The sequence below is a fragment of the Stenotrophomonas nitritireducens genome, from assembly GCF_001700965.1.
Classification (GTDB): Bacteria; Pseudomonadota; Gammaproteobacteria; order Xanthomonadales; family Xanthomonadaceae; genus Stenotrophomonas; species Stenotrophomonas nitritireducens_A.
Genome location: NZ_CP016756.1, coordinates 1,860,001 through 1,917,671 on the forward strand (window position 1 = coordinate 1,860,001; position 57,671 = coordinate 1,917,671).

Annotated in this window: 48 protein-coding genes and 1 pseudogene (2 of these 49 only partly in view); 29 read left to right on the forward strand and 20 right to left on the reverse strand. The window is 63.2% G+C overall.

Features of this window, described 5'->3' with window-relative positions; translation table 11 throughout:
• Nucleotides 1–100 carry the start of a tyrosine--tRNA ligase gene (gene tyrS, locus BCV67_RS07865; RefSeq protein ID WP_062167370.1) on the reverse strand. It extends 1,115 nt beyond the left edge of the window, so 100 of the gene's 1,215 nt are visible here — the first part of the coding sequence; its start codon is at nt 98–100; the stop codon falls past the left edge of the window.
• 167 nt (nt 101–267) lie between these two features.
• Between tyrS and BCV67_RS07870 the strand changes: the two genes are divergently transcribed.
• Both BCV67_RS07870 and BCV67_RS07875 read left to right on the forward strand, forming a co-directional pair.
• The gene (locus BCV67_RS07870) at nt 268–1,728 is read left to right on the forward strand and encodes a peptidoglycan DD-metalloendopeptidase family protein (protein WP_062167372.1); all 1,461 of its coding nucleotides are present in this window, start codon (nt 268–270) and stop codon (nt 1,726–1,728) included.
• 73 nt (nt 1,729–1,801) lie between these two features.
• Nucleotides 1,802–2,926, forward strand: a complete 1,125-nt coding sequence (locus BCV67_RS07875; protein WP_062167374.1) for an anhydro-N-acetylmuramic acid kinase — start codon at nt 1,802–1,804, stop codon at nt 2,924–2,926.
• Between the two features lie 200 nt (nt 2,927–3,126).
• Here the strand turns inward: BCV67_RS07875 and BCV67_RS07880 are convergent, their stop codons facing one another.
• The 3 genes from BCV67_RS07880 to BCV67_RS07890 form a co-directional block, all read right to left on the reverse strand.
• Nucleotides 3,127–3,354 (reverse strand): hypothetical protein, encoded by a 228-nt coding sequence (locus tag BCV67_RS07880; protein WP_062167376.1) that lies wholly within the window; start codon nt 3,352–3,354, stop codon nt 3,127–3,129.
• A gap of 81 nt (nt 3,355–3,435) precedes the next feature.
• Entirely contained in the window at nt 3,436–4,803 is a 1,368-nt protein-coding gene (locus tag BCV67_RS07885; RefSeq protein WP_062167377.1) for an AmpG family muropeptide MFS transporter, read from the reverse strand.
• Entirely contained in the window at nt 4,800–5,600 is an 801-nt protein-coding gene (locus BCV67_RS07890; RefSeq protein ID WP_062167379.1) for an exodeoxyribonuclease III, read from the reverse strand. The genes BCV67_RS07885 and BCV67_RS07890 overlap by 4 nt, the downstream gene beginning before the upstream one ends.
• A 198-nt stretch (nt 5,601–5,798) precedes the next feature.
• Here BCV67_RS07890 and pyrE point away from each other — a divergent pair, with 198 nt between their 5' ends.
• The 8 genes from pyrE (at nt 5,799) to BCV67_RS07925 (ending at nt 15,825) form a co-directional block, all read left to right on the forward strand.
• A complete protein-coding gene (pyrE, locus tag BCV67_RS07895; RefSeq protein ID WP_057629663.1) occupies nt 5,799–6,458 on the forward strand; it encodes an orotate phosphoribosyltransferase in 660 nt (219 codons plus the stop codon).
• A 69-nt stretch (nt 6,459–6,527) separates the two neighbouring features.
• Nucleotides 6,528–7,196, forward strand: a complete 669-nt coding sequence (locus tag BCV67_RS07900; protein WP_231732489.1) for a hypothetical protein — start codon at nt 6,528–6,530, stop codon at nt 7,194–7,196.
• Between the two features lie 747 nt (nt 7,197–7,943).
• Nucleotides 7,944–8,036, forward strand: a complete 93-nt coding sequence (locus tag BCV67_RS19500) for a potassium-transporting ATPase subunit F (protein ID WP_082746531.1) — start codon at nt 7,944–7,946, stop codon at nt 8,034–8,036.
• Between the two features lie 11 nt (nt 8,037–8,047).
• Nucleotides 8,048–9,766, forward strand: a complete 1,719-nt coding sequence (kdpA, locus tag BCV67_RS07905; protein ID WP_062167381.1) for a potassium-transporting ATPase subunit KdpA — start codon at nt 8,048–8,050, stop codon at nt 9,764–9,766.
• A gap of 8 nt (nt 9,767–9,774) precedes the next feature.
• Nucleotides 9,775–11,823 (forward strand): potassium-transporting ATPase subunit KdpB, encoded by a 2,049-nt coding sequence (gene kdpB, locus BCV67_RS07910; RefSeq protein WP_062167383.1) that lies wholly within the window; start codon nt 9,775–9,777, stop codon nt 11,821–11,823.
• On the forward strand, nt 11,820–12,428 hold the full coding sequence (kdpC, locus tag BCV67_RS07915) for a potassium-transporting ATPase subunit KdpC (protein ID WP_062167385.1): 609 nt from the start codon (nt 11,820–11,822) through the stop codon (nt 12,426–12,428). Before kdpB ends, kdpC begins: the two co-directional genes overlap by 4 nt.
• A gap of 36 nt (nt 12,429–12,464) precedes the next feature.
• Entirely contained in the window at nt 12,465–15,125 is a 2,661-nt protein-coding gene (locus BCV67_RS07920) for a sensor histidine kinase (RefSeq protein WP_062167387.1), read from the forward strand.
• Nucleotides 15,118–15,825 (forward strand): response regulator transcription factor, encoded by a 708-nt coding sequence (locus tag BCV67_RS07925; RefSeq protein ID WP_062167389.1) that lies wholly within the window; start codon nt 15,118–15,120, stop codon nt 15,823–15,825. Before BCV67_RS07920 ends, BCV67_RS07925 begins: the two co-directional genes overlap by 8 nt.
• Before the next feature lie 294 nt (nt 15,826–16,119).
• On the opposite strand, the gene BCV67_RS07930 is transcribed toward BCV67_RS07925, so the two are convergent.
• From BCV67_RS07930 to coaBC, 3 genes are read right to left on the reverse strand one after another with little or no spacing between them, the layout of a single operon-like run.
• A complete protein-coding gene (locus BCV67_RS07930) occupies nt 16,120–18,471 on the reverse strand; it encodes a phosphomannomutase/phosphoglucomutase (RefSeq protein WP_062167391.1) in 2,352 nt (783 codons plus the stop codon).
• 16 nt (nt 18,472–18,487) lie between these two features.
• Nucleotides 18,488–18,955, reverse strand: a complete 468-nt coding sequence (dut, locus tag BCV67_RS07935) for a dUTP diphosphatase (RefSeq protein ID WP_062167393.1) — start codon at nt 18,953–18,955, stop codon at nt 18,488–18,490.
• On the reverse strand, nt 18,952–20,193 hold the full coding sequence (gene coaBC / locus BCV67_RS07940; protein ID WP_062167395.1) for a bifunctional phosphopantothenoylcysteine decarboxylase/phosphopantothenate--cysteine ligase CoaBC: 1,242 nt from the start codon (nt 20,191–20,193) through the stop codon (nt 18,952–18,954). The genes dut and coaBC overlap by 4 nt, the downstream gene beginning before the upstream one ends.
• 97 nt (nt 20,194–20,290) lie before the next feature.
• Between coaBC and radC the strand changes: the two genes are divergently transcribed.
• The 3 genes from radC (at nt 20,291) to BCV67_RS07955 (ending at nt 23,771) form a co-directional block, all read left to right on the forward strand.
• A complete protein-coding gene (gene radC, locus BCV67_RS07945; protein ID WP_062171528.1) occupies nt 20,291–20,965 on the forward strand; it encodes a RadC family protein in 675 nt (224 codons plus the stop codon).
• Between the two features lie 211 nt (nt 20,966–21,176).
• A complete protein-coding gene (gene argS / locus BCV67_RS07950; protein WP_062167397.1) occupies nt 21,177–22,865 on the forward strand; it encodes an arginine--tRNA ligase in 1,689 nt (562 codons plus the stop codon).
• A gap of 21 nt (nt 22,866–22,886) precedes the next feature.
• Nucleotides 22,887–23,771 (forward strand): SPOR domain-containing protein, encoded by an 885-nt coding sequence (locus BCV67_RS07955; protein ID WP_062167399.1) that lies wholly within the window; start codon nt 22,887–22,889, stop codon nt 23,769–23,771.
• Nucleotides 23,772–23,854: 83 nt separating this feature from the next.
• Here BCV67_RS07955 and BCV67_RS20015 read toward each other — a convergent pair whose 3' ends face one another.
• The 3 genes from BCV67_RS20015 to BCV67_RS20675 all read right to left on the reverse strand — a co-directional run bounded on the left by BCV67_RS20015 (nt 23,855) and on the right by BCV67_RS20675 (nt 25,158).
• The gene (locus BCV67_RS20015) at nt 23,855–23,992 is read right to left on the reverse strand and encodes a hypothetical protein (RefSeq protein WP_156455792.1); all 138 of its coding nucleotides are present in this window, start codon (nt 23,990–23,992) and stop codon (nt 23,855–23,857) included.
• A gap of 100 nt (nt 23,993–24,092) precedes the next feature.
• Nucleotides 24,093–24,635 (reverse strand): hypothetical protein, encoded by a 543-nt coding sequence (locus BCV67_RS07960; protein WP_062167401.1) that lies wholly within the window; start codon nt 24,633–24,635, stop codon nt 24,093–24,095.
• 91 nt (nt 24,636–24,726) lie between these two features.
• Nucleotides 24,727–25,158 carry an IS3 family transposase gene (locus BCV67_RS20675; RefSeq protein WP_082746532.1) on the reverse strand — a complete coding sequence of 144 codons (432 nt, stop codon included), beginning with the start codon at nt 25,156–25,158 and terminating at the stop codon, nt 24,727–24,729.
• A gap of 297 nt (nt 25,159–25,455) precedes the next feature.
• Between BCV67_RS20675 and BCV67_RS07965 the strand changes: the two genes are divergently transcribed.
• Entirely contained in the window at nt 25,456–26,205 is a 750-nt protein-coding gene (locus tag BCV67_RS07965) for an SDR family NAD(P)-dependent oxidoreductase (RefSeq protein ID WP_062167403.1), read from the forward strand.
• Nucleotides 26,206–26,282: 77 nt separating this feature from the next.
• Here the strand turns inward: BCV67_RS07965 and speA are convergent, their stop codons facing one another.
• Nucleotides 26,283–28,172 carry an arginine decarboxylase gene (gene speA / locus BCV67_RS07970; protein ID WP_062167405.1) on the reverse strand — a complete coding sequence of 630 codons (1,890 nt, stop codon included), beginning with the start codon at nt 28,170–28,172 and terminating at the stop codon, nt 26,283–26,285.
• A 239-nt stretch (nt 28,173–28,411) separates the two neighbouring features.
• On the opposite strand from speA, the gene speE reads away from it, so the two are divergent.
• Complete coding sequence (speE, locus tag BCV67_RS07975; protein ID WP_062167407.1) at nt 28,412–29,269, forward strand: polyamine aminopropyltransferase; 858 nt, start codon at nt 28,412–28,414, stop codon at nt 29,267–29,269.
• Between the two features lie 109 nt (nt 29,270–29,378).
• Here the strand turns inward: speE and BCV67_RS07980 are convergent, their stop codons facing one another.
• A complete protein-coding gene (locus BCV67_RS07980; protein ID WP_062167409.1) occupies nt 29,379–30,284 on the reverse strand; it encodes an aspartyl/asparaginyl beta-hydroxylase domain-containing protein in 906 nt (301 codons plus the stop codon).
• Between the two features lie 688 nt (nt 30,285–30,972).
• On the opposite strand from BCV67_RS07980, the gene BCV67_RS07985 reads away from it, so the two are divergent.
• A complete protein-coding gene (locus BCV67_RS07985) occupies nt 30,973–31,629 on the forward strand; it encodes an RIO1 family regulatory kinase/ATPase (RefSeq protein ID WP_062167410.1) in 657 nt (218 codons plus the stop codon).
• A 152-nt stretch (nt 31,630–31,781) separates the two neighbouring features.
• Here the strand turns inward: BCV67_RS07985 and BCV67_RS07990 are convergent, their stop codons facing one another.
• Nucleotides 31,782–32,120: a P-II family nitrogen regulator gene (locus BCV67_RS07990; protein WP_057628415.1), complete on the reverse strand. Its 339-nt coding sequence runs from the start codon at nt 32,118–32,120 to the stop codon at nt 31,782–31,784.
• Nucleotides 32,121–32,276: 156 nt separating this feature from the next.
• Between BCV67_RS07990 and ubiK the strand changes: the two genes are divergently transcribed.
• Together ubiK and BCV67_RS08000 are read left to right on the forward strand one after the other, a co-directional pair.
• Nucleotides 32,277–32,534, forward strand: coding sequence for a ubiquinone biosynthesis accessory factor UbiK (gene ubiK, locus BCV67_RS07995; RefSeq protein ID WP_062167412.1), 258 nt, complete (start codon nt 32,277–32,279; stop codon nt 32,532–32,534).
• Nucleotides 32,535–32,545: 11 nt separating this feature from the next.
• Nucleotides 32,546–34,057, forward strand: a complete 1,512-nt coding sequence (locus BCV67_RS08000) for a YifB family Mg chelatase-like AAA ATPase (RefSeq protein ID WP_062167414.1) — start codon at nt 32,546–32,548, stop codon at nt 34,055–34,057.
• An 81-nt stretch (nt 34,058–34,138) separates the two neighbouring features.
• Here BCV67_RS08000 and BCV67_RS08005 read toward each other — a convergent pair whose 3' ends face one another.
• A complete protein-coding gene (locus BCV67_RS08005) occupies nt 34,139–35,050 on the reverse strand; it encodes a LysR family transcriptional regulator (RefSeq protein ID WP_062167416.1) in 912 nt (303 codons plus the stop codon).
• 101 nt (nt 35,051–35,151) lie between these two features.
• Here BCV67_RS08005 and BCV67_RS08010 point away from each other — a divergent pair, with 101 nt between their 5' ends.
• Nucleotides 35,152–35,754 carry an FMN-dependent NADH-azoreductase gene (locus BCV67_RS08010; RefSeq protein ID WP_062167418.1) on the forward strand — a complete coding sequence of 201 codons (603 nt, stop codon included), beginning with the start codon at nt 35,152–35,154 and terminating at the stop codon, nt 35,752–35,754.
• Between the two features lie 184 nt (nt 35,755–35,938).
• Nucleotides 35,939–37,465, forward strand: a complete 1,527-nt coding sequence (locus BCV67_RS08015) for an esterase/lipase family protein (RefSeq protein WP_062167420.1) — start codon at nt 35,939–35,941, stop codon at nt 37,463–37,465.
• 239 nt (nt 37,466–37,704) lie between these two features.
• Here the strand turns inward: BCV67_RS08015 and BCV67_RS08020 are convergent, their stop codons facing one another.
• Nucleotides 37,705–39,120, reverse strand: coding sequence for a PLP-dependent aminotransferase family protein (locus BCV67_RS08020; protein WP_065868076.1), 1,416 nt, complete (start codon nt 39,118–39,120; stop codon nt 37,705–37,707).
• A gap of 405 nt (nt 39,121–39,525) precedes the next feature.
• Here BCV67_RS08020 and BCV67_RS08025 point away from each other — a divergent pair, with 405 nt between their 5' ends.
• The 3 genes from BCV67_RS08025 to BCV67_RS08035 all read left to right on the forward strand — a co-directional run bounded on the left by BCV67_RS08025 (nt 39,526) and on the right by BCV67_RS08035 (nt 42,500).
• On the forward strand, nt 39,526–40,578 hold the full coding sequence (locus BCV67_RS08025) for a hypothetical protein (protein ID WP_156455793.1): 1,053 nt from the start codon (nt 39,526–39,528) through the stop codon (nt 40,576–40,578).
• On the forward strand, nt 40,575–41,537 hold the full coding sequence (locus BCV67_RS08030; protein ID WP_062167424.1) for a hydroxymethylglutaryl-CoA lyase: 963 nt from the start codon (nt 40,575–40,577) through the stop codon (nt 41,535–41,537). Before BCV67_RS08025 ends, BCV67_RS08030 begins: the two co-directional genes overlap by 4 nt.
• Before the next feature lie 711 nt (nt 41,538–42,248).
• Entirely contained in the window at nt 42,249–42,500 is a 252-nt protein-coding gene (locus BCV67_RS08035) for a hypothetical protein (protein WP_065868077.1), read from the forward strand.
• 351 nt (nt 42,501–42,851) lie between these two features.
• Here BCV67_RS08035 and BCV67_RS20020 read toward each other — a convergent pair whose 3' ends face one another.
• The gene (locus BCV67_RS20020; RefSeq protein ID WP_172837733.1) at nt 42,852–43,376 is read right to left on the reverse strand and encodes a hypothetical protein; all 525 of its coding nucleotides are present in this window, start codon (nt 43,374–43,376) and stop codon (nt 42,852–42,854) included.
• Nucleotides 43,377–43,826: 450 nt separating this feature from the next.
• On the opposite strand from BCV67_RS20020, the gene BCV67_RS08045 reads away from it, so the two are divergent.
• Nucleotides 43,827–44,258, forward strand: a complete 432-nt coding sequence (locus BCV67_RS08045) for a BLUF domain-containing protein (protein ID WP_062167430.1) — start codon at nt 43,827–43,829, stop codon at nt 44,256–44,258.
• Between the two features lie 772 nt (nt 44,259–45,030).
• On the opposite strand, the pseudogene BCV67_RS08055 reads toward BCV67_RS08045, so the two are convergent.
• The 3 genes and pseudogenes from BCV67_RS08055 to BCV67_RS08065 all read right to left on the reverse strand — a co-directional run.
• Nucleotides 45,031–45,258: pseudogene (locus BCV67_RS08055) on the reverse strand (transposase); the annotation flags it as partial.
• Between the two features lie 29 nt (nt 45,259–45,287).
• On the reverse strand, nt 45,288–45,662 hold the full coding sequence (locus tag BCV67_RS08060) for a hypothetical protein (RefSeq protein WP_062167436.1): 375 nt from the start codon (nt 45,660–45,662) through the stop codon (nt 45,288–45,290).
• A 132-nt stretch (nt 45,663–45,794) separates the two neighbouring features.
• Entirely contained in the window at nt 45,795–46,703 is a 909-nt protein-coding gene (locus tag BCV67_RS08065) for an alpha/beta hydrolase family protein (protein ID WP_062167438.1), read from the reverse strand.
• A gap of 76 nt (nt 46,704–46,779) precedes the next feature.
• Between BCV67_RS08065 and BCV67_RS08070 the strand changes: the two genes are divergently transcribed.
• Nucleotides 46,780–47,364 (forward strand): TetR/AcrR family transcriptional regulator, encoded by a 585-nt coding sequence (locus tag BCV67_RS08070; protein ID WP_062167440.1) that lies wholly within the window; start codon nt 46,780–46,782, stop codon nt 47,362–47,364.
• 645 nt (nt 47,365–48,009) lie between these two features.
• Here the strand turns inward: BCV67_RS08070 and BCV67_RS08080 are convergent.
• Nucleotides 48,010–53,667: a DUF3320 domain-containing protein gene (locus BCV67_RS08080; protein ID WP_062171530.1), complete on the reverse strand. Its 5,658-nt coding sequence runs from the start codon at nt 53,665–53,667 to the stop codon at nt 48,010–48,012.
• Nucleotides 53,668–53,752: 85 nt separating this feature from the next.
• On the opposite strand from BCV67_RS08080, the gene BCV67_RS08085 reads away from it, so the two are divergent.
• The 4 genes from BCV67_RS08085 to hxsC form a co-directional block, all read left to right on the forward strand.
• Nucleotides 53,753–54,523 carry an abortive infection family protein gene (locus BCV67_RS08085; protein ID WP_062167444.1) on the forward strand — a complete coding sequence of 257 codons (771 nt, stop codon included), beginning with the start codon at nt 53,753–53,755 and terminating at the stop codon, nt 54,521–54,523.
• Between the two features lie 382 nt (nt 54,524–54,905).
• The gene (locus BCV67_RS08090; RefSeq protein WP_062167446.1) at nt 54,906–55,205 is read left to right on the forward strand and encodes a hypothetical protein; all 300 of its coding nucleotides are present in this window, start codon (nt 54,906–54,908) and stop codon (nt 55,203–55,205) included.
• Nucleotides 55,192–56,685, forward strand: a complete 1,494-nt coding sequence (gene hxsB, locus BCV67_RS08095) for a His-Xaa-Ser system radical SAM maturase HxsB (protein ID WP_062167448.1) — start codon at nt 55,192–55,194, stop codon at nt 56,683–56,685. Before BCV67_RS08090 ends, hxsB begins: the two co-directional genes overlap by 14 nt.
• Nucleotides 56,672–57,671, forward strand: partial view of a His-Xaa-Ser system radical SAM maturase HxsC gene (hxsC, locus tag BCV67_RS19515; RefSeq protein ID WP_062167450.1) — the 5' portion only. Its footprint extends 188 nt past the window's final position; only the first 1,000 of its 1,188 coding nucleotides appear in the window; its start codon is at nt 56,672–56,674; the stop codon falls past the right edge of the window. Before hxsB ends, hxsC begins: the two co-directional genes overlap by 14 nt.

Genomic DNA, 57,671 nt, shown 5'->3' on the forward strand with positions numbered 1-57,671 from the left:
GCGGGCGGCCGCTTTCCAGACGCTGGCGCAGTTCTTCCAGCTTGAGGATTTCGTCGGCTCCGCGACCGATCAGGGCAAGGGCTTCATCAATCGAGGACACGCTAAAACTCCCGACTTCGCAGTCAAAAACATGAATGGTGTTAAGTACAAGTTAACCACGTTAACCAATCGAAAAGCCATGCGGCTCAATGGTTTGACGCGGTATTGATAGGTGTCTATGTTACCTGCGTTTGGGCCCGCGATCCGGGTCGACCAGAGAACCGACCGATGTCCCAACCCGATCATGGCTCCGCGCGCAAACAGCGCTTCCAGGAAAGACTCCACGTCCTGCACGACAACGCCCTGCATCGGAAGTTGAAGGAACATCTGCCCGCCGCGTTCAACGAACGCTGGAACCGGCGGCACTGGATCCACGCCAGCCTGTTCGTCACCATTGGTGCGCTGGCAGCGACGATTGTTCCGGGTTTTTCGAACGCGATTGACAGCAACCTGCCGTCCTCCCACTCCACACTTGCGCTGCCGTTGCCGCCGCTATCCTTGGCGCGACGCGGGGAAACGCCGGGCGACAGCTGGCAGATCCAGCGCGTGGAACGCGGCCAGACACTGAGCGACCTGTTTGCCGCAGCGGGCGTGCCTGCCACCACCATGCAGAAGGTGCTTGATCACCCGGGCACCCGCGAGGTGCTGACCAAGCTGCGCCCAGGCGCGGAAATCGCCTTCGACCTGCCGGTCAATGGCGCGCTGCGCACGATCCGCTTCGACCGCGATGCCAATCACCGGGTGGAACTGAGCCTGCAGGGCGACAAGATCAGCGAGAAGGTCAGCGAGCGCGCAACCAGCACCCGTACCGTGGTGGCCAGCGGTGAAATCACCAGCTCGCTGTACAACGCCGCGCGCAAGGCCGGCCTGTCACCCTCGGCCATCGCCACGATGACCGATGAAATCTTCAAATACGACATCGACTTCTCCAAGGACCTGCAGCCGGGTGACCGCTTCAGCGTGGTGATGGACGAAACCTGGCGCGAAGGCGAGCGCATTGATACCAGCAAGATCCTGGCAGCCACCTTCCAGACCGGCGGCAAGACCTATACCGGCTTCCGTTTTGATCGCAATGGCAAGTCGGAATACTTCGACCTCAATGGCCGCTCGCTGAAAAAGAGCTTCATCCGCTCGCCGATCCAGTTCGCCCGCCTGAGCTCGAATTTCGGCACCCGTCGCCATCCCATCCTAGGCACCATGCGCACCCACAAGGGTGTGGACTACGCCGCGCGTACCGGCACCCCGATCATGGCCGCCGGTGATGCCCGCGTGCAGTTCGCCGGCACCCAGCGCGGCTACGGCAACGTGGTGATCCTCGACCACGGAAGCGGCCACACCACGCTCTATGGGCATATGTCACGGCTTGGCCCCTACCGTGCCGGCCAGCGCGTGGCGCAGGGCCAGGTGATCGGCTATGTGGGTTCCACCGGCATGTCGACCGGGCCGCACCTGCATTACGAATTCCGCGTCAACGGCGTGCACCGCAACCCGTTGTCGGTGACCATGCCGCCACCGCAGCCGCTGCAGGGCGCCGATCTGGCCGCATTCCGGGCACAGACCGCACCGGCCATGGCCCGCATCCAAGGCATGGAAGAACTGATCTACGCCGATGCCGGCGACAAGCGGAAGCCGACCGCCGCCACCCAGACCGCTGCGGCGACACCCGCAGCAGGCGGCAAGCGCGGCTGAGCCAGCGCGACACCGTTGACGATACGGGCAGGGAGCTTGAAGCTTCCCTGCCCGTTTCTTTTTGGCGAACGCCATGACCTCTGTTGATCCGCAGCTGCCCCTGTTTCTCGGCCTGATGTCCGGCACCAGTGCCGACGGCATCGATGCGGCGCTGGTGCAGTTTCCGCAGAGCGGCGGCTGTCATTTCGTGCATGGCCATACCCACGCCTGGGATGCGGCTACCCGCGAGGCCCTGATCGCGCTGGGCCAGGGCGGCGAGCCTGCGTCGATGGATGCGTTGGGGCAGTTGGATGCGCGCGTCGGCATCGCCTTCGCCAACGCCGCCAATCAACTGCTGGACCTTGCCGGAGTGCAGCGTTCGCAGGTGCAGGCCATCGGCTCGCATGGCCAGACCATCCGTCACCGCCCGCTGAGCACGCCTGCCTTTACCTGGCAGATTGGCGATGCCAACCGCATTGCCGAGCTCACCGGCATCACCACCGTGGCCGATTTCCGCCGCCGTGATGTGGCCGCCGGCGGCCATGGCGCGCCGTTGATGCCCGCTTTCCATCTGGCGATGCTGGGCAGCACCGATGAAGACCGCGCGGTGCTCAATCTCGGCGGCATCGCCAACCTGAGCCTGATTGCCCGCGATGGCAGCATCCGTGGTTTTGATACCGGCCCAGCCAATGCCCTGCTCGATGGCTGGTGCCAACGGCATCTTGGCCATGCGTTTGATGCCGATGGTGCGTTCGCGGCCAGCGGGCGGGTGGATGAGAGCTTGTTGGCGCGTTTGCTGGGCGAACCTTGGTTCGCGCTGCCACCGCCGAAGAGCACCGGCCGCGAGCAGTTCCATCTGCAGTGGGTGGAAGCGCAGCTGGGGGCTACGACGTTGGCTCCAGCCGATGTACAGGCCACTTTGCTGGAACTGACTGCCGCCACCGTGGCCGATGCCTTGCTGGCGCAGCTGCCGGGTGCGCGCCGGGTGCTGGTCTGCGGCGGCGGCGTGCGCAATCCGCAGCTGCTGTCGAGGTTGCAGGCGCGGCTACCGGGTGTGGCGATCGGGTCCAGTGCCGCGCATGGGCTGGACCCGGATTACATGGAAGCGATGGGGTTTGCGTGGCTGGCGCAGGAGACCCTGGCCGGCCGCCCGGGCAATCTGCCCAGTGTCAGCGGCGCACGCGGGCCGCGGATTCTGGGCGCGATCCATCTGGCTTGAGGGGAAGCGAGAGGCGAGAGGCGGTAGGCGGTAGTGCCGAGCCATGCTCGGCAGAGGCTTTACCGGGAACGCCCCTGCCGAGCATGGCTCGGCACTACAGGGTTGGCTTTGTTGGGAAAGCCCCTGCCGAGCATGGCTCGGCACCACAGGCTGGCTTTGTTGGGAACGCCCCTGCCGAGCATGGCTCGGCACTACCGAGCTCAGATGTCGCTGCCGGCTGGCATTGCCTGCAGGGCCTTGATGGCTTCGGACAGCACGTCCACTTCGGGATCGTCGAAGCCGCCGCGCACATGGTGCTCGCTGGCGAACAGGCCCTGTTCGAGCAGGGCCAGACAGGTTTCTTCCCGGGTCCAGCCGCGCGCCACTGACAGGCGCCGAATGCGCTCCATCAGCAGCGGGTCGATATCCCGCAATACAACTTCTGCCATGCTCACTTCCTCGTTAGCAAGGCCGCCCCCTCGGCGCGTCGGGGGCGATCATCCCGCAGCAGGCAGGTGCAGGCAACTGGCCTACCCAGCGCGGGCAAGCCGGCGCTGATGCAGTATCAGCAATACGCACAGGATCACGACCGGTATCGCCACCAAGGCCGTGCCAATGAAGAACAGCGCATAGCCTTCCAGCAAGCTGCGACCCTGGGCCAGGGTCTGTACCGCCCACCCCGAAAAACCCTTCAACGCCTTGCCCGGCATGGCGTAAAAGGAGCTCAACAGGGCGTACTGGGTAGCGGTATAGCCAATGCTGGTCAGGCTGGACATGTAGGCGATCAGCGCAGTGCCGGCAAAGCCGCTGGCAAAATTGTCGATCGCCATGGCGATGGCGAAATGGGTGATGTCGGGGCCTGAATAGGCCAGCCAGGCAAACGCCAAGTTGGAACACGGGCCCAAGACGGCACCCACCACCAGCGCTACCAGCATGCCCCAGCGCAAGGCAACTACACCGGCAGCGGCAATACCTACGAAGGTGGCTACCAGGCCGACCGAGCCGCGTACCGCACCGACCGTCTCCTCGCTCAGGCCCAGATCGACATAGAACGGATTGGCCATCGGCCCCATCACGAAATCGGCCAACCGATAGAAACTGATCGCCGCCAGAATCAGCAGCGCACCGCTGCGGTGCTCACGCACGAAAGCGACGAACGGCCCAATCACGGCGTCAAACAGGCCGCGCGTCGTCCATAACGGTGCGGACTGCGTAGCCACCGCCACCTGTACAGGCAACGGCTCGCGGGCCATGAACACGGCGACAACACCTACCGCCATCAAGCCGGCCATGATTTCGTAGGAAACCTGCCAACCCACCTTGGCCGCGATCAGCAGGATCAGCGCATCGGTGACCAGCAACGCCGAGCGGTAGCCCAGGGCCGATGACGAGGTAAGCAAACCCAGTTGTTCACCGTTGTCGGCCGATTCGATCCGCCACGCATCGATCACGATGTCCTGGGTGGCCGAAGCGAAAGCGACGATCACCGCCATCACCCCGAACACCACCAGGTGTTCCCAGGCAATGCCGAGGAAAGTGATCTGACCGCCCTTGGGCTGGATCAAGCCCATCCCGACCAGCCCCACCACCACGATCAGCTGCGACAGCAACATCCAGCCACGGCGGCGCCCCAGCCAGCCGAGCAGCGGCGCATTGGTCTTGTCGACGATGGGCGCCCACAGGAACTTCAGTGAATATGCCAGCCCCACCCAGGACAGGAAGCCGATGGCGTCCAGCTCGATGCCTTCCTTGCGCATCCAGAAGCCCAGCGTGTTGCCTACCAGGTACAGCGGCAGACCCGAGCTGAAGCCAAGCAGCAGCATCGCCAGCACCTTGCGCTGGCTCAGATTGGACAACACCCGCTGCCAGGGGCGGCGGGGTTTGGCAGCCTCACTCACAGGTCATAGTCCACGGTGAACGGGGCGTGGTCGGAGAAGCGCTGGCCGGTGTAGATCGAGCTGCCGCGCAGGCGCTCGCGCAGGCCCGGGGTGACGAACTGGTAGTCGATGCGCCAACCGACGTTGTTGGCGCGGGCCGCGCCACGGTTGCTCCACCAGGTGTAGTCCTGGCCTTCCGGGTGCAGCGCGCGGTAGGCGTCGACCCAGCCGCGGCCCTTGGCCGTATCGACCAGTTCGGTCTGGTCGGCGCAGAAGCCGTTCATCCAGTCGCGCTCTTCCGGCAGGCAGCCGGAGTTTTTCTGGTTGGATTTCCAGTTCTTGATGTCCAGCGCGCTGCGCACGATGTTCCAGTCGCCGCACAGGACGTAGTCACGGCCGCTGGCCAGCCATTCGTCCAGGATGGGCTTCAGCCACTGCATCACCTCGAACTTGAAGCCCTGCCGCAGCTCGCCCGAGGAACCGGACGGGATATAGAACGACACCACGCTGAGGTTGCCGAAACGCGCCTCGATGTAACGGCCTTCATCGTCGAACGGTGCCCAACCCAGCGCGGTACGCACTTCGTCGGGCTCGCGGCGGCTCCAGATTCCTACGCCGCTGTAGCCCTTCTTGGTGATCGCGTCGCGGTAGAAACAGTGGTGGCCGTCCGGGCGGAACAGTGCATCGGTCAGCTGCGACTCCTGCGCCTTGGTTTCCTGAATGCAGAGCACGTCGGCCTGCTGGCCCAGGAACCACTCGTTGAAGCCCTTGGTGGTGGCCGAACGGATGCCGTTGGCATTGAAGCTGGTAATACGCATGAAGGACCGCTGTTGGGAAAGCTCAAGACCGGCACAGCATACCGCCCGGACCGGGGCGGTCGACACACTGGGCTGGCGCTTTCCCCTGACAGTGGGCCGGGGCCGGCCAGCAGGCGGCTGCCGGCCCCGCAACGCAGCAATTGCAAGGGCCATGCTTTACCCTAGGCCCCTCAATAGACGACAAGAATCCGTATTTACATGAGTGACCACCGTTCCCGTTTCCTGCAGCTGGCGCTGAACGCCGACGCGCTGCGTTTTGGCCAGTTCACCCTCAAGTCCGGCCGGGTGAGCCCGTATTTCTTCAATGCCGGCCGTTTTGACACCGGCCTGGCGCTGGCCCAGCTGGGCAATTGCTACGCCGATGCCATCGATGCCGCCGGCATTGCCTATGACCAGCTGTTTGGCCCGGCCTACAAGGGCATCCCGCTGGCCACCGCGATCGCCTGCGAGTTCTCGCACCGCGGCCGCAACCTGCCGCTGACCTTCAACCGCAAGGAAGCCAAGGAACACGGTGAAGGCGGCACCCTGATCGGCGCCGACATGGCCGGCAAGCGCATCCTGATCGTCGATGACGTGATCACCGCCGGTACCGCCATCCGCGAGGCGCTGGCCATCATCCGCGAAGCCAACGGCATTCCGGCCGGCATCGTGGTGGCACTGGACCGCCAGGAGATCGCCTCGGAAACCGACCCGCGCTCAGCCGCGCAGGCCGTGGCTGCCGAAACCGGCATTCCGGTGATTGCGGTGGCCAATCTGGCCGACCTGCTTGCATTCGCCTCCGGGAACCCGGAACTTGTCGGCTATCGCGAACCGTTGCTGGCCTACCGTGGCCGCTACGGGAGCAATCCGACAGGCTGATAGCAGGGGGCTGCCAAGGTGCCAAATCCGACGAAAAACGCGGCAACGTTGTTGCTGGTGCTGGCCGCACTGGCAGCCCCGGCGCTTGCCCAGAACAAGGCCGCCGACACCGGCAAGAAGCTGTACTGCTGGGATGAGGGCGGCAAGCGCATCTGCTCGGACACGCTGCCACCGGAAGCGGTGAACAGCGCGCGCCAGGAGTTCAATGCGCGCAGCGGAACGCGCGGGGCCGAAGTGCAGCGCGCGCTTAGCGCCGAAGAACGAGCCGACGCTGCGTTGGCCCAGGCCCAGCAGGAAGTGGATGCGGCGGCGGCGGACACGCGCAAGCGTACCGAACAGGCGATGTTGTCCACCTACGCCACCGAAGACGATCTGCGCCGTGTGTTCAATGAACGCACCGCGATTGTCGACAACAACATCAAGACCGCGGTGTTCAACGTGACCAGCCTGCGTGGTGCGCTGGCCGCCCAGCTCACTGCCGCCGGCAACAAGGAACTGGCGGGGCAGAAGGTGCCCGACCAGCAAGCCACCGAGATCCGCCAGCGTCACAACGAACTGCTGGCGCAGCTGCGTCTGCAATCGGCGTTCGAGCAGCAGCGGCAGGCGATGGATGTTGAAATCGCCGAAAGCCTGGCGCGTTACCGCGAGCTCAAGGGCATTGCGGCGCCGGTGGATGCTGCGGGCAGCGCGTCGGCGGCTGCACCCGCGCCTGCTGCGGTTGTACCTGCCAAGGGCTGAGCGATTGGTATTAGTGAAATATGGAAGCGGCCTTCGGGCCGCTTTTTTGTTTTGGAGCTTTCAATCAAGAGCTCCCCTCATCCGCCCCTGCGGGGCACCTTCTCCCGTAAACGGGAGAAGGGAATGGCTCCCTGCAGCGTTGAGTCCGCGAGTGGTTCCGGGGCTGCGAGTGGCTCCCTGCGGCGTTGAGACCGCGAGTGTTCCGGTTCTGCGAATGGCTTCCTGCGGCTTTGATGGCTTGCCGCGGCTTTGAGTGCTGGAGTCGCGGCAGATCCGGAGGCTGCAGCGGACTTGCCGCAAGCCATGAACCATTTCCCTTCTCCCGCTTGCGGGAGAAGGTGCCCCGAAGGAGGCGGATGAGGGGGCTTTGGCTTTGGCTTTGGCTTCGGCTTCGGCTTCGGCTTCGGCTTCGGCTTTGGCTTCGGCTTTGGCTTCGCTTTGGCTTCGCTTCGGCTTCGGCTTCGGCTTTGGCTTCGGCTTTGGCTTTGGCTTTGGCTTTGGCTTTGGCTCCGCCTCTGGCTTTGGCTATCGCCCTGCCTCCATCCCACCCACCAAACCCCGACTTTTTACGCGCCTTTTACGCCAGCGCCCACTCCGCAGCGTCGATCATTTACGCCCTCCGGGCGGACGATAACGGCCTGATCGGGGTGATCAGAACTGCCATCCGTGCCGGCCTGTCGCCCCGCCCGTCCACCGACGCGCGTGCCGGCAGCTCCGGCCGCGTGCTGATCGTAATTCGAGGTTTCCATGCCCGGCTGGCTTGCTCTGTTGTGCGGCGTAGTGGTGCTGATCGCCGCTGCCTACCTGTTGTACGCGGTCCTTCGACCCGATTCGTTCTGAGGGGCGCCATCGTGATTGAAGCCATCCTCATTATTCTGGTCAGCCTTGCGCTGGCCTGGCCGCTGGGCCTGTACCTGGCGCGGCTGATGCGCGGTACGCCCATGCGTATCGACGTCCTCTTCCACTGGATCGAAAAACCGCTGTACCGCGTGCTCGGGGTTGACCCCAACCACTCCATGTCCTGGCGCGGCTATGTGCTCGCCTTCCTGATCAGCAACCTGGTTTTGGCGGTGCTGACCCAGGCGGTGTTCATGACCCAGGCCTGGCTGCCGTTGAACCCGGACAACATTCCCAACATGCGTTGGGACACCGCGTTCCACACCATGGTCTCGTTCCTGACCAATACCAACCAGCAGCACTACAGCGGCCAGGCGCAGCTGTCCTACTTCGCGCAGATGACCGGTATCACCGGCCTGCAGGTGATCACCCCGATGATGGGCCTGGCCCTGGCGGTGGCCACGCTGCGCGCCTTGTTCATGAAGCCGGCCAGCAACGACACCAGCAACGCTCCGATACGCGTCACCGTAGGCAACTACTACGCCGACGTGGTGCGCCTGTGCCTGCGCTTCCTGCTGCCGCTATGCCTGGTGTGGACGCTGCTGCTGAACTGGCAGGGTGTCCCTTCCACGCTGGCCGCTGGGCCGCAGGCCACACCGATCGATGCCAGTGCCGGCATGGAAACGCAGAAGATCCCGCTCGGTCCGGTCGCGGCGATGGTCGCGGCCAAGCAGCTCGGTGCCAATGGTGGCGGCTGGTATGGCCCGAACAGCAGCTTCCCGCTGGAAAACCCGACCCCGCTGTCCAACGCCCTGGAGCTGATCGGCATCCTGCTGATCCCGATGGCCATCATCTGCATGCTCGGCAGCTTCACCGGCCGGCGTCGCTTTGGTGCATTGGTATTCGGCTGCATGCTGACCATGTCGGTGCTCTCCACCAGCGCAAGCCTGTGGCTGGAAGGCCATAGCGCCAGCGCCGCCAGTGCCCTGCTGATGGAAGGCAAGGAAGCCCGCTTCGGGGCCGATGGCACGGCCTTGTGGTCGACCATCACCACCCAGGTGCAGAACGGCTCGGTCAATGGCATGCATGATTCGCTGAGCCCGCTCGGCGGACTGGTGCCGCTGGTCAACATGTTGATCAGCGCGATCTGGGGCGGCATTGGCTGCGGCATCCAGCAGTTCCTGGTCTATCTGATGATGGCGGTGTTCCTGGCCGGCTTGATGACCGGGCGCACGCCTGAACTGCTGGGCCGCAAGCTGGAAACGCCACAGGTGCGCCTGCTCGCGGTGCTGGTGCTGCTGCAGCCGATCACCCTGCTTGGCCTGACCGCGCTGACCCTGGCCGTACCCGGCCTGGCCGGCACCTCCAATCCCGGCTTCCATGGCATCAGCCAGGTGTTCTACGAGTTCACCTCGGCTTATGCCAACAACGGCTCGGGCTTTGAAGGGCTGGCCGACAACACCGTGTGGTGGAACCTGAGCTGCGCGCTGGTGTTGGCCTTGGGCCGCTTCCCGATCCTGATCATCCCGCTGGTCATTGCCACACAGCTGGCTGCCAAGCGGCAGGTGCCGCAAAGCGCCGGCAGCCTGCAGATCGAAACCCCGACCTTCGCACTGACGCTCATCTGCGTGGTCATCGTCCTTACCGTGCTGCAGTTCCTGCCGGCATTGGTGCTTGGCCCGGTGGCCGAACACCTGAGCCTGCTGGCCCTGCAGGGAGCCCCCTCACCGTGAACGCCCCCATGAACCGTTCTGCTTCTCCTGCGGCAACCCGCCGCCCTGCCCTGCTCGATGCGGCCGGCCTGCGCCGTGCGTTGATCGACGCGGTTCGCAAGCTGTCGCCGCTGCATCTGCTGCACAACCCGGTGATGGCGGTGGTGATGGCCGGCACCGTGCTGGCGCTGATCGTCACCCTCAGCGGCAACGCGCCGCTGGGCTTCGGCCTGGCCGTCACCGCGATCCTGCTGGTGACGGTGCTGTTCGGCAATTTCGCCGAAGCGGTGGCCGAAGCACGTGGCCGTGGCCAGGCGGCGTCGCTGCGGCGTGCACGCCAGGACCTGGTCGCGCGGCGTGTCGCCACGCCGCTGCAGGGCGCCGCCGAAAGCCGCATCCCCGCTGCGGAGCTGAGCCCGGGTGATTACGTGATCGTCAGTGCCGGTGAGTTCGTACCGGCCGATGGCGAGATCGTGCGTGGCCTGGCCACCATCAACGAGGCCGCGGTCACCGGCGAATCGGCACCGGTGCTGCGCGAGGCCGATACCGACCGCTCCGGCGTGATCGGCGGCACCAAGGTGCTGTCCGACGAGATCATCGTGCGGGTCAGCGCCGAGCCGGGCCATAGCTTCCTCGACCGCATGATCGCCTTGGTGGAAGGTGCCAACCGGCAGAAGACGCCGAACGAGATCGCGTTAACCCTGTTGCTGGCGGCGATGTCGCTGACCTTCCTGGTGGTGGTGGCGACGCTGCCGGCGATTGCAGGCTTTGTCGGCGTCAGCGTCGATCCGCTGCTGCTGATCGCACTGCTGGTATGCCTGATCCCGACCACCATCGGCGGCCTGCTGCCGGCCATCGGCATCGCCGGCATGAACCGTGCGCTGTCGGCCAATGTGCTGGCCAAATCCGGCAAGGCCGTGGAAGTGGCTGGCGACGTTGACGTGCTGCTGCTCGACAAGACCGGCACCATCACCTACGGCGACCGCCAGGCCACACACTTCCATCCGCTGGCCGGCATCGATGCTGCGCAGCTGCGTGAAGCATCGCTGTTGTCGTCCCTGGCCGACCCAACCCCGGAAGGCAAATCCATCGTGCGTCTGGCCCGCGAGCAGGCCTGCACCACAGCCGAGCCTGAAAAAGCGGAGTATTTAGGCTTCACCGCGCAAACCCGCATGTCCGGCGTCGACCTCGACAACGGCCGCAGCATCCGCAAGGGCGCTGCCGATGCCATCACCGCGCATGTGCTGGCGTTGGGTGGCACGGTACCGAACAAGCTGCAGGCGAGGGTGGATCAGGTGGCCCGCGGTGGTGCCACGCCGCTGGTGGTCAGCGAAGGCCGGCACGTGCTCGGTGTGGTGGAGTTGGCCGACGTGGTCAAGCACGGCATGCGCGAGAAGTTCGCCCAGCTGCGGGCGATGGGCATCCGCACGGTGATGATCACCGGCGACAACCCGCTCACCGCCGCCGCCATTGCCGCCGAAGCCGGCGTCGATGACTACATCGCCCAGGCCCGGCCCGAGGACAAGCTGGCGCGCATCCGTGCCGAGCAGGCCGGCGGCCGGCTGGTGGCGATGGTCGGCGACGGCACCAACGACGCGCCGGCGCTGGCCCAGGCCGACATCGGCCTGGCGATGAACTCCGGCACGCAGGCAGCCAAGGAGGCCGGCAACATGGTCGATCTGGATTCGGATCCGGCCAAGCTGCTGGCGGTGGTGGAAGTGGGCAAGCAGCAGCTGATCACCCGCGGCGCGCTGACCACCTTCTCGCTGGCCAATGACGTGTCCAAGTACTTCGCGATCCTGCCGGCATTGTTCGCCGCCAGCATCCCGTCGATGGCGGCCTTGAACGTGATGCAGCTGTCGAGCCCGCGCAATGCGGTGCTGGCGGCGCTGATCTTCAACGCGCTGGTGATCCCGGCGCTGATCCCGCTGGCCCTGCGTGGCGTGCGCTTCCGTCCGGCCACCGCCACCGCGCTGCTGCGGCGGAACATGCTGGTGTACGGATTGGGCGGCGTACTGCTGCCGTTTGCGGCCATCAAGGCCATCGACCTTCTGCTTGCTCTGGTATTTGGCGCATGAACACTTCACTCACGTCTTCCCGTCGTACCGGCAACCCGCTGTGGCGGCCGGCCATTGGCCTGTCGCTGTTCGGCCTGTTCGGCAGCGGCCTGGTCTATGCGGTGCTGGCAACCGGCATCTCCGGCTCACTGTTTCCGGCGCAGGCCGATGGCAGCCTGATCCGCGATGCCGATGGACAGGTGCGTGGCTCGCTGTATCTGGCCCAGCCCTTCGCCGGCGACGGCTACTTCCAGACCCGTCCTTCGGCGGCCAACTACGATCCGATGGCGGCCGCCGGCAGCAATATGGCGCGCAGCAACCCGGACTTGATCAAGCGCGTGAGCGAAGCCACCGCCGCCGTTGCCGCGCGCGAGAAGATCGATCCGGCCAAGGTGCCGGGCGATCTGGTCACGCAGTCGGCCAGCGGCCTGGATCCGGAGCTGTCGCCGGCCGCCGTGCAGGTGCAGGTGGCACGTGTAGCCAGCGCGCGCGGCTGGCCCGAGGCGCGCGTGCAGGCCTTGGTCGATGCGCAGCTGCAGGACCGCCAATGGGGCGTGTTCGGCCAGCCGCGCATCAACGTCATCGCCCTCAACCGGGCGCTGGATCAGGCCACGCATGCGCGTTGATGCGGACTGCGCCTGCGACAGCGCACAATCGCCGCCATGAACGACTCCCGTAGCCGCCAGGCCGATGCCCTGGCAGGCGCCCTGCAACGCGACGCCGGCGGCAAACTGACCGTCTTCCTTGGCGCTGCGCCGGGCGTGGGCAAGACCTACAGCATGCTCACCCGCGCCCAGGAGCAGCTGCGGCGCGGCGTGGACGTGATGGCGGCGGTGGTTGAAACCCACGGCCGCAGCGATACCGCCGCGCTGCTCGACGGCCTGCCGCGCGTCGCCCTGCGCACGCAGGACTACCACGGCCATCAGCTGCAGGAACTCGACCTGGATGCGGTGCTGGCACGGCGGCCGGCACTGGTGCTGGTCGACGAACTGGCCCATCGCAATGCCCCCGGCAGCCGCCATGAGCGGCGCTGGCAGGATGTGATGGAACTGCTCGACGCCGGCATCGACGTCTGGACCACCATCAACATCCAGCACTTGGAAAGCCTCAACGATGTGGTGATGCGCATTACCGGCGTGCGCGTCAGCGAGACGGTGCCGGATGTGGTGTTCGACCGCCTGCACGACATCGTGCTGGTCGACCTGCCACCGCGCGAGCTGATCGAACGTCTGCAGCAAGGCAAGGTCTACGTCCCCGAACAGGCTGCGCAGGCGCTGCAGGCATTCTTCTCGCCGGCCAACCTCACCGCCCTGCGCGAACTGGCCATGCAGGAGGCCGCCGACCGCGTCGACAGCAGCCTGCGCGAAACCCGCGCCGCACGCGGCGAGAGCAACCTGCCCTTGCGGCGCCGGGTGGTGGTCGCCATCGATGGCAGCGGCCAGAGCGAATACCTGGTGCGGGTGGCGCGGCGCATCGCCGAGCGCCGCGATGCGCCGTGGACGGTGGTGACCGTGCAGCACCGACGCCACGACGAGGCGACCCGCCGCGAAATCGATGATGCCTTCGCGCTGGCCCGGCGGCTGGGCGGTGATGCCGAACTGCTGCACGGCCCGGGCATCGCCGACGCGCTGCTCGACTACGCCGCGCACAACGCGGTGTCTTCCCTGCTGCTGGGCCGCACCCGCGAACGACCGGTGGCGCGGCTGTTCAACCAGACCCTGACCCAGCAGCTGATCCAACGCGGCGCGCACTACGAAATCACCATCATCAGCACCCCGCAGGCACGCGCCAATTCGCGTCGCTTCGGGCTGTCGCTGGCACCGGACAGTTGGGGCAAGGACGCCACCACAGCGGTGGTGGCAACCGCGATTGCCTGCCTGGCCGCATGGCTGGGCGAGCGCTGGATAGGGCTGAGCGATCTGGCGATGGTATTCATCGTCGCGGTGGTGCTGGTCGCTGCGCGTACCCGCATGAGTGCGGCGGTGCTGGCGGCGACGCTGTGCTTCCTGGCCTACAACTTCTTCTTCATCGCGCCGCGTTTCACCTTCGCCATCAGTGCACGCCAAGGCGTGATCACGGTCTTCCTGTTCCTCGCCGCCGCATTGGTTGCCGGGCGGTTGGCATCGCGCCTGCGCATGCAGGTGGTGGCGCTGCGCGCGGCCAACCGTCACGCCAACGTGCGGCAGACGCTGGGCAGGCAGCTGGTCGGTGCCACCGACAACGCGCAGGTCGCACATGCCGGCCGTGTCGCCCTGGAGCAGGCGCTAGATGCACCGGCCTGGGTACGGCTGGGTGCCGATACCAGCACCAGCGGCAGTGCCGCGCCCGGCGACACCGATCTGGCGGCGGCCGATTGGGCGCTGCGCCATGGCCAGCCCGCCGGCCGCTTCACCGACACGCTGGCCGGCGCCGGCTGGTGGTTCCTGCCCTTGTTGGATGGCGAGGCGCGGGCGATAGGCGTGGCCGGCCTGCGCTTTGACCATCAGCACCCACGGCTTGCACCCGAGCAGCGCCAACTGGTGCAGGCGATGGCCGACGACATCGCCCAGGCCGCCCTGCGCACCCGCCTGGTCGCCGACCTGGAAACAGCGCATCTGCACAACGAAACCGAACGCCTGCGCTCGGCCCTGTTGTCGTCGGTGTCGCACGACCTGCGCTCGCCGTTGGCGGCGATGATCGGCTCGGCCGACAGCCTGTCCAGCTACGCCGATGCGATGGATGCCGGTGACCGCCGCGCCCTGCTCGACACCATCGTTGTCGAGGGCGAACGACTGGACCGCTACATCCAGAACCTGCTGGACATGACCCGGCTCGGCCACGATGGGCTCAAGCTCAACCGCGACTGGATCGGCGTGGATGAACTGATTGGCTCAGCCGCGCGGCGCCTGCAGCGCTATCAGCCCGAGGTGCGCCTGCAGCTGGATATTCCGGCCGCACTGGCGCCGATCTGGGTGCACCCGGCGCTGGTCGAGCAGGCGGTGTTCAACGTGATGGAGAACGCCGCCAAGTTCTCACCACCCGGCGTGCCGGTGGAGGTACGTGCGCGCCAGCAGGGCAACGAGCTGCGTATCGAGGTGATCGACGCCGGCCCGGGCATTCCCGATGCCGAGCGCTCGCGCATCTTCGACATGTTCTACAGCGTGGAGCGCGGCGACCGCGGCCGCCAGGGCACCGGCCTGGGCCTGACCATCTGCCAGGGCATGATCGGTGCGCACGGCGGCAGCGTCGAAGCGCTGCCGGGACGCGACGGACGCGGTACGCTGATACGCATGACCCTGCCCCTGCTCCAGCCCCATCCCGAAAGCCCGCACGACGATGGCTGACGCGCCTGCCATCCCGCCGCCGCGCGTGCTGGTGGTGGACGACGAAGTGCAGATCCGGCGCTTTCTGGATATCTCGCTGCGTGCGCAGGGTTATGCGGTCAGCCAGGCCAGCACCGGCGCCGAAGGCCTGCAGCGGCTGGCCGAGGACGGTGCCGATCTGGTGGTGCTGGATATCGGCCTGCCCGACATGGAAGGCCACGAGGTGCTGGCCGAGCTGCGGCAATGGAGCCAGGTGCCGGTGATCATGCTCAGCGTGCGCGCCGGCGAGGCCGAGAAGGTGCGCGCCCTGGACAACGGCGCCAATGATTACGTGACCAAACCGTTCGGCACCCAGGAATTGATGGCGCGCGTGCGTGCCCTGCTGCGCAGCCGCAGCACCGACAGCGAAGGTCAGGTGCCGGTATTCGATGACGGCCGCCTGCACATCGACCTGTCACGCCGCGAGGTGCGCGCGGATGGCGAGGCGATTGCACTGACCCGCAAGGAATACGCACTGCTGGCCCTACTACTGCGCAATGCCGGCCGGGTGGTGACCCAGCCGCAGATCCTGCAGGAAATCTGGGGGCCGACACATCGGCATGACACCCACTACCTGCGCATCCTGGTGGGAAGATTGCGGCACAAGCTGGGTGATTCAGCGCTGGAATCGCGTTACCTGTTCACCGAGCCCGGGGTGGGTTTGCGGTTTGGTGGCAGCTGAAGTGATGCGGGGTTGTTGTGGTTGAATTTGTGGTGGTTGTGGGAGCGGCGTCAGCCGCGAAGCTACTGGAACACCAGACGCTGGTTGATCTGAGATTGCAGATTATTTGACGCCGAGGCTGCATTAGCTTCGCGGCTGACGCCGCTCCCACAAGCGAAGGCGACAGCAAGGGCAACGGCAACCCCTCCCCAACCCTCCCCTTGACTACGCCAAAGGGAGGGAGAAATGCAGCCCACAAAAAACAAAAAGCCGCCTGCGCAACACGCAGACGGCCTTTTGCCAGTCAAAAACCGATCAGAACCCCAGCTCGGTCCCTGCCGGCAATACCTGCATCAGCTGCTCGCGGAACAGACCTTTGATCCGCTCCAACGCCGCTTCGTCATTGGCCTCGAAACGCAGCACCAGCACCGGCGTGGTGTTGGACGCCCGTACCAGGCCCCAGCCATCGTTGAAGTCGGCACGCAGGCCATCGATCGTCGAAAGACGCGCGCCCGAGAACGCCGAGTCCTCCAGCTGCGCGGTCGCCACGATCAAGGCCACCTGCGCGTGCTGGGTGCCCTCTTCCACTGCCACTTTCAACTCCGGCGTGGACACCGCATCCGGCAATTCGCCCAACACCTCGGACGGATCTTCCTCGCGCTGGGCCAGGATCTCCAACAGGCGCGCGGCCGCATACAGGCCATCGTCAAAGCCGTACCAGCGCTCCTTGAAGAAGAAGTGGCCGCTCATCTCGCCCGCCAGTTCGGCACCGGTTTCACGCATCTTGGCCTTGACCAGCGAATGCCCGGTCTTCCACATCATCGGGCTGCCGCCATTGCGCAGGATGTAGTCCGACAACTTGCCCGTGCACTTGACGTCATAGATGACCATCGCGCCCGGGTTGCGGGTCAGCACATCGGCGGCGAACAGCATCAGCAGGCGGTCGGCGAAGATGATCTTGCCGTCCTTGGTGACCACGCCGAGGCGGTCGCCATCGCCATCGAAGGCCACGCCGAGGTCCGCGTCGAAACGCTTGACCATCTGCACCAGGTCTTCGAGGTTGTGCGGATCACTGGGGTCGGGGTGGTGGTTGGGGAAGTTTCCATCCACATCGCAGTACAACGGAATCACGTCGGCGCCGATGGCTTCCAGCAACTGCGGTGCCACCGCACCGGCAACACCATTGCCTGCGTCGGCGACGATCTTGAGCGGGCGATCCAGCTGCACGTCGTCGGCAATGCGCTGCACGTAATCGTCGATGACCTCGCGCTGCTGCAGGCTGCCCTCGCTGTCGGCACGCTGCAGGCGGCCTTCCTGGATGCGCTTGTACAGGTCGGTGATGGCATCGCCGGACAGGGTTTCGCCACCAATGACGATCTTGAAACCGTTGTAGTCCGGCGGATTGTGGCTGCCGGTCACCGCCACGCAGCTGCCGGCGCGCAGGTGATAGCTGGCGAAGTACACCACCGGGGTGGGCGCCATGCCGATATCGATCACATCGCAGCCGGCGCGGCGCAGGCCGGTGATCAAGGCGTCGGACAACTCCGGGCCGGACAGGCGGCCGTCACGGCCCACCACCACATCGCGCAGGCCCTGTGCCTGCATCTCGCTGCCGATGGCCTGGCCGATCAGGGTGGCGACACTGGCATTCAACTCGTTGCCCAGCACACCGCGGATGTCGTAGGCGCGGAAAATGCCCGGCAACACCGCTTCGGCACCTGGCTCAGCCTGCGCCTGCGGGGCATCCGCCGCGCGCCCGGTGGCTGAAACCGGCACGGGCTGCGGGTCCTGCTCCAGCGCTTCCTGCAGGGTGGGGCCGGTATCGTCGGCCTGGGCCGTGCTCTTGCGCAGGGCCGGCAGGTTCATCAGCCGCTTGCGCCCCAGCAGCAACAGCAGCGCGGTGGCCACCAGCAACAACGCCACGATGGCACTGGGAATCGGCCCAAGGCCAAGCGGGCCGGCGCTGGCGTCTGGCAGTTCGGCGACCACCCGCAGGCCGCTTTCACCCACCGGGCGTGCCAGCGCATCAGCGCTGCTGCCAAGATTGGTCGAGCCCTTCTGGACGATCGTGAAACCGCCTTGGCGCAGCCCGAGGAAGGCACTGGCCGGCGAATCGATACCATCGAATACAGAGGTCAACCGGGTCAGCGGCTGACGGATGTAGACCACGGACGGCTTGCCCTGCAGCAGCACCGGTGCGGCCAGGCCCAGGCGCGGGCTGCCACCGTCGCGGATCACCTTGACGGTCGGCTGGCCGGCGGCCAGTGCCTGCTCGAGCAGGGCCAGGCGCGAGTAGCCGAACGCGGCCGGGTCGGCGTAGGCCTGCGTCAACAGTGCGTCCAGCACCTGCGCGTCTTCCACGCCATTCCACTTGTCACGTACCGCCACGGCGGCTGCCGTGGCATCACCACTGGCCAAGGCGGCCTTCACCGGCTCCAGGGCCAGCTGCCGGCCGAACTGCGCGGTCTGCGTGTCCAGCGCTTTCTGCACCTCGGCCACGGCCTGGTCGCGCGCCTGCTCCAACCCGGCACTGGTGCCCGACTGCATCCACTGTTCGGCTGCGCTCCAGCCGAACCAGCCGGCCAACAGCAGCAGCATCACCGCCAGCAATGGCGTTGAGCGCCCCAGTGCAGGACGTTGCCGCCCGCTTTCATTCCCTTGGCTCATCGTGCGTTTCCCCCTGTCAGCGCACCCCGGTGTGGCCGAATCCACCCGTTCCACGCGCACTGTCGATGAAAGTATCCACTACCTGCAATGCAACGCGCGCAATCGGCAGCACCACCAACTGTGCGATACGGTCGCCCGGCTCGATCGTGAAAGCGTCACGGCCACGGTTCCACACGCTGATCAGCAGGGGTCCCTGGTAGTCGGCATCGATCAGACCCGTGCCATTTCCCAACACGATGCCGTGGCGATGGCCCAGCCCCGAGCGCGGCAGAACCACAGCACACAGGCCGGGGTCGGCAATATGGATCGCGATGCCGCTGGGCAGCAGCGCCGCATCACCCGGTTCCAGGGTCAACGCGACTTCGGTCGCCGCGCGCAGGTCCATGCCGGCGCTGGCATCGGTGGCGTAGGCCGGCAGCGGCCAGCTGTCGCCGAAGCGCGGGTCCAGCAACTTCACCTGCAGGGGCTGCAGTCCATTACTCATGCGTCCAACCTCTCGGCAATCAGATCCAACAACTGTTCGGCCAACTGGGTCTTGGCGGTGCCCGGGAACTCGCGCAGGCCGCCGTTCCAGTAGGCCACGGCCGCATTCTGGTCACTTTCAAAGCCATTGCCGGCAATGCCGACCTGGTTGGCGATAATCAGGTCCAGGTGCTTGTCGGCCAGCTTGCCGCGCGCGTACTTCTCCACGTCGTGGGTTTCGGCGGCAAAGCCCACCACCAGCTTCAATGCCTGCTCCTGCACGGCGACTTCGGCCAGGATGTCGGCGGTGCGCACCAGCTCCAGGGTCAGCGTCTGGGTGCCGGCGGTCTTCTTGAGCTTCTGTGGCGAAACCTGGCGCGGCGTGTAATCGGCCACGGCGGCGGCGCCGATATAGATATCGGCTGGCAACGCGGCCAGCACGGCCTCGCGCATCTGCGCGGCCGAGCGCACATCAATACGCTGCACGCCGGCCGGGGTGGGCAGCTGCACCGGGCCGCTGACCAGCACCACCTGCGCACCCTGGCGGGCGGCGGCGGCGGCCAGCGCGTAGCCCATCTTGCCGCTGGAGCGGTTGCCGACATAGCGCACCGGGTCCAGGTCTTCATAGGTGGGGCCGGCACTGATCAACACGCGCATGCCGTTGAGGCGGCCGGGCTTGGGTGCTGCCTGCGGCGCCAGATTGGCCGCCAGCGCGGCAATGATGGTCGGTGCCTCACTGACCCGGCCCGGGCCGGATTCGCCCTCGGCCAGCGGGCCGTCTTCGGGCCCGATCACCTGCACGCCGCGCTCGCGCAGCAGCACCATGTTGGCCTGCGTGGCCGGATGCAGCCACATGCGGTGGTTCATGGCCGGGCAGACGGTCAACGGCGCGGTGGTGGCCAGGCACAACGTGGTCACCAGGTCGTCAGCATTGCCATGGGCCAGCCGCGCCAGCAGATCGGCAGTGGCTGGGGCAATGAGGATGCGGTCGGCCCAGCGCGCCAGCTCGATATGGCCCATGGCCTGCTCGGCGGCGGTGTCCCACAGCGTGGTGCGGGTGGGGTGGCCGGACAGCGCCTGGAAGCTCAGCGGCGTGACGAACTGCTGCGCACCGGCGGTCATCGCCACCTGCACGGTGGCGCCGGCATCACGCAGCCGCCGCACCAGCTCCAGCGACTTGTACGCGGCAATGCCGCCGCCTACGCATAGCAGCAGCTTCTGTCCTTCCAAGGGTCGGGAAGTGGGGGAAACGCTGGTCACGGGTGGATAGTCCTAGGTACAGAAGAATCATTAGCTTAACCGAAGGATTTGTTACGCCTGATCCAGTTTTTGGCAAATGGCGGCGAATCTGCCACTCATGCATATACGTGATTGGCCCCGCGCTGAACGCCCGCGCGAAAAACTGCTCGCACGCGGCGTGGCCGCACTTTCCGATGCTGAACTGCTGGCGATTTTCCTTGGCTCGGGGCTGCCCGGCCGGGACGCGGTGCAGACCGCGCGCGAACTGCTGCTCGGCCACGGCCCGCTGCGGGCGCTGCTGGACCGCAGTGCCCCGCAGCTGGCCAAACTGCCGGGGCTGGGCCCGGCCCGCGCCTGCCAGCTCAGTGCGGCGCTGGAACTGGGCCGGCGCCACCTGGCCGCAGAGCTGGAACGCGGCCAGGCGCTGACCGACCCGGCCGCCGCCGGCCGCTATTTCTCCCAGCGCCTGCGCCATCGGTCGCAGGAGGTGTTCGCGGTGCTGTACCTGGACAACCGCCATCGGGCGCTGGCCTTCGAGGAGTTATCCACAGGCACCGTGGACAGCGCCGAGGTCCATCCGCGCGAAGTGGTGCGGCAGGCGCTGGCGCACAACGCGGCGGCGCTGATCATTGGCCACAACCACCCGTCCGGGAACCCTGAACCGTCTGCGGCCGACCGCGCCATCACCGAACGGCTGCGTCAGGCGCTGGCGCTGGTGGACATCCGTCTGCTGGACCATTTCGTGATCGGCGATGGCGCGCCGGTGTCATTGGCGGCGCGCGGTTGGGTATGAACAGGCGGACGTACCGGCGTTCGGACGAAATACGGCGTTCTTCGGCTGGCCCGAGCCCGGTGAGGCCCACTGCATTAGAACGGCTGCCGGGTCCACAAACCTGATCTTTCTGTTTTTTTGACATTCCTGACCCCCCGCCTGACGCCCTTGGGGCGGCCGTGCCGCAGGTCAGGTAAAATGGTCAGTTCCGCGCTTCAAGCAGAATAGTCACGTGAAACCCCAACTCCGCGCCCTCATCGGCCAAGGCATCGAAGCCTTGCGCGCCAACGGCACTTTGCCTGCCGACACCCTGCCGCCGGATTTCGTGGTCGAACGACCCAAGACCCGCGAACACGGTGATTTCGCCACCAACGCCGCCATGCTGCTGGCCAAGGCTGCGCGCAGCAACCCGCGCGCCGTTGCGCAGGCCCTGGTGGCCGCGTTGCCGGTCAGCGACGACATCGTCAATGTCGAGATCGCAGGCCCTGGCTTCATCAATTTCAAACTCTCGCCGGTGGCCTACCAGCGCGAAGTGGTCAGCGTGCTCAAGGAGGCCGAGGACTACGGCCGCAACCTGAGCGGCAACGGCCGCAGCGTCGGCGTCGAATACGTGTCGGCCAACCCGACCGGCCCGCTGCATGTCGGCCACGGCCGCGCCGGGGTGATCGGCGATTGCATCGCCCGCGTGCTGGAAGCCAACGGCTGGAATGCCAAGCGCGAGTTCTATTACAACGACGCCGGCGTGCAGATCGAGAACCTTGCCAAGTCGGTGCAGGCACGTGCGCGCGGCTTCAAGCCGGGCGACGAGCAGTGGCCGGCCGAAGCCTACAACGGCGAGTACATCGGCGATGTGGCCAAGGCCTACCTGCTGGGCCAGACCGTGGACCTGGAAGGCAGCCAGATCATCGGCGCCAAGGATGCCAACAACCTGGATGAAATCCGGCGTTTCGCCGTGGCCTACCTGCGCAACGAGCAGAACCAGGACCTGGCCGCGTTCGGCGTGGATTTCGACATCTACTTCCTGGAAAGCTCGCTGTACAAGGACGGCAAGGTTGCCGAGACCGTGCAGCAGCTGATCAGCTCCGGTCATACCTACGAGGAAGGCGGCGCGCTGTGGCTGCGCTCCACCGATTTTGGTGACGACAAGGACCGCGTGATGCGCAAGTCCGACGGCACCTTCACCTACTTCCTGCCGGACGTGGCCTACCACCTGAGCAAGTGGCAGCGCGGTTACGAACGCGCCATCACCGAACTCGGTGCCGACCACCATGGCTCGCTGGCACGTGTGCGCGCCGGCCTGCAGGCACTGGACGTGGGCATTCCAAAGGGCTGGCCGGAATACGTGCTGCACCAGATGGTGACGGTGATGCGCGGCGGCGAGGAAGTGAAGCTGTCCAAGCGTGCCGGCAGCTACCTGACCCTGCGCGACCTGATCGACGAAGTGGGTGCCGATGCGGTGCGCTGGTTCCTGATCGCGCGCAAGCCCGATTCGCAGCTGACCTTCGACATCGACCTGGCCCGCCAGCAGAGCAGCGACAACCCGGTGTTCTACGTGCAGTACGCGCATGCCCGCGTCTGCTCGCTGCTGCGCCAGGCGCAGGAGAAGGGCCTGGACTACAAGCAGGCCGAAGGCCTGGCAGCGCTGTCGCAGCTGGGCGACGAGCTGTCGCTGGAACTGATGAACGAGATCTCGCGTTACCCGGAAGTGGTGGAAGCGGCCGGCACCGCGCTGGAACCGCACCAGATCGCGCAGTACCTGCGTGAATTGGCACACGCTTTCCACACGTGGTATCACGGCACCCCGGTACTGGTGGATGATGCCGCCGAGCGCAACGCCAAGCTCGCTTTGGCCAGCGCCGCACGGCAGACCCTGGCCAATGGCCTGAGCATCCTGGGCGTCAGTGCCCCGGAAAAGATGTAAACACCTGGAGACGCAGTAGACATGGCAGCACGACGCGGCAAAAGCCAAGCCCGGCGCAACAACGACAACGGCACGCCCGGCTGGGTGTGGCTGGTTGCCGGCGTGGCGATTGCGGCCGTGGTGTTCCTGGCAGCGCCCAACCTGTTCAAGAAGGACGGCGACGGCTTTCTGCGCGTAGGCCCGCAACCGAACCCGGACGCACAGCCGGCGCCGGTGGTGGATGCCGACGTTGACGCCGGTGCGGAATCGAACAAGCCAGCAACGCCTGCCGGTGCCAAGCCGGAAGAGAAGCCAGCCACCCAGTACGATTTCTACACGTTGTTGCCGGGTACTGAAGTGCAGATGTCCGACGCCGAACTGGCCGCCAGTGCCAAGGCAGAGGAACAGCGCCGTGCCGCCGCAGCGCGCGCAAGCGCGGCCGCGAGCCCGACCACGCCGGCTGCTGCACCGACCGAAGCCCAGCGTGCGCAGGCTGCGTTGGAAGGACGCCCGTTGCCGGCACCGGTAGCAGAAACAGCGCGCCAACCAGCACCGATCAGCGAAACCGCACCGCGTCCAGCCCAGGTTGCCAGCGCTACGCCGGCCCCTGCGGCTACCGCGCCCAAGCCGGCGCCTGCAGCGGCAGCGCCCGCCGCAACCGTGGCAACTGCCGCACCTGCGGCGGCGACGGACAACGTGCGCTACATCCTGCAGGCAGGTGCATTTGGTGCCTCCGGCGATGCCGAGTCGACCAAGGCCAAGCTGGCAATGATGGGTTTGGCGGCACGGGTGGAATCGGCGCAGATCAACGGCAACACCGTGTACCGCGTGCGCATGGGCCCGTATGGCACCGCCAGCGAACTGGCCGAAGCCAAGGCCAAGCTCAACGGCACTGGTCTGCAGGCGATGGCGATCAAGGCGCAGTAACACCGCTGATGGCGGTGTTACCCCAAAGTTTGTGAAACAAACTTTGGGGTCCGTTGACAACTTTCAAAGTTGACGCAACCAGCTCAACCGTCGTTGTCGAAGACGGCGATGCGTGCACCAAGTGCGACGTAGTCAGCGTCCAGCGTGACCCGCGCAACAAAACCGACGATGGCTTGGCACGTGGCGCTGGGGTTCCAACTCCAGAGCAATCCTTCGTGCATGAGTGCGACTCACGGCAGTTCCCGGAATGGAAATGCTGGCTCCAGGGCGCGGTGGCTACCTGCGCAGAATCACTGCGTGGGGTGCAGTAGTTTTACTTGGTTACCGCGTACTCCGCCTCAACTGCATGATCGCTTCCGGCAACTCGGTGCGCATCTGTTCGCGCAGGGCTTCGGCGACGCCGTGGTAGCGGCGGCGCTGGATGAAGTAGCAGTACACGAACAACCCCAAGATGATCAGCAGCGGCCAGGTGGAGGCCACAACCATGGGCATGGCCACGCACAGCACTCCAAAGCCCAGCGTCATCCAGTTGCAGATACCTTCCACCCGCACCTGGTTGCGTTTGGCGTCCACCACGACCAGGCCGCGCATCACCGGGTAGTAACGCCCGGTGAAGCTGATGAAGAAGCTTTCGCGGAATGCCATACGGCCATCGGGCAGCGCACGGAATACCAGTGGAAGCCCCTCCTGCGTGGCCACGTCGCGCTCCAGGCAGTTCAGCACCAGCCGTTCGCGCATCTCCGCCGAGGCAGGAATGCGCTCGCTGAACAACCGGACGCCGGTTCCGAAGTAGAGCGGACTCCATGTGAGCAGGAGCACCATCTCCAGCACGATAAGGGCGACCAACAGGTACCAGAACGGCATGTTTGTGTCCTCAGCCATCTGTGGCCGTGGTGGGTAACGGCCGCCATGTTGAACCTGATCAGCATATAGGCCTAAGGGAAAATGGCTCGAGCTAAGCTTTGGTCAAAAATAAAACTGATCTTGCCCCCGCCCCACGGACACCTATCCAAGCGACATGGGTCCGCTGGTACTGCTCAGGGCTGAGGTAGCCCAGAGTCGGGGGCAGCCGGGTTCGATTGTAGTCCACCTCGATGTATTCAAATCCTTGCGCCTTGGCCTGCTCGCGCGTGGCAAAGCGTTCGCGTGCTACCGCCGAACACCGTCCTTCACTGCACGCAACAGGGCCTGCTGGCTGAGCTCCGTGCTGAGCTGCTTGCGTACATGCTTCGTCTCTGCCTTCTTCCCGGTCATCTGTCTCACCTCGAATTGCGATGTTGAATCGCTTATCCAGGTGTACGTGAAGTGGGCACAAGATCACTTTCAGACTCTCCGCCAACAGCCCCGGGTGCGCTGCGCTTACCCGGGCTACAGCCCTGCCGAGCATGGCTCGGCACTACAGGCACCGCTCGGCTTTGGCTTTGTCCCTTCTCCCGCAAGCGGGGTTAAGAACAGGCGTTTACGAGCCAACAGCTCGTGACTGTTCGTACGCCCCGCGTGCTACGCGAGGCTGGGGCGCGGAGCGAGGTGCCCCGAAGGGGCGGATGAGGGGGGTTTGGGTTTTGCGGTAAAGCCTCTGCCGAGCATGGCTCGGCGCTACAAAGACAAGGTTTGGCTTTGTCCCTTCTCCCGCTTCCGGCGCCACAGTGCGAAAATCGGCCTTCCCTGCCCCAAGGATTCCGCAATGTCCAAGACCGCTCTGATCACTGGCGCCACTTCCGGTTTCGGCGCCGCCGCCGTCCGTCGCTTCGCTGCTGCGGGCTGGAAAGTGATCGCCACCGGTCGCCGGGCCGAGCGCCTGCAGCCGTTGATCGAGGAATTCGGCGCCGACGAGATCCACGCTGCCGCCTTCGACATCCGCGATGCCGCCGCAATGGAAGCCGCGCTGGCCGCATTGCCGCCGGCCTTCCGTGACATCGACCTGCTGGTCAACAACGCCGGCCTCGCCCAGGGCACCGCCGCCGCCCAGCACGCCAGCCTGGAAGACTGGCGCACCATGATCGACACCAACATCACCGCGCTGGTCACGCTGACCCACCACCTGCTGCCGAAGCTTGTAGAGCGCCGTGGTGCCATCATCAACATCAGCTCCACCGCTGCCCTGTATCCCTACCCGGGCGGCAATGCCTATGGCGGCACCAAGGCCTTTGTCAGCCAGTTTTCGCTGGGCCTGCGCTCGGACCTGCATGGCACCGGCGTGCGCGTGACCGCTATCGAGCCCGGCATGGCAGAAACCGAGTTCACCCTGGTGCGTACGCACGGCAACCAGGCCGCGTCGGACCAGCTGTACGGTGGCGCCAGCCCGATGACTGCCGAGGACATCGCCGAGCAGATTTTCTGGGTGGCAAGCTTGCCGGCACACTTGAACGTCAACCGCATCGAGTTGATGCCGGTGAGCCAGTCGTTTGCAGGGTTTCAGGTGTTTCGGGGTTGAACTGGCGGGCGCTTGAAAACCTGCCCTCACCCCAACCCCTCCCCCGAAGGGAGAGGGGCTTTGATTGCCGCTTGCTGTCAGGCCAGCGGTTCGTCTGACAGGTAGGTGTAGCCGGTCAGGCCGGCTTCCAACGCTGCATCCAACTCAGCTGCGCGATCGGCCGGCAACTGGGCGTCGGCCACGCGCTTGCGGTAGGAGGCGCGCAGCTCATCCAGGCTGTAACCCACGTAGTCGAGCATCACGTCGGTGGTGTCGCCGCGACGCTGCTGGGTGATCACGTAGCCATCGGCATCGACCACCACTTCCACCGCGTCGGTGTCGCCGAACAGGTTGTGGATGTCGCCGAGGATCTCCTGGTAGGCACCAACCAGGAAGAAGCCGATGCGGTAGCTCTCGCCATGACGCACCGCGTGCAGCGGCAGCGAGCTGTCCAGGCTTTCGTTCTCGACGTAGGTCTTGACCATGCCATCGGAATCGCAGGTCATGTCGGCGATCACGCCGCGACGCTCGGGGCGCTCGTTCAGGCGCTCGATCGGCACGATCGGGAACACCTGGTCGATCGCCCAGGCATCCGGGATGGACTCGAACACGCTGAAGTTGACGAAGTACTTGTCCACCAGCCGGTCGTTCAACTCATCCAGCGCCGGGCGATGGCTCTTTTCGTCGTAGCTCAGGCGCGCACGCACGCCGTTGGCAATGGCGTAGAACAGGTCGTCGATGCGCGCACGCTGCGGCAGGTCGATCTGGCCAAGCGCATAGGCGCTCAGGCCCTCGGCATGGAAATGCTGGGCCTCCTGGAACAGCTCCACCGCCGGACGCTGGTCCAGTTCGTCGTGGATCTCGCGCAGGTGGCGGACCGCCGCCGGCTCGTCGTCATGCGCTTCCGGCACACGGCCTTCGGCGGCCTGTTCCACTTCGGACACATTGGCGATCAGTACGGCGTGGTGCGCGGTCATCGCGCGGCCACACTCGGTGATGATGCGCGGCGGCGTCAGGCCGTGCTGCTCGCAGGCTTCGGCCAGCGGCTGCACGATGTTGCTGGCGTAGGCGCTGAGGCCATAGTTGATCGAGCAGTAGCTGCGCGAGCGGGTGCCTTCGTAATCGATACCCAGGCCGCCGCCCACGTCGACGTGACTGATCTTGGCGCCAAGGCGCGACAGCTCGACGAAGTAACGGGTGGCTTCACGCATGCCGTTGGCGATGTCGCGCACATTGCTGATCTGGCTGCCCATGTGGAAATGCAGCAGGTTCAGGCAATCGGCGTATTCGGTGTCGCGCAGGCTCTTCCACAGGTCCAGCAGCTGGCGCGGCGACAGGCCGAACTTGGCCTTGTCACCACCGGAGTTCTGCCACTTGCCGGCGCCCAGCGAGGCCAGGCGCATGCGCACGCCCAGGCCCGGCATCACGTCCAGTGCCTTGGATTCTTCCAGCACCAGCTTCAGCTCGGACGGCTTCTCGATGACGATATAGGTCTGCAGGCCCAGCTTGCGGCCAATCAGCGCCAGTCGGATGTATTCGCGGTCCTTGTAGCCGTTGCAGACGATCAGCCCGCCCGGCCGGCTCAGCGCCAGCACCGCCATCAGCTCCGGCTTGGAGCCGGCTTCCAGGCCAAAGCCTTCGCCGTGGTGGCTGGCCAGGGTGCCGGCCACGCCACGGTGCTGGTTCACCTTGATCGGGTAGACCGCGGTATAGCCACCGGCGTAGTCCCAGTCGGACTGGGCCTGCGCGAACGCGGCCTGCAGCTTGCCCAGGCGCTGGCCGAGGATGTCCGGAAAGCGCACCAGCAACGGCAGTTTGGCGCCGGCAGCGCGCGCCGAATCGACAATCTGCGGCAACGACACCGCCGTGCCCTGGGCACCTGCGGGACGGACCACCACGTGGCCTGCGGCATCGACGTCGAAATACCCGTCGGACCAGTGCGGAATCGAATAGGTCTTGCGGGCCTGTTCGAGGGACCAATCGCTCATCGGCGTAGCAACTCTCAGCTGTGGATAAACAAGGACGCGCATTCTAACGCTAGCGGGGCAAGGGTCCGTTACAATCCGCGCCCGCGCCCTTCCCCCAGCCTGTCTGAATCGGGGTTCAGGGCCAGATTACGGGTGAAACCCTGCTGTGGCAGGCTCACCGCTGCCCTCATCCGCCCCTTTGGGGCACCTTCTCCCGCCAGCGGGAGAAGGGAAAAAGTCCATTGCACCCAGGAATCATCATGACCTCCAACGAAAACTGGTTCATCGAACACTTCCAGCCGACCGGTTCGGCTATTGGTTTCCGCATCACCGGCAAGCTGGACGAGGTGCAGTCGCCGTTCCAGAAGATCGAGATCTACGACAGCACCGACTGGGGCAAGTTGATGGTCATCGATGGCGCCATGATGCTGACCACGAAGGACAACTTCTTCTATCACGAGATGATCAGCCACCCGGTGCTGTTCACCCACCCGGCGCCCAAGCGCGTGGTGATCATCGGCGGCGGCGACTGCGGCACCCTGCGCGAGGTGCTCAAGCACCCGGGCGTGGAAAGCGCCACCCAGTGCGATATCGATGAGCAGGTCACGCGCATGGCCGAGAAGTACTTCCCGGAGCTGTGCGAATCCAACGGCGACGTGCGCGCCGAGCTGCTGTTCGACGACGGCGTGGCCTATATGGCCAACTGCGCCCCGGGCAGCGTGGACGTGGTGATCGTGGATTCCACCGACCCGGTCGGCCCGGCCGAAGGCCTGTTCAACAAGGCGTTCTTTGAAAGCTGCTTCCGCGCCCTGAAGGACGACGGCCTGCTGGTGCAGCAGAGCGAGTCGCCGCTGGCGCTGCTGGACCTGATCAAGGACATGCGTTCGGAAATGGGCAAGGCCGGCTTCCAGTCGTTCAAGACCCTGCCGTTCCCGCAGCCGTGCTACCCGACCGGCTGGTGGTCGGTGACCGTGGCCAGCAAGCAGGCCGGTTTCAGCTTCGGCTTCCGTGAAGCCGATTCGGCCGCCAAGCCGTTCGACACCCTGTACTACACCGCGCCGCTGCACACCGGTGTGCTGGTCAGCCCGCCGTTCGTGGCCAAGGCACTGGGCGAATAAACCCGCTGCCAGCGCCAACAGAAAACCCCGCTTGATGCGGGGTTTTTTGTGCCTTCCGTACTCACCTTTGCACTGGCCTGGGCCAGATGCCGGCGCCGTTGCGCGCCGCTCACAGCGCCCAGATGGCAGCAACCACCGCCAGCACCAGGCCCCATTTGAGGCAGTTGTAGGCCAACACGCTGCGTGCGCGCAGCGCCTTGGCGTGCAGGCGCAGTTTGTACACGCTGCCGAATGCCTTGTTGACGCCGCCAGTGGGGTCACCCGGCAGGTTGGGCGACGCTCCGCCAGCCAGCAGGGTGGCGGCCACCGCGCGACTGAACAAGACCGGCAAGCCGAAGCGCAATGGCCGCACCACGTCGCAGAACAGGATCACCCGATCCTGCCCGGTCTGGTTCTGCGCACGGTGGATATAGGTCTCGTCGAACATCATCCACTCACCATCGCGCCAGCTCCGGCGGATGCCATCGACCTCGATATAACAACCATCATCATTGGGCGTGCTCAGGCCCAGATGCAGACGCAACGAACCGGCAAACGGATCACGGTGCGGGCGCAGCTCACTGCCTGGCGGCAACTGCGCGAACATCGCCGCGCGCACCTCCGGCAGCGCTTCGAGCAGCGCCACCGTACGCGGGCACAACGCCTTGGCCGAGGGATGCGGCGGGCCATACCAGCGCAGGTAGAAGCGCTTCCAGCCACGACGGAAGAATGAGTTGAAGCCAGCATCGTTGTAGCCGCTGGCAGCGGCGATCTTCTCCGCGTCACGCAGGGCCAAGGCCTCATCGCGGATGACCTGCCAGTTCTGCTGCAGCGGCTCCAACTGCGGGAACTCCTTGCCCGCATCCAGGAACGGCGTGGTCGGCACTTTCGAGAACAGGTAGATGACCACGTTGATCGGTGCCATGAAACTGGAGTGATCCAGCAACTGACGGGACCAGCGCGCACGCACCTTGCCCCGGTAATGGATGTACAACACGCAGGCCGCGAACAAGGCCGCCAGCACCAGTTTGATCATCTCACCTCCCAGCCGCGGCCGGACCCGGGGACGCAGCGGAGGAGCGTTCGGTTCGCGCCTGACAGCGCCGCCACTACTGCGTCCAAGCATAGGGGCGCCACGCAGGCGGGAGAGGGCGACATCGCGCTCTGTCGCGATGTCCGCAAATTTTGTATATCGAAAATTTAGCGGGTTTTAAGTTTCGTACCCCAAGCCGTACCGGGTACGACAAACCCTTCTTCTCCACCCGTCATCACTGCAGCTGCCGCGTCGGCAACGCGCCTCCGGAATACCCGTCACCTACGCTGCTGGTCGGGCTTGGCGGAGGTACAAGCCAGCATCTTCTTCGCGCGCCCGACGCAACCGCCAAGCCGTTCGACCCCGTGTTCCACACCAGCGCTCGGATCAGCCCGCAGTTGACGGCCAAGGCACTGGGCGAACAAGCCCCTGTCCGCGCGGTCAACGCATCCCGCACCGCAGCCGTGACGCGGAATGCTGCGGTTCCGGGTCTGCGTTGCGCACAAGGCCTGGAATGGGGCAAGCGCGCAGCTGCAACGAACATTTCCGTCACAACATTCCGACATTTTTTTACATTCAGCAATTCATGGACTGTGCAGTTTTATAATTGCGCACATCCCGCCCACCCGGGCACGTTAGACCGGCTTTGCAAGACGCTTTCCGCGCCGTTGCCCGCGTCAGGAAGGTTTTGATGAACACATTGCCCCGCTTCGACGGTGACCACGCCGTGGTTCCCGACAATCAACTGCTCAAGCGCGGCGAACGCCTGCTGGAGCCCGACGTCTACCGCACCGAACTGGACGGGCGCCCGGCTGTGGTCAAGGACTACCGGCGCTACCGTGGTACGCCGTTGTCGCCGGTGGCGCGCCTGCTGGTCCGCCGCGAGGCCCGGGTGCTTAAGCGCCTGCAGGGCTGGAAGCACGCACCGGCCCTGCTGGGCACCTTGGGTGGCCTGGCACTGGGCATGGAGTTCATCCCCGGCGACACCTTGAGCGCCGGTGTGCAGGGTGTCAGCCAGGAAGTCTTCGACCAGCTGCAGAACGCCCTCGCCCGCCTGCATGCCGCCGGCATCACCCACAACGACCTGCATGGCACCAACGTGGTGGTCAGCGCCGGCGTGCCGGTGCTGCTGGACTTCACCTCGGCCCTGCGCGCGCCGCGCTGGCTGCGCAACTGGCCGATCTTCCGCCAGCTACGCCGCAGCGACATGAAGAACCTGGTCAAGATGCGCCAGCGTCTGACCGGCCAGAAGCCCAGCGCCGAACAGGCGGCGATGCTGGCCGAACCGGGCTGGGTGCAGACCGTGCGTAATGCGTGGAAGCGGCTTTACCGGCGGATCAAGGGCTAAAGCCGACCCCTCCCCAACCCTCCCCTCCGCCTTCGGCGCAATGGAGGGGGTAGAAGCCTGGCTCCGCTCCCTCCCTTGGCGCAGCCAGGGGAGGGCTGGGGAGGGGTGCTTTAAAGCTTCAAAGCTCTAAACCCTCACTCCCCAAAAAAAACTCAAAGCGCATCGCCATCCAGTTCGCCGGTGCGGATCCGCACCACGCTGCCCAGGTCGTAGACAAACACCTTGCCGTCGCCGATCTTGCCGGTGCCGGCGGCCTTGACGATGGCTTCCACCACCTCGTCGGCCTGTGCATCGGTGACGGCCACCTCGATCTTCACCTTGGGCAGGAAATCGACCACGTACTCGGCACCGCGGTACAGCTCGGTGTGGCCCTTCTGGCGGCCAAAGCCCTTGACCTCGGTGACGGTGATACCGGCCACGCCGCGTTCTGCCAGCGCCTCTCGCACGTCGTCCAGTTTGAACGGCTTGACGATGGCCATGATCATCTTCATTGGTCGGCTCCTTGAGTGGTGGCTGAAGCATACCCCGAGACGACAGGGTGCCACCCGCCAGCTTCCGGACTATCCTTACCGCAAGTCAAAACGGATACCGATGCCCGCCAACGGCGGCCAGCTCCCACGCTAGGCCCAACCCTGCGGAGAAACCCCATGATCGACCTCAACCACATCGATGAGCTGGCCCGCCGCCTCAGCAGCCTGGTGCCGCCGGGCCTGCGTGAATCACGCGAAGAACTGCAGGCCACCTTCAAGACCGCGCTGCAGGCCGGGCTGAGCAAGCTGGACCTGGTCACCCGCGAAGAATTCGAAGTGCAGCGCGCCGTGCTGCTGCGCACCCGTGAAAAGCTCGACGCGCTGGAACAAGCCGTCGTCGCCCTGGAAAGCCGCGTCTCCGACAAGAACGCCTGAGCACCGGGCCCGTGAGCCTGGCGCTGGTGCACAGCCGCGCCCGTGCCGGCGTGCACGCGCCGTTGGTGCAGGTGGAAGTCCACCTGTCCGGCGGCCTGCCCTTCACCCAGATCGTTGGCCTGCCCGAAGCCGCCGTGCGGGAATCGCGTGACCGGGTGCGTGCGGCCATTCTCTGCGCACAGTTCGACTACCCCGCCCGCCGCATCACCATCAATCTGGCGCCGGCAGACCTGCCCAAGGAAGGCGGCCGTTTTGATCTGCCGATCGCACTGGGCATCCTCGCCGCCAGCGGGCAGATCGACCGCAATGCGCTGGCCGATTACGAGTTCATCGGCGAACTGGCACTCACCGGTGAACTGCGCGCGGTGGATGGCGCCTTGCCTGCCGCCATATCGGCCGCCAACGCGGGGCGCTGCCTGATCGTGCCGCCAGGCAATGCGGGCGAAGCCGCGCTCGCCCAGCGCGCCGAGGTCAAAGTCGCGCGCACCTTGCTTGAAGTGTGCGCCGCACTGGCCGGCAGCAAGCAGCTGCCAGACGCACAGGTGCCTGCAACCGAGCCAGCGATACTGGCCGACCTCGTTGATGTGCGCGGCCAGCTGCATGCGCGGCGTGCGCTGGAGATCGCAGCCGCAGGTGGCCATCATCTACTGTTGCTGGGTTCACCCGGTTGCGGCAAGACCCTGCTGGCCTCGCGCCTGCCCGGCATCCTGCCCGAGGCCAGCGAAGCGGAAGCCCTGGAAACCGCTGCGATCGCCTCGGCCAGTGGCCGCGGCGTCGATCCCAGCCGCTGGCGGCAACGCCCGTATCGCGCACCGCACCATACCGCCAGCGCGGTCGCCCTGGTGGGTGGCGGCTCGCACCCACGGCCAGGTGAAATATCCCTGGCGCACAACGGTGTGCTGTTCCTGGATGAACTGCCGGAGTGGAATCGACATGCGCTGGAAGTGCTGCGCGAACCGTTGGAATCGGGCACGGTCACGGTATCGCGGGCGGCACGCAGCATGGAGTTTCCGGCGCGCTTCCAGTTGATTGCCGCCATGAACCCCTGCCCCTGCGGTTGGGCCGGCGACAGCAGCGGGCGCTGCCGCTGTTCGGTGGAAAGCATCCGCCGTTATCGCGCGCGCATTTCCGGGCCGCTGCTGGACCGCATCGATCTGCATCTGCAGGTGCCACGGCTGGCCCCGAGCGAGCTGCGCGGCGATGCCAGCGCAGGCGAGAGCAGCACGCAGGTGCGCGAACGGGTGATGCAGGCACGTGTGCGCCAACTGCAACGTGCCGGCAAGGCCAATGCGTATCTGGCGCAGGCCGAAACACTGCGCGATTGCCGCCTTTCCACTGCCGACGAAGACCTGCTTGAGCAGGCGATGGAACGCCTGCAGCTGTCGGCGCGGTCGATGCATCGCATCCTGCGGGTAGCGCGGACGATTGCCGACCTTGCCGCCAAAACGGCGATTGAACGGGCCCATCTGACCGAAGCGATCGGCTACCGGCAGTTGGATCGCGGCGAAGCCGGTGACGCGTAACTAGCAACCCTGGTCCGCGCAGAACACGCCCAGGCAGCGGCAGCGCTGCGTTGTGGTCATGCGCAGCGACAAGCCGCCAGCTCAGCCCTCGACAATGGCCAGCTGCGCAGGCAGCTTTTCCGCCAGAAGATCGATCGCAGTGCGCAGTTTGCGTGGCATATGCTGCGTGCGTGGCCACAGCGCATTGATCGGAAAGACCGCACTTGCGCCTATGGTCTTCAACTCCCAGAGCGCTCCACGCACAAGGTTTTCCCTTGCCAGCCACGAGGGCAGCCAGGCAACGCCCATCCCCGCCACAGCCGCGTCCATGACACCTTGCAGATCGTCGGTCTGCATGCGCGCCTTCGGGCGCACGCAGATTGAACGCTCCTCCACGGTCAACCGCCAATCAACCACCTGACCGTGCCGGGTATACGCGACAGCGTCCAATCCCTCCAGCGCTGCCACGTCGAATACCGCTGAAGTCCGCCGCAGATATTTCGGCGCCGCACAGAACACCATCCCGTGCTCGCCCAGACGCTTGGCCACCAGGTCACCACTGTCAGGCGGGTTGCCGTTGCGGATACTCAGGTCAACGCCGTCCTCCAGCAGGTCAACCATGCGATCGGAGAACATCACATCCAGCAGCAGCTGCGGATGCTGCGCCGCCAACTCGATGAGGATGGGCATCACGCACAAATGCCCGAACAGCACCGGTATCGAAACCCGGAGCCGCCCGGCGATTTCTGCCTTGCCACTTTCCAGCGCCTGCTCCGCGCTCTTCATTTCGTCCAGGGCGCGCAAACAGTGTTCGTAGTAGGTCGCGCCGGCCTCGGTAAGATTCAGGCTGCGCGTGTTGCGGTTGAACAACCGCACCTTCAGGCGCGATTCCAGCCGGGCGATCGCCTTTGCCGCCGCCGACCGGGTCACGTGCAAGCGCTCAGCAGCCCGCGCGAAATTGCCGGCCCCGACAACCTCGACAAAAACGTCTATATCGGCTGAGAAATTTGCCACATTGGATCCTCCAAGGATCCAATGTGTGTATCTGATATGGACAATGGATACAAGCAGGAACCTTAAGGTGGCGGCATCGTCAAACTTCCGCGGCAACCGCCATGACCCGAATTCTCGCCCTGAAATCCAGCCTCAACGGCGCAAACTCCCGCAGCAATGGATTGATCGACAGCTTCCTGGCCCAACGACGCGCCAATGGCTACACCGACCAGGTGGTCGAGCGTGACTTGGCCGACATCGATCTGCCAGTGCTGGATGCCGAGCTGTTCCATGCCCTGCGTGGCGCGCAATCGCCGAATGACCGCGTCAGCGATGCCATTGCGCTCTCGGACAAGTTGATCGATGAGCTCAAGGCCTGCGAACTGATACTCATCGGAGCGCCCATGTACAACTTGAACGTGCCTACGCCGCTGAAGAACTGGTTCGATCTCATCGCCAGAGCGCAGGTTACCTTCCGCTACACCGACACCTATCCGGAAGGCCTGATCCACGGTGTGCGTGCCGTTGTCTTCAGCTCCCGCGGCGGTGTCCATGCCGGGCAAGCGACAGACGCAGTCACGCCTTACCTGCGTTCGGTGTTGGGCCTGATTGGCGTCACCGACGTGTCATTCGTTTACGCCGAAGGCATGGATATCCGCCCACATGGCATCGCGGCCGGAATGAATGAGGCCGCCACTCAGATAGCGCAGTTTGCGGGCCACTGATATTCCCTCCTTGTAAACAAGTCGCCGCGCCACCCGGCCGGATGGCCAGCAGCATCCGTCCCCAACCCACTCCCGTTGCGCCACAGGGGAGTGGGTTGGGCGGGCGGCGCTGCCAGCGCTACGGATTCAGGACAAATCCCAAAAATCCGTTCACCATCGCCAGCAGCCCCCGCAGAGCCCGGCCATGGAACGCATCGAACGCCCTTTCTTCCCGGTCATCTATGTGCGCGGCTACGCGATGACCCGCGATGAGATTGTGGAAACCACCTCCACCCCGTTCATGGGTTTCGAGGCCGGCTCCACCAAGATGCGCCAGGCGCAGGACGGCAGCATCGTCAAGTTCGTGTTCGAGTCGCCGCTGGTGCGGCTGATGAAGGATTACGACTACCGCGATGTCTACGAATTCGGTGCCGAACGCCGCGACCGCATCTCGCCACGCTGCATTGTCATCCATCGCTACTACGACCCGGCTGACCCGGCCTTTGGTGACGGCAAGACCCCGTCCATCATTGATGCGGCCACCGCGCTGGGCAAGCGCATCGAGCAGCTGCGCGACAGCATCTGCGGCAACAACGCGGCCATGCGCAAGGACTTCCGCGTCTACCTGGTGGCGCACTCGATGGGCGGGCTGATCTGCCGCTGCCTGCTGCAGAACCCGGATGTGGCCAGCGCCGAGGTGCGCGCGATGGTCGACAAGGCCTTCACCTATGCCACCCCGCACAACGGCATCGAGGTGGGCGGCATCAACCTGCCCAACCTGCTGTCGATCAACGACCTGAATAATTTCAACCGGACCAACATGGGCAAGTACCTCAAGGTGCCCAAGGACAAGGTCAATACGCTGGGCAACTCCGGCTTCCCGCCGGAGCGGCTGTTCTGCCTGATCGGCACCAACAGCCGCGACTACGCCGCCGCGCACGGGCTGTCATCCTTTGCGGTGGGCGCGCTCAGCGACGGGCTGGTGCGCATCGCCAACGCCTATGTGGAAGGTTCGCCGCGCGCGTTCGTCAACCGCAGCCACAGCGGCTATTTCGGCATCGTCAACTCCGAGGAGGGCTACCAGAACCTGGTGCGCTTCCTGTTCGGCGATACCTGCGCCACCGCGCAGCTGGACATCAATGCGCTGCCGTTCCCGCCGGAGATCGAGGCCGCCCGCAAGCGCGGCAAGAAGATCGAGTCTTCTTATTACATCGAGGCCACGGTGGCGCCGCGCGGTGCCTACACCTATGAACTCACCTCGCGCACACAGGCCAACCAATGTGCCATCCGACGCGAGTACGGCGACATCTTCGATGCGCAGGGCAACCTATTGAAGGACAAGCGCTCGACCGTGCTGTTCTCGGTGTTCCTGGACAGCAGCAAGATCCTGGCCGGCAGCGAGATTGCGTTCTCCATCGATCTGGCAGTGAGCAACGCCGGCTATCAGGTCGATGGTGCGCTGTTCCTGAAGAACCACATCCCCGGTGAATACCTGTTCCGCAACACCCTGGTGGTCTTCGCCAAACCCGACGAGGCGGGCGGCTGGCGGCTGCGCTATGTCTGGAGTGATGACCAGTGGGCCGGCGGACCGAAGAACGAGGCCGAGCTGGCGGGCGCGCGTACCAAGGCCGTCGGCATCACCCAGCAGGCGCCGAACATCTTCGCCATTCCACTGCAGTCGGCCAAGGGCTTCAACGCGGAACTGAAACTCTCCCTTTCCGCCTGGCGCTGAACTGCGCTGGCATCCTGCAGCGGACCGGCACTCGACGGAACGGGCGGCCTGCTGCCGCCACCATCATCGGCGTGCTCCAACGGCGCCTGCGAATGCCGGGGTGAAGGCGTTGCCTTGCATATTACTGGCGTGCACCGGCGGCGATTCCCGCCCATGGCAGCCACTGCCGCACGCACCGTCTGCGAACAACACATGCGCGCCAACGTGCGGTGCCGCTTGCCGGCACCGCACAACAGCGCTCAGGCCATCGCTGGCACCTGATCCAACTCTTCGCGGATGCTGTCGATGAACACACCATCGTTCAAGTACGCAACATTCAACCGCGTCCACGGCGACACCTGTTCCGTATCGACATTGAAGAACGCGCCCGGGGCCAGTACCACCCCGCGTGACAACAGCCGCGAAGTCAGCAGCCGGGTGTCGTCAATGCCCCTGAATCGTGCCCACAGATACAGACTCTGCTCCGGCGCGGCGTAGACCGTTGCATCCAGCCGATGCAATACCTCCAGGCCTTCGGCGGTGGCCGCACGTACGCGGTCCTGCAGGCGGCCCACGTGGCGCAGGAAATTGCCTTCGCGGAGAATTGCCTCCAGCACACGCTCGCCGTACTCGCTGCTGCCGATGTGCAGCAGCATCTTCAGGTCGGCCAGTTCCTCGACGTGCGAGTTCTCGCCGGCAATGAAACCGCTGCGCAGTGCGGCGGACACCGACTTGGAGAAGCTGCCCACGTACAAGGTGTTCCTGAACTGCGACAGCGAGGACAGCCGGAACGCCGAGTTGGGCTTGAAATCGGCCATGGCGTCGTTCTCGACGATCAGCACATTGTGCGCGGCCGCCAACTCCAGCAGGCGCTTGCCAACCTCGGGGGATACATCGGTGCCGGTGGGGTTGTGCGCGGTGGACTGCATGAAGAAAACGCGCGCCTTGCTGGTCTGCAATGCGGCTTCGAACTCGGCCAGGTCCGGGCCGTCCACACGCCGCGTGATCGCGATCGACTTGGCGCCCTGCAGCTGCAGTTTGCCGAACAACGGGTAGTAGCCGGGTTGTTCGACCAGCACCGTGTCACCCGGCGCGACGTAGCGTCGGATAATCAGGTCCAACGCATGGTTGGCGCCAAAGGTGGTCACCAGCTGGCGCGGACCCAGCTCCATGCCGTGCATCGCCATGCGCCGGATCAGCTGCTGGCGCAACGGCAGGTAGCCATAGCGGTTGCCGTAGCGGAACAGGCTGCCGCTGCCACTGCGTGCCACCTGCCGGTGGAAGCGGTCCAGGCGCATGTACGTCAACCAGTCAACCGGCGGAAAACCCTCGGCCAGATGCGAGCGTCCCGGTTCGCGGATGGCCTGCTGCCGCATCAGCCACAACGTGTCGATCACGCGGCTGTAGCCGACCGGCTCTTCATCGATGTCGCGTTCCGGCGGCGCCTCCACACCACGCACAAAAAAACCTTTGCCGTGTTGTGCTTCCACCAGTGCTCGCTCGCCAAGCAGATCGAATGCCGAGATCACCGTGTTCTTGGAATAGCCATTCAATCGCGCGTACTCGCGCAACGAAGGCAGCTTGTCGCCGGGCTTCAACACGCCGGCTAATATCTGGCGGCCAATATCCATGGCAACTTTTTCCGCCAATGAAATCTTACGTGGTTCAGAGCGCATAAAAATCCATACAAAATTTTTCGGGCGCTAACTGTATCTACGCGTCCGCGCACGCTGTAAAGAGCATAAATAGACATTTAGAGATGAATTGGCGGATCCACATTCGGTCATGCGCTGTCCGAAAAAACTGTATCTGCCGCACGTGTCTGGCGGAGCACATTACTGCTTGCACTTTGCGCAATCCTGCTCGACACGAACGCAATCGAAAGGATGCATGTGAACGCAACTTCCGCACATCCGTTGCATGCAAGGCATGCAACGTCAGCACCGCTTGCATCGACTGCGACGCTCGCACCTGCATGTGCGAATGGCACACATGCGGAACACCCTGGGTCGACCCATCCACCCATGGTTTCTCCTGCGCTGGTCGCCAACCAAGACATGCATGCGAACGCGCATACGTTCATGGAAGACCTGCTGATCAATGGCGCCGAGCTGCGCATCCCGGTGCCAGCAGATGTGGAGTGGAGTGCCGGGGTCCGCCGCATCGCGGAGCTTGCACGCCAGGCAGGCGGCTTCATCACCTTTCGCGCAAGCCCGCTGATCCGCTCGCGCATCCAGTTCACCGGCATCGACGATGTCTACAATGCGCGCCTGCAGGTGCTGCGTCTGCGCAATGAGCTGATCGGCCTGGCCAACACGATGAACCCGATGCTGGTGGCGCTGGGCGGCGGCTGCAAGGACATCGCCGTGCATGCGCGCCAGTCCCGCCAACTGGGTGCGTGTCTTGAGGTTGATCTGATCGTCGAGGTGCCGGACCGTTCCGAGGGCCGCGTCCTCGACATGCTGATCGCGAGGATGGCGCCCCTGATCGAACAACTGACCCATGGCACACGCAACAGGACGTCGATAAGCGACATCGCCGACCGCCAGCTGTTGTGCGCGCAGGTGGCGCTGGACGGGCACTGCTTCGCACTGGCCCCACAACAGGCCGATGCCATGGCCGCCCGCATTGTCCACCTGCACCGCCACATCTGCACCACGCCTGGCCGCATGGCCCTGCACAACGCCGGCATCGTGGCTGTGGTCAACTCCATGCTGGCCACCAGTACACCCGCGGGGGCGCTCCACAACAGTGTGTGGACCGCGCAGAGCGATCCCGATGCGCCGTTGTGCATCTGGTATCGCGATCATCGTGGCCGCCTGTGCGGCAGGATCGCGCTGCCCCTGATCACCGCCCTGGTGGAGCACGACATGTCGGCAACTACCGGTGTATCCGGCATCCTCGAGGCCAAGCACGCCATTGCGGCCATCGGTCTGGCGCACAGCCTTGCCAGCCTGCACGCCGATGCCGGCACGGCCACGCATAACCAGGCAGGCCTGCACGCACACGATCTGGCCTTGCTGGCCGGCGCACGTGGCGATGAAATCACCACGCTGGCGCGGTCGCTGCACAACGCCGGGCAGATCCGCTGCGAATATGCCATCGACCTGCTCGATGTGCTGCGCAGGCAATGATGGCCGGGGGCAACGAGGACGAAGATCGTGTGCGCATCATCGAGGTCGGTGCATGCAGCGGCTTGCAGCACCAGACCAAGCTGCTGCCCACGGCGGTGCGCATCAACCTGATCGAACTGCTGGAATCGGCCGGCATCACGGAGATGGAAGTCGGTGCGTTCAGCACATCGCGCCTGCTCCCGCAGATGGCCGATAGCGCTGCGCTGTGCACGCAGCTGGGCGTCGCACCCATCGACCGCATCCGTTCGGTGAGAGTGGCCGACATCAAGGCACTGGAATTGGCCATTGCTGCCGGTTGTCGCGACATCACCATCAGCGCGGCCGCGTCCAACGCCTGGTGCCGCGCCAACCTCAACTGCAGCAGCAGCGAGAGCCTGCGCCGTGCCGACCAGATCGCCGAGCACGCACTGGCGCTTGGCATCCAGGTACGCGCCACGCTTTTCACCGTCATCCACTGCCCGCTCAGCGGTGCGGTGGCACCGGCAGAGGTCGCCCGCGCCGTGGCGGCGCTCCACACCATGGGCTGCCGTGAGGTCAGCCTGTGCGATACCACCGGCTCCGGCACGCCCGCATCGGTAGGCAAACTGCTGCGCGCATGCGCGGTGGAGGTGCCGCTGCATTGGCTGGCCGCACACTTCCGTGACACCTACGGGTTTGGCATCGCCAACACGATCGAAGCGCTGGAACATGGCGTGCGCGCCTTTGATGGCGCCATTTCAGGGCTTGGTGGCGACCGCCATGCCCCGGGCGCCGCTGGCAGCCTGGCTACCGAGGACCTGGTGCATGCGTTCGACGCGTTGGGGATCGGCTGTCATGTCGATCTGGATGGGCTGCTGCTGGCAGCCGATTACATCGATTGTGTGCTTGAGCGCAGCACCGAATCACGGGTAGGCCGCGCCCTGCGCGCCAGCCGACGCCAATCCAGGCAGCATGCCGCCGGTTGCGGCTGGGCGAGCTGAGCCGCAACGTAGGCGGCATGGTCAGCGCTGCATGCGCTGCTGGCCGTCGTCAGCAACAGCGGCGGGCGGACTGCGGACAAGCAAAAGCCCCGTCAGTGCGGGGCTTTGGCGACCCGCGCAGTGAGCGGGTTGAATCTGGCGCCCCGGAGGGATTCAAATAAATTCTACATCCATCTGATTATCATGAATTTTCAAAAATTAGAACAACCATAATGCCCCCGTGCATGCCCCCAATCGATCTCGTGACAAGGGTTGCAATCCGCAACGCATAATTGTCGCTGAACTGATCATAAGCAACGGGCATCCTTGGATCCAGCTAGCCGGCCAATACGCTGCACAGCGCCGATTTGCGCGCCTCAGGCAGCCTGCTTAGCCGACATTGATCACAATGTGTAAGAACGTCGTAAGGCGAAGACTTCACTTTTCCCACGAGCCTGTTAAACCTCAGCTAGGTAGTCGAGCTGATCGCCTCCTGGTTGGTCCGCTTGGGCACTCCCTTCCACGCCTTTCGGGGGATGATGCGAGGCCTCCAAGCCCTCGATCCTCGCCGACGTCCAACGCTTCACTGCGGGGGGGCGGAAGCGCCGAAATGTACACTCAACGAACTAGCTCCAGTTCGCGCTGACTCGATCTTCACAGAGATGAAGGAATCATCTGCGCTCCTCTAGCGGGACCGGAGGATGTCTTGAAAAAGTCAAAGGGAGATTTTCCATGGGGTCAGTCGCAATGTACCTGGAAGGGCCAGGTCAGCAACGCCGCTCGGTGAGCATTCTGTCACGCCAAAACAAGCGATTGTTTACCGGCAGTGTCGACAGCATTCGCATCAAGAATCGCTCGATCTCAGAGATCGAAGTGAAGACGTTGGTAGACGAGAATGGAAACATTGCCGTTCAGTCTGACTACGACGGATTCCGCTTCAAATACCCGGACTCTGAGATCCACTGGAGCCTGGTAATCGGCTGAACAAAAGCCCGGCTCCGGCCGGGCTTTTTCGTGATGAGAACAGCAAGTCAGGACACATCAACTTCACCCTGCATAGTGGAGCATAAGCACTCATAAGCCAGCTTTTGGAAGCTGTATGAAGACCGCGCCGCCGCATTCGCGCCGACCCTCGCTATGGTTATCTGCCTTTTGCATCGGGCTTGGTGTGACGCTGGCATCCGTCATACAAGCTGCCCTGTAAGCCCGCGTCAGCCCACTCGAAGCCGTCCGCCAAAGCCCTCTCCTTGCGCTCGCTCGAACACCTGAACAACCCGTCGCTGCAGCAATAAGAGTTGGACGCTACGCTTGTTTCCAATGGAATCGTTATCCGATCTACGCGCGCTCACTCGCGACCTCCCCCATGCCCCTGGCACCTACACTTTCCATGGCCACGGCGGAGTACCCCTCTATATAGGCAAGAGCATCCATATCCGCACTCGGGTCCTCGACCACCTGAGATCCGCGAATGATGCGCGACTGAATAGTCCGACTCTCAATTTCTCGTTCATTCGCACCGCTGGCGACATCGGTGCCAAGTTGCTTGAAGCGCAGCAAATCAAACACCACCAGCCGCTGTTCAACCATCGCATGAGGCGCAACCGGAAGCTGTGCACACTGACTTTCGGGCATGGTGAGCTCACCATCGCTAACGTCCATGAAGCAGGTGGTGCACCCAGCTATGGCCTGTTCGCCAACAGGCATGCCGCTATCGCGGGCTTGCGAGCTATCGCCGACACTCACCTGCTTTGCTACAGCCGGCTTGGAATCGAGAAGCTGCGGGTTGGACGCTCCTGCTTTCGCCACTCGATTCATCGATGCCTTGGGGTTTGTTGTGGAAAAGAGACTGATGACACTCATCGACATCGACTTCTATCAGCCCTTGTGAAACGCCAAGAACAAGCATGGCCCTAACCAGGTGCAGTAGGGATCATTGAACGCTCCAGCGACTTGGAGCAGATTCACGTGGTCCGCAATTGGTCCTATCTGGGAAGCGCGCCCGACAAGGCCGCTGCGAAGAAACTGTCAAAACCAGCCCCAGGCTTTGATCACGATGGCTACAAAATATTGGTAAGGCCACTCCTATCCAAGACCGTGAACCTCATTGAGCTCCCTTAGCCATTGGGTTGCTGTGCCTTTGGCCAGGCATGGACATGGCATTTCGCTCCCGAACGAGCAAGAGCAGCAAAGCCTTCAGCAAAAAAAGCCAGGGCATTCGATGGCGACAGACCGGCACAAAAAACTCCCACAAGAACGGTGGGGATGTGCCAATCTGGACGACAGAAATGCTGTCATCATCAGGATAAACGAATGCAATATCACGCGATTGCTTATGCGAGCACCGCAGTCGCAGGCCTGACAACAGAAGATGTTGATCGACTGTTGATCGACGCTCGCGCTAGGAACCAGATCCAAGGTGTGACCGGAGTTTTACTTTACGATGGAAGCCGATTCTTTCAGTATCTGGAAGGGCCTGACTACGGTGTGAGCAAGATCTACTCACGCATACAGGAATCCTCAAAGCATGCCCGGATCGAGGAACTCTTCAACGGTCCTGTTGAAGCAACCTATTTCCGTCAGTGGTACATGGCCTGCAGCGAAACCGACGGCAGCATCCTGCAAAAATTCTGCACGAAAGAGTGGCGTCGCGAGGCTCCGTATCTCGGTGAAGACCACAATGGGGAGCCACCAGAAGTGCTTCAAGATTTGATCCAGTTCTGGAACGAGATTTGCTCAGACTGATCTTCCACGAAGCTGGGGGCGAGCTTCAAGCTAAGAATCCACCAACGCCTCGACTTCGCCTTCGAGGGGGCGAGGCATTGGCAAACAGCCATCTGCAACCAATTTGTCCAGCCTCTACTGGAAATAGCCATGCCCAAAATTGAAATTTTCCTTCAGGGCCCGGGCGGGGAACTGCGCAAGGTAAAGTCCGCGAAACCCAGCATTTCCGAAAAAATAGAGCGATCTTCCCAGCACGCCCCAATCTCGCAAAGTATGCTGGGAATAAGTCGCGTGATCGACACGGAAGGACGCGTTGCCATCCAGGTCGACCAAGAGGGGTTTCTTTACCGATATGACGAACGGGGCCCAACCTGGGCGCTAGTTGTTCAGTAGTGATGGCCTGCTCACAAGGTCAGTACACCTGTGGTACTGCTTGCACGTATTCGATGCATTGCGCACGGGATGTATCGGCAGAGGCTGGCCGCACGACTCGCGTACCCCGTTATGCATTCGATAGACTAGGGCAAGAAGCCGGTATGGATTGAAGTCCAGAGATGTGTCAGACAGCGCACCGGTAAGATGCGGCCGCAGCACTGGCTAACCTAACGCCTTGAACAACTGTCGCCCACCCGTAAATCCGAGCCAGACATCCTGGGAAGCCTCCAGGAAGAAGTTCCAGGTCAAAGTTAACGTCCGCTGTCGGCCGAGGCTGTGTGAAAACTCTTTGCCGATGACCTTTCGGGGAGAGCGCATCCGGTTCAAGCGGTTTCGTCAAAGCAATGAACCAAGTCTCTCAGGCCGTGATCGCTCTCAGCATGCCTTGCATTCCGACAATCTTGATCATGCGCTTCATGTTGTAAGCCAGAACCGCCAGGCTGATCTCTGTTCTGACCTTCGGAAGCGTCTTCGTCAGCAGTGGCGTCGTGCCCAGCCACGCCTTGAGCGTGCCGAACACGTGCTCTACGGTTTGCTTTCGCACGATAGCGACTTGTGGCCTTGCATTGAGGCGGATCTGCATCGAGCGTGTGCAGATTCTTGTGCGAACGGAACTCAGGTTATGTATCGCCCGATGGTCTCTAGGCGGTGTATGCCCGCTTTGGGTCGCATGACGCCCTGCGGCCAGAAGCGGTCGTTCGCGTCGAAGCAGTTCACATCCGATCCATGACGCGCGTGATGTCGTGCGAATGCCGTACGCGCCAAGATGCACAACAACGCCACCGCTAAAAATGATTCCAGCAGGATGAAGGCATGGATCCTTCCGCTGATGGCGTGCAACGGTGCGTAGAGGTAGTGCCCTAGCGATAGCAGGTTGCAACCGGCATAACCCATCAGGAGCAAGGGCCCGGCTACCGGATGACCACGTTTGATCGCCAACCATCCTGCAAATGCCAGTGGCGTCATGACGAACCAGAACGCGTCGATCATGGCTCGATTGATCCACGGCGGCTCCGGGTATTCATGGGAAGAACAGCAGGTTGTCGACGTAGTGAAGGATGCTGCTTATCGCTGTTGCGAGCAGCATCAAACCCAGGCGTATCAAGTGCGCGGCCGGGAAGCTCATGCGGTCTGCCGGCTTGGCAGTGAATCAAACCTGGAGAGCTTCTCTACGGCACGCCCCTTGGGCAATGATCCAAACCAGTCCAGCATCTCGTCCCACAGTGGTTCAGCACTCTGGCGGAAATAGCCCATGTGTCCGATGGCCCGTCCCAGGCTGCGCGGGTCGATGTCACGTTTCGTCAGCGGAGCGTTGCTGTAGGCTTTCACGAACGCATCGCGCGATGCGGGCGCTGCCCACAGGTCATCGAGTGCGTTGGCCGCGATGATTGGCGTCGTGACCGTGGCGTAGGATGCCTCAATCCCGCTCATCGCCGGATCATCGAAAAAATAGTGGGGAAAACGACACCAGTGGCGCCACTGTCGGAATGCGTCCTCCGGAATGTCCTCGCCCATGCCGAGAGTCTTCCACGGCGAATAGCCCTTCCAGCGGGTCACCGGACCCAGCACGGCCCACAGCGCTCGCACCTTGATCCGCTCGCCGAGCGGCATCCAGCCATGCCAACCCGCACCGGTACCGGAGACATGGAATCCGGCGACCTTGGCATGGTTGGGAAGCAGGCCGAACGCGTGCCCGGCGTACGAGTGCCCCGCGATGAACAGCGGCACGCCATCCTCCGGCATGGCATCCACCGCTGCGGCAAGGTCTTGCCTGGCCCAGTCGAGCAGATCCATGCGAAATCCCTTCAACGAAGGAGGCCGCGACTGGCCGATGCCGCGGTAGTCGAAGGTCAGGATCTCATGGCCGCGCCGGCGGGCATGCTCGGCGAAACGCTTGTAGAAACCCTGCGGGACCGCGGTGGCACTGGCCACGATGATGCGACCACGCAACGGCCCCATCGCCGGGTAGCGGGTGGCGCCCAGCCGATAACCATCCGCCGCTGTCAGCGTGGTGGAACGCACCTCGTTCATGGCTCGATTCCGCCCTATGACACTTGTTATAGTCGAGGAGCGTAGACTATGACGACCGTCATAACAAGGTGCGCCGATGACCAAGCCCGCCCTGGATTCGCGACAGCGCATGGTGGTCGCCGCTGCCGACATGCTCGCTCGCCATGGCCTCAATGCCACCAGCATCCGCGAGTTGGCGAAGCGCGCCGATGCACCCTTGGGGTCGACCTATCATCATTTTCCCCGGGGCAAGGACCAGGTCATCGTCGAAGCAATCGCGCTTGCCGGTGCGCGCGTCGATGCCGGACTCGACCTTTACCTGCAAGCAGGCAATCCAGCAGGACTTGGTCAGTTCATTGCCAGCTGGCGAGACATTCTGGTGCGATCCAAGTTCCGGATCGGATGCCCGGTGATGGCCGCTGCCATCGACGAGCCGCTGGTTCCAGAGGGGGATGCACCACGCGAAGCGGCCGCCAAGGTTTTCGCTGGCTGGCGCCGACGCCTGGAGAAATCGTTCGCATCCGGCGGCATTGGCAAGGATGAGGCTGCGGACTTGGCGACACTCGTGATCGCGAGCCTGGAAGGCGCGGTGGTCCTTTGCCGCGCCGAGCAGAGCATCGAGCCCTTCGATCGGATCGCCAGACAAATTGAATCCCTAGCCAAAAGCCAATTACGCAAGTAAGCGAATAGCTCGCATCCACGCCAACCACCAAGGCGCTGTCGCATGACTGGCGGCTTTGGGTCGCTTAACGCCCAGTGGCCAGGTTCGGAAATGCTCACGAATGATGCCCGGCTCCAAACCGAGGCGATTCAAAATCCCGTGCACACAAAAATCCGGACACGCTCGCCATACCGGCCGTTGCATCCGCCCACCGGCCCGGCTGCCATGATCCTCCCTAGTGTGATCTTGGGTCCGCTCGGGCTGCTCGCGCTGGGCGGCGGCCAGGAAGCCATGAGGTCCAGCGTGTTGCTGGGCTCGCTCTACTGCGCCGAAGGCCCACTCATTTTCGCGTTCCTGGCGTTGTGCTTGGTGCTCACATCCGCGCTCAGCGGGTATGCAACTGCCATGGCACGGGCATCCCCTGCGCATGGATCCCGACGTGGTGCCTTGGGCTGATCTCGTGGCAAAAGGGTGGGCGAACGCATGCGGGGAAGCTATTAGCCATGCGAACCTTGCAATTCGTGGACGACTTCTATCTCAGATCATTGACGAGCAACTCGAAGCCGATTCGTCCAGGATTTCCCATCGCTGGGCTCCGCATTCACTGGTGGGGGACTAAGACCAGCATTGCCCACTTCCCCCGTCTTTACAGCAGCTCGAGCACGATCACTGTTGAACAGCTCGCTCCACCAACAATCCATTCCGGAGGTCCAAGACACCACGCGCCAAAAGTGTTTCGGCCCTAGCCACCAGAGCCGCTCGCAGCTGCGCGCTCGTCGTTCGGAAGCCCAGCCGACGCGACACGTGGAGTGCTACTTCGTCCAATGATGCCCCTAGGTTCTCGCGCACCAGTTCCAAGATCGCGACATCCATCTCCATAGGTGGAAGCAACTCGGGTCGACGCAGGCTCAGGGAATGAACGCTGCTTCTGTCCCTCACTCGAATAGCGCGACCAGGCCACAGGAGGAACTCCCCATCCTGCAACACCAGACCGTCTTCAACCGCCCGCCGAACGCCCTCATCCACCGCACTCTGGATGCGCCCTCCGGCCCGTTGCAACCCCCATAGAGAACGAATGCGAACAACGGCCTCTGACCGATGGATTGGGCCCTCGACGTGAACCAAGTCGCGCACAAAACCTGCCATCCGCATTGCTGGAACTGCATGCAACTCCTGTTGCTGGCTGGGCACCGCGAAGTTGGCTTCCACATAAGGCTCGGTGCGAGGTAACTCGTCAGAGCTAACCAGACCCACTTCGACGAAGTCGTCGTGTTCCACGCTCTCGATGTTGACTGGAACGGCGCGCGGCCGAGATACCGTCTCTGCCTCAAAGGGGTCCGGCTCCAGTTTTGAACGCTCGATGACGCGCACCAAGGCATCAAGTTCCGCGGCAGGCCTGAGGAACCATTCCGCACTCCATACCCTTTGGACTTGCCAGCCTTTATCGCGCAGCGCCTGGTCACGTAAACGGTCCCGATCACGCGCACCGTTGGACCTGCGGTAGGAGTCTCCGTCGCATTCGATACCAATGATGTAGCGCCCTGGCCTCTCCGGATCGGCGATAGCAATGTCGACGAAGAAGCCGGCCACCCCCACGTTCATGTGAAGGTCGTAGCCACGACCGATGAGCGCTTTTGCAACCTCCTGCTCAAACGTCTTTTTGCGCTGCTCTACAGCTTCGTCGGCAATATGGAGGCGCCCTGTGCGGGCATAGTGCAAGAACAGTTTGAGTGCAGCAGTGCCCTTGCCCTTGCCTCGACTGAGATCGATGTCTTCGTCAGTGATGGACGAAAAGACCTCACATCGTTGTTTGGCGCGACTGATGAGCACGTTGAGACGTCGTTCGCCGCCTTCGCTACTGACCGGACCGAAGTTCATACTCACCCCGCCGCGCGAATCTCGGCCATAGCCGATAGAAATGAAGATGACATCGCGTTCATCGCCCTGGATGTTCTCCAAGCTTTTGACGAAGAACGGCTCATGGGCGTGTGCCGTGAAGAAACCTTCGGTCTCAGGGTGTTGGCGACGCAGCAGTTCCACTTCGTCAAAGATTGCCCGTCGTTGCTGTGTCGAGAAAGCGGCAGCCCCCAAGGTAAGATGCGGTGTCGTTTGCGCGTGAGCAATGACCGCCATGGCAACCGCCTTCGCCTCACGCGCGTTGGTGCTAGTGCCACCACGATCATAAACGGCGTCGGGCAGGTGATGGAACCGCAGACCCACGCCCGCCTCACTCGTGTAGGGGCTTGGCACGATCAGTAGCTTGTTCTCGTAGAACTGACTATTGGACACCGCAATTAGAGACTGGTGGCGGCTTCGGTAGTGCCACTGGAGCATTCTGTCCGGCAGCCCCCGCGCCAGACACAGTCCCAAGATACTCTCAACGTCCGCCGGCGCTGCGGACTCATCCACGGGTGTGGACGAATCGCCCAGAGCTCTTGAGAAGAACCGCGTGGGCGGCAATTGACGCTCGTCCCCTACGATGACCAGTTGCTTGGCGCGGGCAATGGCACCCAAGGCGTCGATTGGCTGGACCTGACTTGCCTCGTCGATGACCAAAAGATCAAATTCCACCGCACCTGGCGGTAGAAATTGCGCCACCGACAGCGGGCTCATCATGAAAACCGGCTTGAGTGCCTGGATGGCAGGCGCCGCCGACACCATCAGTTGGCGAATAGGGAGGTGGCTTCTCTTCTTCGCCATCTCGCCGAGAATCACCGCCACAGGGCCCGCTGCCCCATTCTTCGACGGGATTCGCTCGCGATGCGAGCGCGAAACCTGCCGCCGAGCCAGGTCAATGCGGCTTCGGTCTAGCTCGCAGAACGACTCGACAAGCTCGGTCTGCTTTTTCCCGTCGAACGTCGCCAGCTCGGGGGCCCGCGCAACCATTGCTGACAGAACCGCCTCATAATAGGCTAGATCGAACGTGCCCCGGGCCTCATCAGGAGTTAAGACACCGGTCGCCAGCGCATCGACGAAGTTCTTCAGTCCACGTCGTTTGGCCACATTTGCTTGAGCTATGTAAGCAACCCATTGCGGAAGCCCTTCCGGATCTGCTTCCCACGCTTTGAGCTGGCCTATCGTGGCATTCACGGAGACGTCAGCGGTATTCGATGCGACCTCGTCGTTACCCGCAAATCGTAAAGCAGTGAATAGCTCAGAAAGCTCTATGCCCAGTCTTTCAGCTTCCTCAAGCTGATTTGTCGCCTGCTCAAGCGTCTGCTGGGCGTCGACGGTGCGCGAGGCCAGCATCCTCAACTCAGCATTGGTGGTCATCCAGAGACAAGCATCTTGAAGCGCAGCAGCATCCGATGCGAGGCCTAGCCACAGGTCACCGAACGCGGCTTCGCCTTGCCGGTCGAATTGAGCAAGTGCGGCAAGTGCAGCCTGAGTGCTGGTCAGAGCGTCGATGCGTTCGAGGGCCAGTGACACGGTCATCGTCTGAGCGTTGTTCAGCGAATCGCAAACCGAGATTGCCTGTCCGAACGGGGCCGTGTCGCCCAACAATCGAAGCAGCGGAACCCTTGGAAGCGAGGACTCTACCGCGCTCCACAGCATCTGCCCGCTAGTGAGCAATGATTCATGTATGGGAGACAAAAGGGCTTGGACTTCGGCCAGTCCTGGGCCAAGGCGAGCCGCCAACTCAGCCGCTAAGCCTTTATCACCAATGGTGGCGACTTGCTCGCGCGCGCCCAGCCCAAACGGGCGCATGCTACGCATCCAGGCTACAACGCCTCTTAAGAAAGCGGTATCAGAGCGATCACGCTCCCAGTTAGCGCCGAACGCTTCCTCACCCTGAGCATTGCCCTCCTCGACCCGGCGGAGCGCCGCCTGGGCGTCAAGGAGTTTGTCCAGTGCTGGCAGCAAAGAATCAGCTGGAAGCTTTGGATTTCGCAGCTGCGCGCGGACCAGCCGATTTGCGGCACGCCACTCGCCGCTTAAAAAGCGCATGAGGCTCCCGGTACGGCTAGCGATTTGCAGCCGAGCGCCCTCAAGGTTGGCAGACCACGCAGAGTCGCGGAAAACCTCACTTAGTTCACGGCGGGCCGCCTGGACCTGTTGCACCCAGTCGACCAAGTTCTGGACCGAATCAACGCCTCGCTCCCAAATACGAGCAACTAAAGCATCGCGATCAATCTGCGGCGCTGAGCTTGCACGCTCCGCAAGCGCGCAGACATGAGCCATTACCTCGAATGTTAGCGGCCGCTGCTCCCCTACCAACTGTGCTAGACGGGCTAGGTCAGACCCCATGCCTGACAGCTTCTGGTGCGCATCGCGCATCACAGACAGTTCCCTGCCGAGGAGGAAGTCACCAGGAACACTCGACAACTCTTGCCTCGTTTGCTCCCATACATGTTCAATTGCCGATTCGGCCGCGAATTCGTTACAAGTTCGGCGCAGCTCCTGCGCACGCCGAACGTCTTCGATCAGGCTATCGAGGCCCGCAGGAGTCTCCCAAGACGCGTCGGCGAGTGCATCGGGTCCGATAGCCGGCGCAGTCAGCAGAACCTTGGTTCGGCCAATTGCGGCTTGTGGCGCATCTAGGCTGTCCGAGAATGTAAGGTCGAGAGCGCTGGCCAGTTCGACAGTGCGTTGCCTCCATTCCTTCAGAGTAGTGGCGAGTTCAGCGATCTCCCCAATCAACCGGTCCCGATCGTTCGGCAGCAGCGCATCATTCCCGACACCGGCCCAGGCGTGCTGGTCGGGGATGCCCATTGTAAGGACTCGGTCGCACAGGTCCTGAAGCAGCTTCTGGTTTTCCTCTACCCTCTCCCACGTCCACTCGAGAGGCGAATCAAGCCGAATGCGAGCCGTAACATGCCCCTCCCGACGCAGCCGAACAAGGTTGCCGAACACTTCGTAGGGCGTCAGTCTCGACGGAAGCATTTCTTGGTGCAGGCGCGAGGCATGGGCGTTAAGCAAATCGCGTCGCTCAATGAGCTGACGAACGATCGGGCCGCTGTCCTCATCGGCCAGCGGGCTCAAGTTCCATGTGAGCCGAAGTTCTTCCAGTAGGGCTCGCTTGTTCGCCTTGTTGCTGTGAAGCTCAAGACAGGCGGCGCCGAGTCGAACTTGGTCCAAGCGCCTCTTCACAACTTCTAGGGCCGCCAATTTCTCCGCCACGAACAACACGCGCTTATTATCGGCAATTGCCCCCGCGATAACATTCGCGATGGTTTGGGACTTACCGGTCCCCGGCGGCCCTTGAACGACGATGCTCCGCCCCTTGAGCACGTCATGGACAACGAGGGACTGGGAGCTGTCGCTGTCCACGACATGGCGCATCTCTTCCGGGCTTACAGTGGCGTCAATGTCCTCTTCGCTTGTCGAAATAGCCGCGCCGGGGAATCCATCCGAAACTACGCCCCGAAGTGCACGGAGCGCTCCTAAGCCACCAAACTGCTCCCAGCTCACAGGGTCTAGATCCCGATACATCATGAACTTCGCAAACGAGAATAGGCCCAATACCGCATCGTCCGGCATGACTGCCCAATCAGGCTTGCCCTCAATCAGTGACGCAACCTTGGACAGGTAGTCATCGATGTCGAGGCTTTCGAACTCATCGATTTCGGGAAGCTTCATCTCAAACTGACGTTGCAGGAAGAGCTGGAGCGACAGGTTGGCGACGATCTCATCGCCCTGCCATCTGAGGTGAAATTTCTCGCCTGCGTTGCTGCGCTCCAAGGCGACGGGCACCAGCACGAGTGGCGCATATCGATCGATCTTAGGGGTTGTCGGTGCACGCCATTTTAGATAGCCAATACCGAGGTAGAGCACGTTGATGCCCTGCTCTTCTTGAAGCGTGCGGGCATCAACATAGAGATCTAAGAGTCGCTTCTGCAAGCCGGTCGGTGTCAAGCGCGTCATCAACTGGGCGTCCCAGTGGCTAACGCGACGACCCTGCTCGTCCAGCTCTAGGTTCGGCTGCGCCAGAAGTTCGAAGTCGTCCAGCTCATCCTCGACAAGCGTGAGGTCCGCTTCCGCATCAACACCCTCCACCTGGACGGCACCGACTGAGTCGGCCTGATCGCCCTCCTCGCCTACTGCATCGTCTGCGACTGTCTTTGGGTCAGCCCTACCTGCAGCGAAAGTGAAGCGCTTTCCGTCGATGACGAGCGTCTGATACATCGCCTGCGCGAGCTCATTGATCACTTCGACCGTCTTGGCGTGGCCGGACCTGGGAACGCTAAGCAACCGGTTGCGAGTCGATAGATCCAGCAGCTCGAGGCGGGCCCGATTGACCTTGTCAATCAGCGAGCCTCGCTCCCGGAGCACAGATCCGCTCTCCGGGGTGTCGACCGTCCCGTCCTCAAACGACTTATCCATGTCCCCCCCTATGGCCCGGAACTGGGCGCCAAGGCTATAGTGCCTCCAACTGGGCCGGCCTTCCAGCCGGCGAGCAAGGGTATCCATGGAAGGCCTACGCCCGACTGAAATACATTGGATCATCAGCCACTACATTGGCGTGTCGGGCGGTTACCTGGGCGATTTCACCTATCCATCCCACCGTGAGTTCTATGCCGCCTACTGCGACCTAACGGTCGATCCCGAAGCCTACCCGGGCACCACGCGGCAACGCTTCTTGGCGGTGCTCTCTTCCGCCAATTCGCAGACTCAGGCAGCGATAGTGCGAGGCGTTGCCCGACGATTTCCGGTGGGGTCAGAGGTCCAGCGGACGCAAGATGCACATTCGAAGCTGCTTACCATGGCAAAGCGATGCAGCCAAGTAGCCGCCGTAGAGCCGACGTCACCCAGGTTAGCCAGCGAGCTGGTGCGCCAAGCCTTGGCCGATGCTGCATCGCTGCTAGAGGTGCAGGGTCCAGTGAGTGCCTTGGATCGCGTTCACACGGCTCTCCATGGTTATTTGAAAACGGTATGTCGATCGGCAGGACTGGATCTGGCGTCGCTGCCAGCAGATCCTGGAGTCACTCAAGTTTTCAAACTGATGCGTGAACGCCATCCTGCGCTGCGCGATATGGGCGTCCAAGACGACGCAATGCGCAAGATTGTCTTTTCCATTGGCAACATTCTAGATTCACTTAATCCGCTCCGTAACAGAGGGAGCCTAGCTCACGCCAACGATCAGCTTGTCGAACGCGATGAGGCGCTGCTTGCCATCAATCTAACCCGCAGCATCATTCAATACCTAGATAGCAAGATAGTGGCAAATCGCAATACGTAGGACTACAGCCGACAGTCTACGGTCAGCGAGCGTATGTAGATTTCTGTGTAAACGGAACTCGGGTTATGTATCGCCCGGTTGTCTTTAGACGGTGTATGTCCGCTTTGGGTCGCATGACGTCCTTTAGCAAGGATCCTTTGTTGATCTCTACAGAACGTCTTGGGCGATTCCTCGCAACGCTTGGAATTGGACCCTGAATCCGTCGTTCAGACGCCGGCAAACCGTCGCCGCGCTCACAGAAGCCCGCAATTAACACTCGAAACCCCTTGATAGCCGCGGAAAAAGCCTCGACGAGCACATGATGATTCTTACGAGCTGAACTATCTTCCTTGCAAAAAGCACGGCTCAAGCGCAAAGTTCGCCTATCCAAGGGGGATGAGCAATGGAAAGCTCTCAGTATGTTGTTGACCGTCGGTTGTATAGCGACGACGTGGTCGCTAGAGCGGCCCATCGCTACACCGGCAAACACAAGGTGGAACTACGCATCGAGGGCGACACGATTGTGGCCTCCTTCGAATCTCCCAGTCTCCCCGAAGACATCGACGCCTCCTTTGCGCGCGATCTCTTGGACGAGCGCCTCCGGGCACAAGTACGTGCTGAGACAGCAGGACTCCAGGAGGAACTGCTCAAGGCCGCATTGGCGCAGGCCCAACCGCCGGTGACACCTGATGTCCAAGTTTAGGTCACCGCAGGCCTTCGCGCTCTCCGATTCATACAAACTGCTGCCCTTCCGATTCCGGCGCCTGCCATGGGACCACAATCGAGCTTTTGTTTCGTCCATGGGCGGAGACTGGCTCCTTATGGGCATGAAGGACCTTCAGAAGTTCGTTGCCCACGAGCTGCCGTCAGACTCTTCTTTATTTGCTGATATACAGGCGCGCCACTTGGCGGTCGCAAGCGCGGATACCAGCAGCATTGCTCCTTTACTTAGCCAAATTCGCACTAGGAAATCCTACATTCTCGGCGGACCAGCCCTGCACATCTTCGTCGTCTCGCTGCGCTGCCATCACACCTGCAGTTATTGCCAGGTATCGCGCCAAGAGACGACAGCTGCAGATTTCGACATGGAAAAGCGACATGCCGAACTTGCAGTAGAGCGCCTTTTTGAATGGCCTAGCCAAGAGCTGACAGTAGAGTTTCAAGGTGGCGAACCGCTGCTCAACTTCGAGCAGGTTATACGTCTTACGGAACTGATCGTAGAACGCAATAGATCTGCTGGGCGCAGCCTACGTTTCGTGCTTGCCTCAACTCTGCACGACCTCACCGAGGGACAACTTGAGTTCCTAGCCGAGCACCGCTTCAAGCTTTCAACGTCGCTCGACGGCCCTGAGTGGCTCCACAACGCCAACCGGCCTCGACCTGGGCGCGACAGCTATCGGCGGACTATCGACGGCATTGACTTAGGTCGCCGTTGGCTTGGCGAAGATGGTGTATCCGCACTCACAACCCTCACCAAACGAAGCCTCGAGGTGCCGGAAGCCATCATCGACGAGTATCGGAAGGTAGGTTTTCACTCCATCTCACTACGCCCCCTCAGCCCTTACGGCTTCGCCACTCGTACAGCGCCGCGAACCGGCTACACAACTAGTGACTATCTAGCCTTCTACAGGCGCGCTTTTCAGCACCTGATCTCGATCAATCGCTCGGGCTACGCCATGGATGAGTCTTACGCATCCCTGTTGCTCTCACAGCTCTTCACTTCTTTCGGGCACGGCTATGTCGATCTTCGCTCGCCTTCCGGTGCAGGGCTTGGCGCAGTGATCTACGATTACGATGGACGTGTCTACCCATCCGACGAAGCCCGGATGCTTGCCGCGATGGGCGATGACGGCTTTGCACTGGGGGACGTGTCCCAGACCGTTCCGGAGTGGCTAGTCTCACCTGCAATGGAGCGCATATTGAGTGCTGGAGTAGCGGAAGCACTTCCGACCTGCTCCGATTGTGCATTCGTTCCTATGTGCGGCGCGGACCCCATTGAGCACTATGCACGCCAAGGGGACCCAATTGGTCACCGGCCGACGAGCGACTTCTGCAGCAGGAATATGGGGCTCTTCGACTTTCTATTGGAGCAATACGAAACCACTGATCAGTGGACCCGAAGCCTGATGCGCTCCTGGGCAATGCCCAAGATTGTTAGAGAGACACCCGATGTTGCCGCTTGAGACCGGAGCCCAAATCGCGCCTTCAACCAAGGCTTCTTTACTGAAGGTCGTCGACCTGACTGAGTTCGCTCAAACGGCCCTGCCCTTCGACCGTTTAGCCCTGGACCTGCGAGAAGTCGGCTCCGAGACACTCAGCGGAGCCCTACTAGAACTCCCCTGGGGCGCCATACTTCCAGGTAAAGCCTGGGATGGGTCAGAAGCACTGCCAGTGGTTCGTTTGGAAGGTTCGCCAGACCTCTGTAAGTCAGGGGACGCGATCGAACTCAACCCTATACGTAAGAAGGTTGCGATTCGCTATCGCCGCGGTGATACAGGCAACGTCCTATTCGCCACCGAGCGCTGCAATAGCTACTGTCTGATGTGCTCTCAGCCACCTAGGGAGGTCGAAGACGCATGGCGCGTCGGACACCTCCTAGATCTAATCGACCTGATTGACGTCAGCGAGCCCTCTCTAGCGATTAGCGGTGGCGAGCCTACTCTGCTCGGCGACGGACTAGTGGAGATCGTAAAGAAGTGTGCGACATCGCTACCTGAAACGCACATTCATATTCTATCTAATGGACGCATACGGGATGCTGGGCTACATGCCAAGTTTTCTGGCGTACATCCGAACCTAAGCTGGGGAATTCCCCTCTACGGCGATCATTACGCCTTGCACGACTATGTGGTCCAGAGCTCTGGTGCGTTCTCCCAGACGCTGCGCGGCTTGTATGCCATGCAAGCAGCCAACCAACGTATCGAGATCCGTGTTGTTCTGGTGAAGCCAACCGTAGAGCGTCTAGCTGAGCTCGCTCGATACATCTGGCGCAACCTTCCTTTTGTTGAGCATGTAGCCTTGATGGGGATAGAACCCATCGGCTTTGCGAAGGCACATCACCAGGAGCTTTGGGCAGATCCCGCTGACTATTCTGAGGCACTCAGTACTGCGGTGGAGACACTTGCCGGTAGTGGGATCCCTGTGTCCTTGTACAACCTTCCACTATGCT

What these genes read in the sequence shown, in the direction of transcription:
- BCV67_RS07920 (WP_062167387.1), top strand. Translation starts at nt 12,465, where the DNA reads ATGAACGACTCCCGTAGCCGCCAGGCCGATGCCCTGGCAGGCGCCCTG.
- BCV67_RS08010 (WP_062167418.1), top strand. Translation starts at nt 35,152, where the DNA reads ATGACCCGAATTCTCGCCCTGAAATCCAGCCTCAACGGCGCAAACTCC.
- speE (WP_062167407.1), top strand. Translation starts at nt 28,412, where the DNA reads ATGACCTCCAACGAAAACTGGTTCATCGAACACTTCCAGCCGACCGGT.
- pyrE (WP_057629663.1), top strand. Translation starts at nt 5,799, where the DNA reads ATGAGTGACCACCGTTCCCGTTTCCTGCAGCTGGCGCTGAACGCCGAC.
- BCV67_RS19500 (WP_082746531.1), top strand. Translation starts at nt 7,944, where the DNA reads ATGCCCGGCTGGCTTGCTCTGTTGTGCGGCGTAGTGGTGCTGATCGCC.
- BCV67_RS08070 (WP_062167440.1), top strand. Translation starts at nt 46,780, where the DNA reads ATGACCAAGCCCGCCCTGGATTCGCGACAGCGCATGGTGGTCGCCGCT.
- ubiK (WP_062167412.1), top strand. Translation starts at nt 32,277, where the DNA reads ATGATCGACCTCAACCACATCGATGAGCTGGCCCGCCGCCTCAGCAGC.
- BCV67_RS20015 (WP_156455792.1), bottom strand. Translation starts at nt 23,992, where the DNA reads ATGCACGAAGGATTGCTCTGGAGTTGGAACCCCAGCGCCACGTGCCAA.
- speA (WP_062167405.1), bottom strand. Translation starts at nt 28,172, where the DNA reads ATGAGCGATTGGTCCCTCGAACAGGCCCGCAAGACCTATTCGATTCCG.
- BCV67_RS07960 (WP_062167401.1), bottom strand. Translation starts at nt 24,635, where the DNA reads ATGCCGTTCTGGTACCTGTTGGTCGCCCTTATCGTGCTGGAGATGGTG.
- BCV67_RS08090 (WP_062167446.1), top strand. Translation starts at nt 54,906, where the DNA reads ATGGAAAGCTCTCAGTATGTTGTTGACCGTCGGTTGTATAGCGACGAC.
- BCV67_RS08080 (WP_062171530.1), bottom strand. Translation starts at nt 53,667, where the DNA reads ATGGATAAGTCGTTTGAGGACGGGACGGTCGACACCCCGGAGAGCGGA.
- BCV67_RS07985 (WP_062167410.1), top strand. Translation starts at nt 30,973, where the DNA reads ATGAACACATTGCCCCGCTTCGACGGTGACCACGCCGTGGTTCCCGAC.
- BCV67_RS08025 (WP_156455793.1), top strand. Translation starts at nt 39,526, where the DNA reads ATGGAAGACCTGCTGATCAATGGCGCCGAGCTGCGCATCCCGGTGCCA.
- BCV67_RS07875 (WP_062167374.1), top strand. Translation starts at nt 1,802, where the DNA reads ATGACCTCTGTTGATCCGCAGCTGCCCCTGTTTCTCGGCCTGATGTCC.
- BCV67_RS08045 (WP_062167430.1), top strand. Translation starts at nt 43,827, where the DNA reads ATGCAATATCACGCGATTGCTTATGCGAGCACCGCAGTCGCAGGCCTG.
- BCV67_RS20020 (WP_172837733.1), bottom strand. Translation starts at nt 43,376, where the DNA reads ATGAGTGTCATCAGTCTCTTTTCCACAACAAACCCCAAGGCATCGATG.
- BCV67_RS08015 (WP_062167420.1), top strand. Translation starts at nt 35,939, where the DNA reads ATGGAACGCATCGAACGCCCTTTCTTCCCGGTCATCTATGTGCGCGGC.
- radC (WP_062171528.1), top strand. Translation starts at nt 20,291, where the DNA reads ATGCATATACGTGATTGGCCCCGCGCTGAACGCCCGCGCGAAAAACTG.
- BCV67_RS08060 (WP_062167436.1), bottom strand. Translation starts at nt 45,662, where the DNA reads ATGATCGACGCGTTCTGGTTCGTCATGACGCCACTGGCATTTGCAGGA.
- kdpC (WP_062167385.1), top strand. Translation starts at nt 11,820, where the DNA reads ATGAACACTTCACTCACGTCTTCCCGTCGTACCGGCAACCCGCTGTGG.
- BCV67_RS07990 (WP_057628415.1), bottom strand. Translation starts at nt 32,120, where the DNA reads ATGAAGATGATCATGGCCATCGTCAAGCCGTTCAAACTGGACGACGTG.
- BCV67_RS07980 (WP_062167409.1), bottom strand. Translation starts at nt 30,284, where the DNA reads ATGATCAAACTGGTGCTGGCGGCCTTGTTCGCGGCCTGCGTGTTGTAC.
- BCV67_RS08035 (WP_065868077.1), top strand. Translation starts at nt 42,249, where the DNA reads ATGGGGTCAGTCGCAATGTACCTGGAAGGGCCAGGTCAGCAACGCCGC.
- kdpB (WP_062167383.1), top strand. Translation starts at nt 9,775, where the DNA reads ATGAACCGTTCTGCTTCTCCTGCGGCAACCCGCCGCCCTGCCCTGCTC.
- dut (WP_062167393.1), bottom strand. Translation starts at nt 18,955, where the DNA reads ATGAGTAATGGACTGCAGCCCCTGCAGGTGAAGTTGCTGGACCCGCGC.
- BCV67_RS07965 (WP_062167403.1), top strand. Translation starts at nt 25,456, where the DNA reads ATGTCCAAGACCGCTCTGATCACTGGCGCCACTTCCGGTTTCGGCGCC.
- BCV67_RS08030 (WP_062167424.1), top strand. Translation starts at nt 40,575, where the DNA reads ATGATGGCCGGGGGCAACGAGGACGAAGATCGTGTGCGCATCATCGAG.
- BCV67_RS07955 (WP_062167399.1), top strand. Translation starts at nt 22,887, where the DNA reads ATGGCAGCACGACGCGGCAAAAGCCAAGCCCGGCGCAACAACGACAAC.
- BCV67_RS07930 (WP_062167391.1), bottom strand. Translation starts at nt 18,471, where the DNA reads ATGAGCCAAGGGAATGAAAGCGGGCGGCAACGTCCTGCACTGGGGCGC.
- BCV67_RS08020 (WP_065868076.1), bottom strand. Translation starts at nt 39,120, where the DNA reads ATGCGCTCTGAACCACGTAAGATTTCATTGGCGGAAAAAGTTGCCATG.
- BCV67_RS08085 (WP_062167444.1), top strand. Translation starts at nt 53,753, where the DNA reads ATGGAAGGCCTACGCCCGACTGAAATACATTGGATCATCAGCCACTAC.
- hxsB (WP_062167448.1), top strand. Translation starts at nt 55,192, where the DNA reads ATGTCCAAGTTTAGGTCACCGCAGGCCTTCGCGCTCTCCGATTCATAC.
- BCV67_RS07890 (WP_062167379.1), bottom strand. Translation starts at nt 5,600, where the DNA reads ATGCGTATTACCAGCTTCAATGCCAACGGCATCCGTTCGGCCACCACC.
- BCV67_RS07925 (WP_062167389.1), top strand. Translation starts at nt 15,118, where the DNA reads ATGGCTGACGCGCCTGCCATCCCGCCGCCGCGCGTGCTGGTGGTGGAC.
- BCV67_RS08065 (WP_062167438.1), bottom strand. Translation starts at nt 46,703, where the DNA reads ATGAACGAGGTGCGTTCCACCACGCTGACAGCGGCGGATGGTTATCGG.
- BCV67_RS07870 (WP_062167372.1), top strand. Translation starts at nt 268, where the DNA reads ATGTCCCAACCCGATCATGGCTCCGCGCGCAAACAGCGCTTCCAGGAA.
- BCV67_RS07880 (WP_062167376.1), bottom strand. Translation starts at nt 3,354, where the DNA reads ATGGCAGAAGTTGTATTGCGGGATATCGACCCGCTGCTGATGGAGCGC.
- BCV67_RS20675 (WP_082746532.1), bottom strand. Translation starts at nt 25,158, where the DNA reads ATGCTCGGCAGGGCTGTAGCCCGGGTAAGCGCAGCGCACCCGGGGCTG.